Below are 55676 nucleotides of genomic sequence, written 5' to 3'. Positions count from 1 at the left end.
AAGATAAGATTTCCCACCGTAAGGGTAAGACCCCAGGAAGACTACCTGGTTGATAGGTCGAAGGTGTAAGTGCAGTAATGTATTTAGCTTATCGATACTAATAGGTCGAGGACTTGACCAAAATAAACCTAAAGGTTTATATCGCCAACCAAATCATTATTAAAAGAATTTATAAGGTAGATTTCGGTTGCTAAAAATATTAAATGATAAATCAATAGATGATATGCAGTTTTTAGAGTATTAACTCTAAATATATGCGGGTGTAGCTCAATGGTAGAGTTCCGGCCTTCCAAGCCGGCTGTGAGGGTTCGATCCCCTTCACCCGCTCCAAATAAAGATTATGTGGTTATTATAGCAAAGAGGATACACCTGTTCCCATTCCGAACACAGAAGTTAAGCTCTTTAGCGCTGATGGTACTCGGAGGGCAACCTCCCGGGAGAGTAAGACGTAGCCACGTAATCTTTTTTTTTATAAAAATTTAGATTTTACTTCTTTTAATTTATATTAAATAATTAAATTTATTAATAGAAATTAAAAATTTTGAGTTTACATTATACAAAAAAACTACCTAATATTAATAACTTTTTTTATTAAGAAAGTATTAATATTAGGTAGTTTTTTTATGTTAATATTAATATAGAATCTATTAACTACTAAGGGGGATTGCAGTAATGGATATTATAAAAAATTTAAGGAATCAGGGGATAAGTGATAGCTTAATAAATGATATACTATATTTTAGAAAATATTATAGTATAGATAAAGATTTGCAATATAGAGTAAGTAAATCTAAGACATATTTTTATGGAAAAGAAATATTATCTATGTGTATATCGGCTATTTTGGAGGGAGAAAATATACTTCTATCCGGTCCAAAAGCAACTGGAAAAAACTTATTAGCAGACAATCTATCTGAGTTATTTAACAGACCACAATGGAATACATCTTTTAATATAAATACAGATAGTTCAACTTTAATTGGCACAGATACATTTATAGATAATGAAGTAAAGTTAAGAAGAGGATCAGTATATGAGTGTGCTGTTCATGGTGGATTTGGTATTTTTGATGAAATAAATATGGCAAAAAATGATGCTATAGTAGTTTTACATTCAGCATTAGATTATAGAAGAATAATAGATGTCCCAGGATATGAAAGAATAAGTTTGCATCCAGCAACAAGATTTATAGGAACAATGAACTATGAATATGCAGGGACTAAAGAATTAAATGAGGCTTTGGTTTCTAGGTTTATGGTAATTGATATACCTTCTGTAAAAGAAGATAAATTAAACTTAATTTTATCTAATGAATTTCCAGATGCAGATGAGGATAAATTAAATCAATTTATAGGATTATTTTTAGATTTGCAGTTAAAATCTCAAAATGGAGAAATATCTACAAAATCTATAGATTTAAGAGGATTAATAGGATCATTAAAAGTCATAAGAAGAGGCCTTTCTCCATTAGAGGCAATCAATATGGGAATGGTAAGTAAAAGCTTTGATGTATATGAAAAAGAAATTGTTGGAGATGTCATTAGAACTAGAATACCAGAAAAATGGACTAGCGAAGATATATTTTCAAATAAACAAGTACATAAATTTAATGAGTAATATTTAGGTGATACTATGAAATGGGTATATAGTGATTATGATTTAGATAATAGAGTTAATAATATTGCTTGGACTATAAGTGGAAATTATAATGAACATATTGAAGTTTTAGAAAAAAATTACTCTTCAAAAGATGTATATTTATATTTGGGAATTATGGCTGGAGCTAGAAGAAAGTATGTAGATTGGAATATAGTGAAGAAGTATTTACCCAATAGAGTTAATAAAGGATATAATAAAGATACTTTATTAACTCTATTACAAGTAGTTTTAAATAACTTAGTAGAATCTAAGGTTATAAAGGATAGGCCTGGAATTGAAGATATAAGATCAAAGGCATATAAAGATATAATTAATGAATTTAATACAATATATAAAAATGATATTTTACAAAAAATTAAGTATATATTTATTTTAGAAGGTATAGGAAAACATCCTTTTGTAGATGGGTTAAGTAGAAGAATTATAAATGATATTAAAAATATAAACCTAGGTAATGAATTAGTAGAAATATTAAAAGATATAGATAAACTTTATATAAGATATTTTAATGAAATAAAACAAGATTTAAAATTAAGTGAATGTAGCCAAGATATAGACTTCAAAGATGTAGATATAGATTTTGATACATTTTCAGATTTTATGTATGATGAATTATATAGTGATGAGGAAGATTCTATAGAAAATGAACTTAACTCAATATCTTCTTCTATGCTAGTTGAAAGTATAGGAGAAAGGAAAGTTAATAGTGAGAAAAGTTCACTTAATAGAGTTATATATATCGATGAGGAAATTGCTAATAAAATTTATGATAAAATAGAATATTACTATGGAAAATCGTATTTAAATAAAAGTGAAATAAAAAGAATAGAAGTTAAAAATTGTAGAAATGTACATGAGGGATGTAGGGTGCATTTTACAGAAGGAGTTTTAAGATCAGAATGTAAAAATGTTTTTCAAGTTAAATATGTTACAAGACATAAAGAAAATAATTTGAAAAAGTACAGAGAAAATATAAGAGTGTATAAAAGAAGTATAAATAGATTAAAAGAAAATTTAATGAGGATACTTGTAGAAGAAAATATTACAGATAGAATTTATTCAGATTACGGGACTATTGATGCAAAAAGGGCATGGAGGGTTGGAAGAAGTAATAATACTAAAATATTTTATAGAAATATAGAAAACAAAAAAGGAAGATATGTAATTGACATATTGTTAGACTCAAGTGGTTCACAAAGTAGAAATCAGTATCAAGTTGCAATACAAGTATACATAATCTCTAGTGCTCTTACACTGGCAGGTATACCTAATAGAGTTAGCGCATTTTCTAGCTTTTTAGATTATACAATTTTAAAAAGGTTTAGAGATTATAACGACTCTATAGATAAAAATGATAATATATTTGAGTATTTTTGTTCTGGTAACAATAGAGATGGTCTTGCTATAAAATCTGTATGTGAAGGTTTATTAGAAAGGGAAGAAGAAAATAAAATTTTAATAGTACTAAGTGATGGAAAACCTAATGATGTTAAATTTGGTTCAAGTAAAGAACGAAGTATAAGAGGTGAAATATCTTATAAAGGTAAAATAGCTGTAAATGATACTGCTAAAGAAGTAAGAATTGCTAGACAAAATGAAATTTTAGTCTTAGGAGTATTTACAGGTAAAGAAAATGAAATTGATGCAGAAAAATTAATCTATGGAAAAGATTTTATATATACTAGAGACATAGAAAAATTCTCAGATATTGTTTCAAATTATTTAAAAAAAATTATAGAAAATTAAAAATATAAAAAAGGAATATAAATTATAATATAGAAATAGATATTAGTACAAAGATGTAAATTAAATAAAAAAGTATCAATAGGTTCTAACATGAATTAGATTAATAGGGAAAGAGGTGAAATTCCTCTACAGCCCCCGCTACTGTAAGGTGGACGAAACTTTTAAAAACCACTGTGGTATTAGTTACTATGGGAAGGAGAAGGAGTAGAATGAAGCTAAGTCAGGAGACCTGCCTATGATATTTTAAAATAACTTTTTCGGGGAGGAAAAGATTATGGTGAATCACATATCAGGTGATTTTATTATGAGATTAAAGCCTAACCAAATAGTTAGGCTTTTTTTATTTATAATATATACAGAAGGAAGATATTAATATGATAATAATTGATAAATATGCTTATTCAAATAAATTAATACATACAAATCCAAATATAAGATTTGCAGTAGGTATAATTTTTTTATTAGGATCTATGTTAATAAAAAATTTAATTATTTTATCACTTATTATTTTATTAATGAGTGTAATAATAGTTGGAATTGCTAAAATCGATATAAAGGGTTATATAAAGCTCTTGAAGATACCAATGATATTTTTAATTATGAGTATAACTACGACTCTTATAAATATATCTAATGATCCAAACTTACTAATTAAAAGCTTTTGTATATGTAGCAATTATATAGGTATTTCTAAAGAATCACTAAATATATCACTTCAAATATTATTTAGAGCAATGTCATGTTTGACTTGTGTTTATTTTATAATATTAACGATACCATTTAATCAACTTTTATTTATATTTAAAAGTTTACATATGCCAACTATAATTTTAGAGTTATCAATGTTAATTTATAGATTTATATTTATATTTTTAGAAGAAGTATCAGATATACGTAAGTCTCAGGAGTTAAGATTTGGATATACAAACCTAAAGACATCTTATAAGTCTTTTGGGCTTTTGGGAAATTTATTATATAAGAGAATGATGATTAGATATGAAGAGATGTGTATATCGTTAGACATGAAATTATATGATGATAGATTCTATATAGTAGGAGAATAGTATGTTTAAAATAAATAACTTAACTTATAAGTATGAAAAGGATAAACTAGCTTTATCAAATATAAATATGGATTTTGATAAAGGAGATATAATAGGGATAATAGGTAGCAATGGTTCTGGAAAATCCACATTATTTATGAATATGATGGGTATTTTAAAGCCAGATTTAGGAACTATATTATTTAAAAATGATATTATTAAATATAACAAAAAGTATCTATATGATTTAAGAAAAGAAGTAGGGATAGTGTTTCAAGATCCTGAAAAACAAATATTTTACTCTATGGTTTATGATGATATAGCATTTGCTTTACGAAATTTAGGTATAAAAGAAAGTATCATAAAAGAAAGAATAACTAAAGCACTTGAATCAGTAAATGGATTACATCTTATTGATAGACCTGTACACTTTTTAAGCTATGGACAGAAAAAAAGGGTAGCTATAGCATCTGTTATAGCTATGGAAAATAAAATGGTACTTTTAGATGAGCCAACTGCAGGATTAGATCCAATTAGTACTAGAGCTATAGTTGATATTATAAATAATTTAAAAAAGAAAGGTATAAAAATTGTTATTTCTAGTCATGATATGAATTTAATATATGAAATCTGTGACTATATATATGTTTTAAATCAAGGTGAAATAATTAGCGAAGGTAGAACAGATACTGTTTTTAATGATGAAAAAAAGATATTAAGAGCAGGTTTAGAGTTACCTTGGTTAGTAAAGCTTCATAATAACTTAGATTTACCATTATTTAGGACTGAAGAAGAGTTATATAAGTTTTGGAGTAAGTCTAAAGTAATAGTAAATCCTTAATTAGCCCTCAACCTATTTTATATAGATTAAATAAATAACCCTTAACCAAATTTGATGGTACCCTAGAATTTCTCCAAAGTTCTAGGGATATTTTGTATTTACAAGTGTATATACACTTGGTAAAATATAACATATAAACTGGGGTTTAGGAGGAATACTATGAAGAAAAAAATGAAATTATTATTTTTAATAATGCTAAGCGTAGTCTTTACTTTTGGGGTAATAGGATGTAATTCAACAAATAGTAATGATGCAGAGGCAGAAAGTACATATGAGTTTAAAATTGGTATTGTTCTTGGAGAAGGTGGTGCAAATGATCAAAGCTTCAATCAATCATCACTAGAAGGATTTGATAAAGCAAAAGAGAATCTAGGGGTTATAGGAAATTATTTAGAAGCAAACCAAGAGGCAGATTATAAGCCTAATATAGAGACATTTATAGACCAAGATGTAGACCTAGTGATAGGTGTAGGTTATACTACAGCAAAAGCTATGTTAGAAGCCGCTCAAATATATGAAGATAGAAACTTTGTAATTATAGATCATAATTATGAAGAGGAAGGAAAGGAAATTCCTCAAAATATGGCTTGTGTAACTTTTGATGAAAGAGAAGTTGCTTATTTAGTTGGATTAATAGCTAGCAATATGACGGAAACTAATAAAGTTGGTTTTATAGGTGGTATGAAAGATCCTAATATAACTAGATTTGAAGAAGGATTTAAAAAGGGTGTTAAAGATGGCAAAGAAGGAGTAGACTTACTATCTCAATATGCAAATTCATACGACGATGCTAGTTTGGGTAAATCTATAGCAAATCAGATGTATTCTAAAAATATAGATATTATATTTTCAGCTGCAGGAAATGTTGGTACAGGAGCTATAGAGTCAGCTAAAGAACAAAATAAGTATGCAATAGGTGTTGATATGGATCAAAATAGTTTAGCTCCAAATAATGTAATAACCTCAGCAATGAAAAGAGTCGACATAGGTGTATATGATATAATAGAGCAAGCTAAAGAAGGTAAGTTTAAAGGTGGACAAGTTACTGTATATGGATTAAAAGAAGGTGGGGTTGGAATAGCACCTACTACAGATATTAATGTACCAAGTGAGGTATTAGATATAATAAAAGAGCAACAAGATAGAATTGTAAATGGGGAGATTAAAATCAACTAGAGTATTTGTCGATATTTAAGACAAAATGTACCACGATATAAATTGACAATATTTTGACATGTGTGCCATAATTTAAGTATAAAATAAGTTCTTCTATGAAAGAAGAAGTAATAAATTAGAACCATGAAGGTTTTTATATGTAAAAGTAATTTTATGTGAGGATACATAATTTTATTAAAATACATATAAAAGCCTTTTTTTATGGAGAAATGTATCTATTATAAGGGGGAGTAAAAATGATACTAAAAAAATTAAGAAAATCTATTTCATTAATGTTAGTTTTATCACTTACAACAATATCTTTAGTAGGATGTTCTAATACTGATTCAAAGAATAATGATTCATCTAAAGCTAGTGCAGTAAGTGAAAGAAAGTCTAATAATGAGCTTGTAGTTGCAGTAGCAAGTGAGCTAGAAGCTGGGTTTGATGCTACAACAGGCGGACATGGTTCTATGACAAAAGTATTTTTTAGTACTTTATTTAAAAGAGATAAAGAATTAGGAATAGAAAATGATATAGCTACAGGATATGAAGTGTCTGAAGATAGATTAACATGGATAGTGAAAATAAGGGATGATGTTAAATTTACTGATGGGGAATCTTTAACAAGTGAAGATGTTGTTTATACATATGAAACTGCGAAAGAGAGTGGTTCTGAAATAGATTTAACAATGCTAGAAAGTGTAACAGCTATAGATGAGAATACAATAGAGTTTAAACTTACTAAACCACAGTCAACATTTATTGAAAAATTAGCGTATTTAGGAATTGTTCCCAAACATGCTCATAATGAAAATTTCGCAGACAATCCAATTGGATCTGGACCATTTAAATTTGTACAATGGGATAAAGGTCAACAAGTTATAGCAGAAAAAAATGAAGATTATTATGGTGATGCTGCAGGCATAGATAAACTTACTATGGTGTTTTTAGATACTGATGCTGCTTATGCAGCGGTAAAATCAGGAGATGTTGATATGGCATCTATAACAGGATCTTTAGCAAGTGAAAAAGTTGATGGTACAAAAATTGTTGATTTAGATACAATAGAAACTTTTGGTGTAGAATTCCCTATGCAAAAAAGTGGAGAAAAAGATAATGATGGGAACTCTATAGGAAATGATGTAACAAGTGATGAAGCAATAAGAAAAGCTTTAAATATAGCTGTAGATAGAGACGAGATAGTTGAAGGTGTACTAGAAGGATATGGGACACCATCAACTACAGGACTTGAAAAAATGCCTTGGTTAAATGAAGAAACTATAATAAAAGAAGATGGAAATATAGATGAAGCTAAAGAAATATTAAAGAACGCAGGTTGGGAGGATACAAATTCAGATGGAACTATAGATAAAGATGGTTTAGAAGCAGAATTTAAGTTATTATATACTGATGGTAAATATAGACAGGAACTTGGCTTAGCATTTGTTGAAGTAGCAAAAGAATTAGGAATTAAAGTTAGTTTAGAAGTTAAGACTTGGGATAATATAGTAGATGAAATACATTCAGAAGCAGTTCTATTTGGATTTGGATCAGGAGATCCATCAGAATTATACAACCTATATAGTAGTAAAGCATCTGGGGGAGGAATACCTTGGGATAATGCAGGTTACTACAAAAATGAAACTGTCGATAGTTATATAGATCAGGCTATTGATAGTGAAAATGAAGAAGAGGCTTTAGAGTTTTGGAAAAAAGCTCAATGGGATGGTTCTACAGGATTTTCTAATAAAGGGGATGCTACTTATGCTTGGCTTGTAAATGTTAATCATATATATATAATGAGCGAAGATTTAGATATAGGAACTCCAGTTGTTCAACCACATGGTGGAAGAATATTTGATAATGTAACTGAGTGGAGTTGGAAATAAATTATTAAGGTAGGACATTCTCTATATGAGGATGCCCTCTTGTGCACTAATGAACTATATTCAAGGAAGGAATTTATATATGAAAAATAGAAAAAATCTAGCCATATATATATTAAAAAAGTTAGCAAGATTAGCATCGCTTTTAATTGCTTTATGTATAATAACATTTGCATTGATGGAATATTCTCCAATAGATCCAGTTACAGCATATGTAGGTGCAGATACAAAGGTAAGCTTAGAGCAGCGTGAAAATATAGCTGAACATTGGGGTCTAAATAAACCACCAGTAGAAAAATTTATGTCATGGTTTAAATCTATGATTAAAGGTGATTGGGGTACATCTATGATATATAGAAGAGCTGTAGTAGATGTTATAGGAGAAAGGTTTATTGCATCATTGGCGCTTATGTTATTAGCTTGGGTTATATCAGGACTATTAGGATTTATTATGGGAATAATATCAGGAATTAATGAAGGAAAATTTATAGATAAAGTAATTAGGTCCTACTGCTATGTTTTAATTTCTACACCTACATTTTGGTTAGGAATATTGTTTATTATGATATTCGCAGTAAAGTTAAAATGGTTCCCTGTAGGTCTTGGAGTGCCAATAGGAGTATTATCAGAAGAAGTAACATTTAAAAGTATGATAAATCATCTTGTATTGCCAGCGCTGACACTAAGTATAATAGGTGTTGCGAATATATGTCTTCATACTAGAGAAAAAGTTATAGAAATATTAGAAAGTGACTATATACTTTTTGCAAAAGCACGTGGAGAAAGTAAGAAAAGTATTGTTTTTAATCATGTTATAAAAAATGTTTCACTACCAGCTATAACATTACAATTTTTATCATTTAGTGAACTATTTGCAGGAGCAGTTTTTGCAGAGCAAGTATTTTCATACCCTGGTCTTGGTCAAGCCACTGTTCAAGCAGGATTAAAAGGAGACTTACCATTGCTAATGGGTATAGTCATAATAAGTTTAGTATTTGTATATACAGGAAACTTAATAGCTGATATTTTATATAAGGTTATAGATCCAAGAATAAGGGAGGGACAAGAAATATAATGAATGAGGCTCGAAATGTATATATTGATAATAATAAAAGGTCCCAAATTAGTTTTGGAATAAGGGAAAAAACATTAATTTCTATAGGTATTTTTACTATATTTTTAGGAAGTATAATTATATTTGGAAGTTTAATAACAGAGGAACAAATATCTATAAATCTCCTTAACAAGAATCAAGCGCCTAGTTTAGAATTATTATTTGGTACTGATTGGGTAGGAAGAAATATGCTATATAGAACTATTAAGGGATTAAGTTTAAGTATGAAAATAGGGTTATTATCATCATTTATAAGTGGATTAATAGCATTAACATTAGGTGTAATTGGAGCTACCTTAGGAAACACTGTAGATTCATTTATAAGTTGGTTCATAGATTTAGTATTATCAGTTCCTCATACATTAATAGTAATACTAATATCTATATCAGTTGGTGGAGGATTAAAGGGGGTAATCTTAGGTGTATCACTTACTCATTGGCCATCTTTAACTAGAGTAATAAGAGCAGAAGTTATTCAAATAAAACAATCAGATTACGCAAAGATATCTAGAAACTTTGGCAAGTCTAATTTATATATAGCTACTAATCATATATTACCACATATAATTCCACAATTGCTTGTAGGTATAGTATTAGTATTTCCACATGCAGTTTTACATGAAGCATCTATTACATTTTTAGGGTTTGGGTTACCACCTCACGAACCTGCAATTGGTATTATCTTATCTGAAGCAATGAAATACTTAAGTAGTGGTAGATGGTGGTTAGCATTTTTCCCAGGTTTAAGTTTGGTAATAGTTTCGCTTATGGTAGACAATATAGGGAAAAAATTTAGCCAATTAATAAATCCAAAAACAGCATATAAATAGGAGGGAATATGAAAAAGGAACCAATATTAAAAGTTAAAGATTTAGGAGTTTCTTTTTCTCAATATACAAAAGGATTAAGAAGAAGAAATTTAAAAGTAATAACTAATCTGGATGTAGAATTGTGTGAAGGAGAAATATTAGCTGTAGTGGGATCAAGTGGTTCTGGAAAGAGCTTATTAGCACATGCTATACTTGGTATACTTCCAAATAATGCTACTACAGAGGGAGCTGTAATATATAATGGTAAAGAATTAAGCCAAATAGATAAAGAGAGATTAAGAGGGAATGAAATAGTTTTAATACCTCAATCAGTAAACTATTTAGACCCATTAATGAAAGTATCTAAGCAGGTAAAAATATCTATAAAAGATAAAAAAAACTCAAATAAAATTCAAAGAAAAGTATTTGAAAAGTATGGTTTAGATAAAAGGGTGGATAACTATTATCCATTTCAGTTATCCGGAGGAATGGCTAGAAAGGTGCTTTTATCAACAGCATTGGTATCTGATACAAAAGTAATAATTGCTGATGAACCAACACCGGGTTTAGATGAAAAATCTCTTAATGAAGCTTTACAAGACTTTAGAGAGATTGCTAATAGTGGATGTGCAGTGCTTATGATAACCCATGATATAGAAGCTGCTCTTAAGATTGCTGATAAAATTGCTATATTTTATGCAGGGACTACTTTAGAAATAGCTAGTGTGAAAGATTTTGAAAATAAAGGAGAAAATCTTAGACACCCATATACAAAGGCTCTTTATGAGGCTTTGCCTCAAAGTGGATTTAAGCCAATAAGGGGAAATCAGCCTTTGCCAAATGAATTACCAAAGGGGTGTTTATTTTATGATAGATGTGATAAATCATCTTCTGATTGTAAAATGATAAGACCGAGTTCAAAAGAGGTTAGAAACGGGATGGTGAGATGTTTATATGCAACTTAGAGCTAAAGGGATAAACTTTAAGTATAGTAATGATAGATATATATTAAAAGATATAGATTTTGAAATAAAAAGCGGAGAAATAGTAGGGTTAGTTGCTCCAAGTGGATTTGGAAAAACTACATTAGCAAAAATATTATCAGGTTATCAAAAGCCTGAAAGTGGAAGTGTAGTAATTGATGGTTATGAAAAGAAAAATAAAAAAGAGTATAATCCTGTTCAATTAATATTTCAGCATCCAGAAAAATCAGTAAATCCTAAGTGGAAGATGAGCAAGATAATAAATGAGGCATTTAAACCATCTAAAGAACTAATCCAGGCTATGGGTATTAAAGATGAATGGTTAAATAGATGGCCAAGTGAATTATCAGGAGGAGAACTACAAAGGTTTTGCGTACTGAGAGCTTTATCGAAGGATACTAAATTTTTAATAGCAGATGAAATGACAACTATGCTTGATGCAATAACTCAAGCTCAAATATGGAATGTAGTAATTGAACATGTGAAGAAATATAATATAGGGATGATAGTTATAAGTCATGAAAAAGCATTAGTAGATAGAATTTGTACAAGAGTAGTAGATTTAACTAAGTTTGCAATGCATCATGATATATATGAAAATGGATATTATAGTAATAAAAAAGAACATAAAAAACATAATCATAATCATACACATATACATAATCATGAGCATCTTCATGATCATATAGAAGGTATCGGACATGACCATAATCATGATAATGGGTTGACAGGAAGTCATATACATGAACATTTTCACGTACATGACCATGAACACGATAAAAATCATGAACATGTTAAAAGTTAAATAAAATAATATAATAAAAAGCTATGATTTATAATAAAACTTTTATAAATTATAGCTTTTTATTGTATTCTAAATAACTTTTTATTTTAGAAGAAGTAGATATTGGAGATGATTATAATATGCTATCTTACTTAAAATTTGAATAAACTATGGTTTTCGATTAAAATATATTTATAACTTTACAAATAGGAGGAATAAAATGAATTTAGATACATTAAATCCTGCCCAAAGAGAAGCTGTTGAGAAAACAGAAGGACCTGTTCTTATACTAGCAGGTGCGGGTTCGGGTAAAACAAGAGTTTTAACAACGAGGATTGCACATTTAATGGAAGATAAGAATGTTCAAGCCGCGAATATATTAGCTATAACATTTACAAATAAAGCTGCAACAGAGATGAGGGAAAGGGTAGAAGAAACTATTACAGATCTTGATACAAAAGATATGTGGATTACGACTTTCCACTCTTGTTGTGTACGTATACTTAGAAAAGGAATAAATAGAATAGGATACAATAGAAGTTTTGTAATATATGATAGTGCGGATCAAGTTACATTAATAAAAGACTGTTTAAAAGAATTAAACTTAAGTGATAAGGTATTTGAACCTAAGTCAGTTATAAGTACTATATCAGGAGCTAAAGATAAGCTATATAGCCCAGCTAAATTTAAAGAGTTATATAGAGATGATGCAAGAAATTCAAAAATAGCAGATATATATGCATTATATCAAGATCGTTTAAAAAGAAATAGTGCATTAGACTTTGATGATTTAATATATAAAACTGTTGAGTTATTTAGGGAAGACCCAGAAACATTAGAGTTTTATAGAAGTAGGTTTAAATATATAATGGTTGATGAGTATCAAGATACAAGTAAGGCTCAATATGAATTAATAAAAATGTTAGCAAGACAGCATCAAAACATATGTGTTGTTGGAGATGATGACCAAAGTATATATGGTTGGAGAGGTGCTGACATAAGGAATATACTTGAATTTGAAAAAGATTATGATGATGTTCATGTGGTAAAATTAGAGCAAAACTATAGATCAACGCAAATAATTTTAGATGCTGCAAATACCGTTATATCTAATAACATAGAAAGAAAAAGAAAAAAACTTTGGAGTGAACAAAAAGACGGAGAATTAATAAAGATACAACTTGCGTCTGATGAAATTGATGAAGCTGAATTTATAGCAGATACTATATCAAGATTAAAAAGAAGAGATAGAAGGAACTATCGTGACTTTGCCGTTCTTTATAGGGCAAATGCTCAGGCACGTCCAGTTGAAGATGCTTTAAATAGAAGTCAAATACCATATAATATTTATGGTGGAACTAAATTCTATGAGAGAAAAGAAATAAAAGACTTAATTGCATACTTAAGAGTTATACAAAATCCACAAGATGATATATCCTTAAAAAGAATAATAAATGTACCTAGAAGAGGTATAGGTCTTAGAACTATAGAAAAAATAGAAGATAGAGCTAGTTTAAAGCAAGAAAGTTTATATTCTGTACTTATAGATATAGATACTAATTCAGATATATCAACAAAAGCTAGAGCTAGTATAAGTGGATTTGTTGATTTAATGGGTACTTTAAGAACAATAAAAGAGGTATATCCAGTAAGTAAGCTAATAGAAAAGGTATTAGATACTTCAGGATATATAGATGAGTTGCAAAAAGATAGTAAAAAAGAAGAGGCAGAAGATAGAATAGAAAACTTAAAAGAATTTATATCAGTAGCATTAGAATTTGAACAAAATAGTGAGGAAAAAGATTTAGAAACATTCTTAACAACAGTTGCTCTTACTTCAGAATCTAGTGAAGATGAAGAAAATGATAAAGTTTCCTTAATGACTATACATACATCAAAAGGGCTTGAGTTTCCAGTTGTATTCTTAACAGGAATGGAGGAAAAACTATTCCCAATATCTAGAGCAATAACTTCTATGAGAGATTCTGATATCGAAGAAGAAAGAAGACTTTGTTATGTTGGTATAACTAGAGCAAAAGAAGAGTTATATATGACATTAACACAAAAAAGAACTTTATATGGTAAAACTAATCCATCAGTAGCATCTAGATTCATGGAAGAATTACCAAAAGAATGTATAGAAAGGCTTAACCAATCAGATAACGAATTAACTTATTCTAAAGCAAATTATAATATATTAGATAAATATACTAAAAAGTATATGAATAATATACAAAAATCATCCATTGCTAAGAAAGTAAATGCTACAGTTAAGGATACTGGAAAAGAAACTAATATAGACGATATTAAACCAGGATCAAAAGTACACCATCCTAAATTTGGGGTAGGAACAGTAGTTATGATGAAAGGTACTGATGTTACAATAGCATTTGATAATCAAGGTTTAAAAACAATAAATAAAGAATATACAACATTAGATTTATTATAAATTTAGGAGGGGTATTGTGAATACTAAAGAATTTGCTAAAGATTTAATAGATTATATATATAAAAGCCCAAACTCTTTTTATGCAGTAGATACATCTAAAAAACTTTTAGATGAAAATGGATTTAATGAGATTAAATTAAATGAAAAGTGGGATTTAGAAGTTGGTGGAAAGTACTATATAACAAAAAATTCTTCTGCACTAATAGCTTTTAAAATTAATACTAAAGACATAGAAAAAGAAGGATTTAAAATTATAGGTTCTCATTCTGATTCACCTTCATTTAGAATAAAGCCTAATTTTGAAATGAAAGCAGAAAATACTTACTTAAAACTAAATACAGAATGCTATGGAGGTCCCATTTTAAGTACATGGCTAGATAGGCCTTTATCAATAGCTGGTAGAGTTGTAATAAAGGGTGAAAATATATTAAAACCAATAGAAAGACTTATAAATATAAATAAACCAATTTGTATAATTCCTAATGTAGCAATACACTTAAATAGAAGTGTGAATGAGGGATACAAATATAATAAGCAAAAAGATATGTTACCTTTAATTGGATTGATAAATAACACATTAGAAAATAATAACTTATTAATTAAAGAAATAGCTAATGCGTTAAATATAGAAAAGAGTGAAATATTAGATTTCGATTTATTTTTATATGAATATGAAAAAGGATGCTTAATGGGTATAAATGAAGAATTTATATCGACAGGAAGATTGGACAACTTATCAATGGCTCATGCAAGTTTACATGCTCTTATAAATGCAAATGGAAAGAAAGGTATAAACTTAATTTCTATATTTGATAATGAAGAGATTGGTAGTTCAACTAAACAAGGTGCAGACTCTAATATGTTATTAAATACATTAGAAAGAATTTGTATATCATTAGGAAAAGATAGAGAAGAATTTTTTACATCAATGTACTCATCATTTATGATATCTGCAGATTTGGCTCATGGAGCCCATCCTAATATGGCTGAAAAGCATGATCCAACTAATAGACCAGTCCTTGGAAGAGGTCCTGTAATAAAAATAAATGCAAATCAGTCATATACAAGTGATGCTTATTCATCATCAATATATAAATGTATATGTAAAGAAGCAAATGTAGACTATCAAGAATTTGTAAATAGATCAGATGAAAGAGGAGGAAGTACAATAGGTCCTATATCATCTACTCATATAGATATACCATCTGTAGATATAGGAAGCCCAATACTTGCTATGCACTCAATAAGAGAATTAGGTAGTGTAAAAGACCATTATGATATATATAAAACATTTAATACATTTTTTGAAGTATAAAGAAAAGGAGTATTAACTATGAGAATAGGATTATGCCTTCCTGGAGGAGGAGCTAAGGGATCTTATCAAGCAGGAGTGATAAAAGCATTAAATGATAAAGGGATTAACAATTTTGCATCTATATCTGGAACATCCATAGGATCAATAAATGGATACTTTGTATTCACAGACAATGTTGAAAACTTAGAAGATATGTGGATAAATATTGAGGAAAATTCAGAAAATAAAGTTAAAATTATAAATAATACTGTGGATAATTCTGAAATTATAAATGCTTTAGAAAAGCTTGATAATAAATATAATAAAGATACTAAGTTTTTTGTAAATTATGTACATATAAGCAATAAAAATATAGAAGAAATAGTAACAGATGTATCTAATTTAGATAAGAAGGAATGTTTGAATGCTATAAAGTATAGCTCACTTTTACCATTTAACCCAAAAGGTATGTTACCATTAAAAGAACAATTTATTAAAGATTTAAATGAAGGTTTATATGAAAATGAAAAGCTAGATGGAGGATTAGTTAGAAATACTCTTGTAGAGCCTTTGATAGATGAAGATATGGACAAAATAATAATTATATCAACTAGACATGATTATAAGCTGCCAGAAAATATAAAATCTAAAATAGATGAAGATAAAATAATAATAGTTAGACCAAATAGTGTACTTACAAGCAAAGATACACTTAGATTTAATAAAGAATTCTGTGAAAGTATGTACAAAGAGGGATATGAAATAGGTAAGTTACTAAATTTAGAAAAGTAATCAAATAATATGAACAATTATATGTTAATTAATAGAATTGTATCAAATGTATTGAATAAAATTTGAAAAATTAGTATAATATAAAAGTTCTTCAAAAATGACAAAAACAGACATGGAGTTGATATAAATTATGGCAACTAAAAGAATCGCCGTTTTAGGTGGTCCAAGATGTGGGAAAACAACATTAATACAACATTTATATGTTGAAATGAAAATAGCTGGATTAAATGCAGGATATGCTTTAGAATACTCAACTGAATACTTAAAAGATAAGGGTATGATAGAGACTATATCTGAACAATATGGAATATATTTAGGGCAAAAAAAATTAGAAGATGAATTATCAAGCTTTGATTATGCTCTTACAGATTATGCAACTTTTGTACCTTACATATATGGAAGATTTATGTTAGGAAATAAAGAAAGAACTAAAAAAGAAATAGAAATATTAAAAGATTTATATTCTCTTGCATTAGAAGATATTCAAAACTATGATATGATAGTTTATGTACCAAGAGAATTTGGATATGTTCAAGACGGTGTTAGATGGCAAGCAGAGGATATAGCTTTACAGATAGATGATGCTATATTACAATTCTTAAAATCTGAAAATATAAACTTCATAGAAGTTAAAGGGTCTACAAAAGATAGAGCTAAGCAAATATTAGAATTATTAAAAATAGACTACAAAGAAACACCACAATTAAACAAAGAAGATAAGAATACTAAAACAAAATAAGTTTTGTTTTTATTATATAAAATAGTGTTAAGTTTATTCTTAACACTATTTTTAGTTTTAAGAATTAATTAGATTTAGAATTTTATTTTTATATGGCGAATATTGGCTTTATTTTTTATTATGTTAGTATATAATATATATGATATACATAATTCAATTTGGAAGGAGAATAACAAAATGGAAAATAAAAACCCAATAGTAACTATAGAAATGGAAAATGGAAAGAAGATAGTAGCAGAGTTATACCCAAATATAGCTCCAAATACTGTTAAAAACTTCGTAAGTTTAATAGAAAAAGGATATTACAACGGAGTTGGATTCCACAGAGTAATACCAGGATTTATGATACAAGGTGGATGCCCAAATGGAAATGGAATGGGTGGACCAGGATACTCTATAAAAGGAGAATTCACAAACAATGGATTCACTAATAACTTAAAGCATGAAAGAGGAGTATTATCAATGGCTAGAACAATGAATCCTAACTCAGCAGGTTCTCAGTTCTTTATAATGCATCAAACATCTCCACATTTAGATAGAGAATATGCATCTTTTGGTAGAGTTATAGAAGGATTAGATGTAGTAGATGAAATAGCTAATACAAGAACAGATAGAATGGACAAGCCAAAAGAAGCTCAAACAATGAAGAATGTTACAGTAGAAACATTTGGAGTGGATTATTCAGACGTAGAAAAAATGTAGTTTAAAAAAGTTTTAAATATAGTGATTTTTATCTTTACAATATGTCGAATTTTGTATAGAATAGTAAAGTGATAAATCCAAAAACGCATTTAAACAAAAAGAAATATTAATGTTAAACCAGTTAATTGATTACACCATCATAGTGAATCAAGCAAATAAAACGTATTTTATAAAAAAAGATGAACTCTTAGAGTTCATCTTTTTTATTTTATATTACATATTTCTAACTGCAGTAGTTAAGTTTGGTACTAATTGTTTCTTTCTTGAAACTACACCTGGTGCAAATACACCTTGAGCACCAGTAACATTAAACGCTTCAGAAATTAACTTATCTTCAGCTTTGTATATAAGATAAGAACCTTCTTGTATTATATCAGTTATAGCAAGAATTAGCATATCATATTCAGTAGAGTTTATATAAGATAAGAATTGATCTTGCTTAGCGAATATAGAGTCCATATCTAAAGTAAATACTTGACCTATACCAACTCTCTTACCACTCATATTAAATTCTTTAAAGTCCATATTTACGATTTCTTCTATGCTGAATTCGTCTAAAGAAGTTCCGAATTTGAACATTTCCATTCCATAGCTTTCCATATCAACACCAGCTATTTTACTTAATTCATTAGCAGCTTCTTTGTCTAATTCAGTAGTTGTAGGAGATTTAAATATTAAAGTATCTGATAATATAGCAGATAATAATAATCCAGCAATATGTTTAGGTACTTCAACATTGTGTTCTTTAAACATCTTGTAGATTATAGTACAAGTACATCCAACAGGCATAACTCTTATTGATAAAGGTACATCAGTAGATATTCCACCTATCTTATGATGATCAACTATTTCAACTAGGTTAGCTTGTTCTATACCATCAGCACTTTGAGCAACCTCATTGTGGTCAACTAATACTACATTTTTCTTAGTTGGATTTAAAAGGTGCTCTCTAGAAACTAATCCTAAGAAGTTATTATTATCATCAACTACAGGGTAAGATCTAAAGTCTGTGTTTAGCATAGTTTCTTTAACATCATCCGCATAATCACTTTCATTGAAAACAACTAAATTTTCTTTAGTTATTATATCTGCTAAGTAATTACATTGATTTATAATGTTTGATGTTTTATATGTATCAGCTTCAACTGATATTATAGAAACACCATTTTGTTTAGCAAGAGCTAATAATTCTTCGCTTATAGTAGTGCCGCCAGTAACAACTAAAAGTTTAACTTTAGTATCTATCGCATACTCTATCATATCGTATCTATTTCCAACTATACCGATATCACCTTCACATAATAAGTCCATCACTGTATCCATGTTGAATGATAAAGTAACAACTCTTCCTGTTACTTCTTCGTTACAATTTATAAGGACTGAACCATTAAGGTTCTTGCATATATTTGATATAGAAGTGTGTATAGTATTGAAATGTTGATGAAGAAGGCTTTCAGCTATTTCTTTCATAGTTATTATTCCTTCAAACTTACCACATTCAGATACTACAGGTAAAGTCTTAACACCTTTATCACTCATAAGAGAATATGCTTCTAAAACTGAAGCTGATGGAGTTAAAGCTTCAACTTTATCATAGCTTAAGTCCTTAACTTGTATTTTTACGTTATCTAATATTTTAGGAGCATCTACTTTAAAATAATTTAAAGCAAATTGAGCTTCTTTTCTTGGCTCTCCTAAAGCGCATGCTACTGCGTTTTCACCTAATTGATTTTTTAGGTATGTTAATGAAATTGATGAGCATATTGAATCTGTATCTGGATTCTTGTGCCCGAAAACTAATAATGTCATTTTAAAACTCCTTTCATAAAAAAGTGAATATAATTAACTAAAATCATTTTGATAATAGGTTAAGACTAAGTTTAATTCCTAAATATTATACCAAAAGGAGGCAGATATTTGTTGATAAAAAGGAAAAAAATTAATAAAGTACTTGTATTATTACCCATTTTAATACTCATAATAACGTTAGGTTTTACTATTAAAACATTTATAAATGAAAATAATGAATATGAAGATAATACAAAAGTATTATCTACGATAAGTCAAGTTTTAGATTTAAATACTGTAAAGTATACTTATAGTAATATTGTAGCAGTAAAAAAGGATAAAAGTATAAATGATATAAAAATACCTTTTACTGAGCAATCTTTTATTATTAAGTATGAAGGAATAATAAATGGAGGAATCAAACCAGAAGATATACATATAGTAGAGAATACAGGTAAAAAAATAAAAATAGAAGTAGAACAGTGTAGAATACTAGATCATTACATTGATGATGAAAAGTTATATGTTTATGATGTAAAGAATTCTATATTTAATAAATTAGATACTAATGAAATTTTATCAGATATTAGTAAGTATAAGGACGAATATGAAGAAAAAATAATTGAAGAAGGTTTTATAAATGAAATAAAAGTAAGTACAAAGACCAGCTTATCAAATTTATTAAAAAATATAGGATACGAAGAAATTATAATTACATTTAAATAGATTCTATATGAAAAAGTTTATTAAGATATAAGTATTTATAATTATCTTAATAAACTTTTTGCTTTATAAAAACAAAGAATGTATAAAATTTAACAAATGAAAAAAATAGTAAAATTGTATACAATATGCTGAATATATTAAAAAAGTATGAAAAAAATTATAGTTAAAGTATTGAAAAATAGACATTTTTTAATAGGATAAAAATAAAAACGTTTTCTTAGAAACTTATTGAAAAAAATTTAACAAAATCTATTGACACTTAAATTAAGATAAAGTATCATAAATTACATAATAAGTTTGTTAAATAACTAACGGAATTTAAATAAATTTTATGGGGGTATAAATATGAGCAAAGAGTCAAGAAAGCTAAAAGTAGTGGATAATGAATGTAGTGTTGAAAATATGATAAATGAATTAGTTGAAAAAGCAGAAAAAGCAAAACAAGCAATGCTAAGCTTAGATCAAGAAGCAATAGATAATATAGTTAGAGAAATGTCTATGGCAGGTCTTGATAAGCATATAGAGCTTGCTCAAATGGCAGTGGAAGAAACTAAAAGGGGTATCTTCGAAGATAAAGTAACTAAGAACATGTTTGCTACAGAATATATATATAATAGTATAAAATACAACAAAACTGTTGGTGTTATAGAAAAGAACGAAGAAGAAGGGTATATGTTAATAGCTGAACCTATAGGTGTTGTTGCAGGGGTAACACCAGTTACTAACCCAACTTCTACAACAATGTTTAAATCAATAATATCAATGAAAGGTAGAAATCCAATAATATTCAGTTTCCATCCATCAGCTCAAAAATGTTCTTCAGAAGCTGCAAGAATATTAAGAGATGCAGCTATAAAAGCAGGTGCTCCTAAAGACTGTATACAATGGATAGAAAAACCATCAATAGAAGCTACTAATTTACTAATGAAGCACGATGGAGTATCAATGATACTTGCAACTGGTGGACCAGGAATGGTTAAATCAGCTTACTCTTCAGGAAAGCCAGCTCTAGGGGTTGGAGCCGGTAATGTTCCTTGCTACATAAATAAAACTGCAGATATAAAACAAGCAGTAAATGATTTAATATTATCAAAAACTTTCGATAATGGAATGATATGTGCTTCTGAGCAAGCAGTTATAATAGATGAAGAAATATACAATGAAGTAACTGATTTAATGAAATATTATGGATGTTACTTTGTAAATAAAGAAGAAAAAGAAAAATTACAAAATTTAGTAATAGACAATAATACTTGTTCATTAAATCCAAATATAGTTGGACAAAGTCCATATACTATAGGACAAATGGCTGGAATAAATGTTCCAAAAGATGCAAAAATGATAGTTGCAGAACTTGAAAAAGTAGGAATGGAAGATCCTTTATCAAAAGAAAAATTAAGTCCAGTACTTGCTTGCTTCAAGGTTAAAAATGCACAAGAAGGTATACAAAAATGTGTAGAGATGACTGAGTTTGGGGGATTAGGACATTCAGCTGTAATACACTGTAATGACGACGATGTGATTTTAGAATTTGGTCAAAAAGTAAGAACAGGTAGATTACTTGTAAATGCACCATCAACTCATGGAGCAATAGGTGATATATACAACGTTAATACACCATCATTAACATTAGGATGTGGATCAATGGGGAATAATTCAACAACAGAAAACGTATCAGCAACTAACTTAATAAATGTTAAAAAAGTTGCAATGAGAAAAGTAAATATGCAATGGTTCAAGGTACCAGAAAGAATATACCATGAATTTGGTTCTATAAGCTACTTAGAAAAATTACCAAATGCTAACAGAGTAATGATAGTAACTGATAGAGTCATGGTTCAATTAGGAAATGTAGATAAGATAACTAATCAATTAAGAAAAAGAAGAAATCCTGTTATGATAGATGTATTCTGTGACGTAGAGCCAGATCCATCTGTAGAAACAGTATTAAATGGTGCAGAAGCTATGAGAAAATTCAAGCCTGACACTATAATAGCTCTTGGTGGAGGTTCAGCAATGGATGCTGCTAAAGCTATGTGGTTATTCTATGAAAATCCAGAAGCTAACTTTGATGATTTAAGATTAAAGTTTGCTGATATAAGAAAGAGAGTATTTAAGTTCCCTAAATTAGGAAGACAGGCTCAATTAGTAGCTATACCAACTACTTCAGGAACTGGTTCAGAAGTTACTTCTTTTGCAGTTGTTACAGATAAAGTAAATAATATGAAATATCCTTTAGCTGACTATGAGTTAACTCCAGATGTGGCTATAATAGACCCAACTTTAGTTATGACAGTACCAGCAGGTGTTACAGCAGATACAGGAGTTGATGTTTTAACTCATGCTATAGAAGCGTATGTTTCAATAATGGCAACTGATTATACAGATGCATTAGCATTAAAAGCAATACAGTTAGTATTCGATTACTTACCAAAAGCTTATAAAAATGGAAACGATAAAGAAGCAAGAGAGAAAATGCATAATGCATCTTGTATGGCAGGTATGGCATTTACAAATGCTTTCTTAGGAATAAATCATTCATTAGCTCATAAGTTAGGTGGAGAATTCCATATACCACATGGGAGAGCAAATGCTATATTATTACCACATGTTATAAAGTACAACGCTACTAAACCTTCTAAATTCGTTGCGTTCCCTAAATATAAGGAGTTCGTAGCTGATAAGAAATATGCTGAGATAGCTAGATTCTTAGGATTAAAAGCTAATACTGTAGAAGAAGGTGTTCAAAGCTTAATAGATGCAGTAAACAACTTATTAGTTGAATTAAATATACCAAAAACAATAAAAGAGTGTGGAGTATTAGAAGAACAATTCCTATCAAAAGTAGATAAATTATCTTTAGATGCTTTTGATGATCAGTGTACTCCTGCTAACCCAAGATTACCACTAGTTGAAGAGTTAAAGGGAATATACTTAACAGCTTTCGGACAATCAAAAGAAAATTAATCCTTACAAACTACAAATGTAATTTATAGAATATTCATAATAATTATTGGCTAGTTAGATTAAATGATTTATTATCTAATTAACAATAAAAATAAGGGGCCTTAAAGGCTCCTTATTTTTTTGTTCTTGTTATTAAAACTTTTTCTTTATTATTTTTTATATTAAAAATATAGTCTTTATAATCAAATTCAAAGTTTGCAAATGCAGAGAATAAATCTATATCTCTCATAAAATGTACAGTCATTAAATGGCTTTTTTTATTTATTCTTAATATTAATGATCTTACAAAGGGAAATTGAATTCTACCATTAAAAAAATCATTTTCACCACACTCTAAGTCTAAACTACGATAATTTACGTCTATAAATATATCTACATCATCGTTCTCTTCTCTTATTATTCTATATTCAAAATCTATATCTAGTTTTAATAATCCTATTTCTATCATATATGCCACCTCTTATTTTTAATATAATGTCTTAATCTAAATTATTAATAATTATAACTTATATGCTTATATTTAACTATATAAAATAAAAAAGAGCTTTCATTGGGGGAATGAAAGCTCAAAATTGGGGGAGATTGAGTTAAATATTTAATTTTCATTAATATTATGGACCCAATCAAAAATTAATATACATAAAAATAAAAAATTTATTTTTAATTTTTATCCCAATTTAAATAATGAAATGTATTTAAATAAACTTATCTTTTAGGGTTTATAAACTTAGCTCCTAAATATTTCTTTATATCTTCATCTGAAGAAAAATCATCTATAAGTATTTCTCTACCGCTATCTTCTAAAATAACTAAAACCTCACAGTCACCTTTTAAGAAGGCTTTTTGAACTGTTTCAGCTCTAACTTCTCTTTTTTTAGTTATGCCTTTTTTAGTTTTTTCATAATCTTTAACGAAATAGCTATCCATCATGTTTATTATTTTTGTATATCTAGTCATGAAATTACCTCCTACGATTAATCATATAAAATGTGTTATAATAATTGTTTGTATTAACCTAATAATTATAACAAGGAGTAATAACAATGACTAGTATAAAAAAAGTAGATATTTTTAAATGTATAGATTTTGCTAATGAAAATAAATTATTTGATAAATTAAATAATATTTATAGTAGCTTACCAAGTGGAGATTGTACTGGATGTGGTAAGTGTTGTATGGAATCAGTGGGAATTAACTTAACAGAGTTTTTAAATATATATAATTACTTAAAAGATAAAGAAATATTAAGAAAGAACTCATTAGATAGAATAATCGAGTATTATTTCTTAGAGTATTCAAATAAGAGATGTTGTCCTTTTAGGGACGAAAATAAGAGATGTTTAATTTATGAAGTTAGACCACTAAATTGTAGACTATTTGGACACTGGAAAAAGGATGATTATAACAAGAATTTAGATAACGTAACTAAAAGAAATCAAGAGTATAGAGATTTTATGAAATCAGAACATGGATTTGATATAAGTGATGAGGTAGTAAACTTTAAAATAAGATATTGCGAAGATTTTAAGCCTGATAAAGACTATTTAGATAAGTCTGATAGGCTAAGTTTTTCTGATGAAATAATGACTTTAGATTCTAGATTTTTTGCAAATGAGATTATAGATATAGAGTTTAGAGATAGAGGAATAGTAGAGTACTTTATAGAATCTCTATTAAGTCAAAATGTAGCTTATAATATAAAAGTGAAGATTTCTAAAGATGAAAGGATTAGGTGTAGAACAATAAAAAGACTTAAGAAAATTTTAATAAGATAAGTGGTGAATATATGAGTTTAATAAATATAAGGGGCAATACTTATTATATTAAAGGTGGAACTAATAGTGGATTGTATTTATTTACAGATAACATAGCTATTATTATAGACCCAGGCTTACCAGGATTAAGACCAAGAAAAATTATTAAAGAGTTAAAAGAAAATAACATAGAAATAAGTTATATAATAAATACTCATGAGCATGATGACCACTATGGAGCATGTAAAGAATATAAACTAGAAAACAAAAATATAAAGATACTATCATCTAAGCATGCGAAACTATATATAGAGAATCCAGAGCTATTTTCAAAGTATATAATCGGAGGGAAATCTAATAAGTTTCTTGATGAATTTTTTAAAAGAAGTAATCAAAGTAGCTTATATATAGATGAAGAGTTAACTTTGGGCAATGTTATTATAAATAAAGAAGTTTTTAAAATTATAGAATTTAAAGGTCATACACCTGGAAGTATAGGTGTTATGACTAAGGATAAGGTATTGTTTGTAGGTGATTTATTAGTAAGTGAAGATATGCTTAATAAATATGATTTTTTATTTGTTTTTGATATTAAAGATTATATAGAAAGTTTAAATAAATTAAAAACTATAAACTTTGAATATATGGTGCTAGGACATGGAAAAAATATAATAAACAAAGATGATAGTTATAAGTTAATAGAAAAACATGAGAATGCTATAAATAATTACATTAACCAAATTAAAGAGGATTTAAAAGAGCCTATGGGAATAGAAGCCCTATTAAAAAATATAATTGTAAGAAACGATTTACATTGCAACTATAAGGAGTTTTATTTTTATAAAAGCTCACTAGTATCAATAATAAGCTATTTATGTGATTTAGATGAAGTAAGTTATACAATACAGGGTGGGGAACTGCTTTATTATATCCAAAAAAATCAAATTATGATAAAATAAGTATGACTGTAAAAATAGAAATAAAGGGTGAGCAAGATGGAATATGAAAGATGGGATGAAGTATTGGCTCCTTATGAACATGCGGTAGAAGAACTAAAAGTTAAATTTAAAAATATAAGAAAAGAATTTTTAACTAAGGGAGAATATTCCCCAATTGAATTTGTTACAGGAAGAACTAAGAAAATAGCCTCAATTATATCGAAGGCTAAAAGACTTGATATAGATGATATAGAAGGTACTATGGAAGATATAGCTGGTATAAGAATAATGTGCCAGTTTGTTGAAGATATATATACTATAGTAAACTTAATTAAAAATAGAAGTGATATGAGCATTGTGTATGAAAAAGATTATATAAAGAATTTTAAAGATAGCGGGTATAGAAGTTATCACGTTATAATAAAGTACCCAATAAATTCAATAGCTGGTTCAAAAGAGATTTTATGTGAGATACAAATTAGGACTTTAGCAATGAACTTTTGGGCTACTATAGAGCATTCTTTAAAGTATAAATATGAGCATTATATACCAGAAGATCTAGCAGTAAGATTGAGAAGAGCAGCAGATGCTGCGTTCTTATTAGATCAAGAAATGAGTGAAATAAGAGAAGATATAATGAAGGCTCAAGTAATGTATCAAGTGAAAACTGTAACAGTTAGGGATATACTCAATAAAATTCAAGAGTTATACAACCTAGGAGATACTCATAAGGCAATAATTTATCAAAGAAGATTAGACAAAATTGATAACGAAGAAGATATAACAGAGATAATTAGATTAAAAAGAGAAATAGATGATTTATTAGAAGTGTATAAAGACACTAGAAAGAAATAAAGGGGGAGCCGTCTCAAATAATTTTGGGGTGGCTCTTTTGATTAAATTTAGGACACAAAAGAGAGGAATTAAGTATGAGTTTATATGCAATAGGAGACTTACATTTTTCAACATCTGTAAATAAGCCGATGAATATATTTGGAGGTAACTGGAATAATCATGAAGAGAAAATAATAGAAAGCTGGAAAAGTAAAGTAAAGAAAGAAGATACAGTTCTTGTATTAGGAGATACCTCTTGGGGGATAAATTTATCAGAGGCTAAATCTGATTTAGATATAATAAGTGAACTTGAAGGTAATAAGATTTTTATAAAGGGAAATCATGATTATTGGTGGACTACAGTTACAAATCTAAATAAGTTATATGATAATTGCAAATTCTTACAAACTAACTTTTACGAGTATGAAGACTATGCTATATGTGGTGGTAGAGGGTGGATTTGCCCAAATGATGTAAAATTTGATAGTAAGGATGAACAGATATATAAAAGAGAAGAAAATCGTATAAGAATATCTTTAGAATCAGCTAGAAAAAAAGGATATGAAAAGATAATAGTCATAACTCATTATCCACCTACTAATGATAAATTAGAAGAGTCAATATTTACAAAGCTGTATGAAGAATATAATGTAGAAAAAGTTATATATGGTCATCTACATGGAAGAGAATCTTTTAAGATGGGACTTAAAGGAATTCGAAATGGAGTAGAGTATATATTAGCTTCTTGTGACTATTTAAATTTTAATTTAGTTAAAATATTAGATTAATAAGTAAATTAAATGTAAATAATATAAAAATGGGGGGAAATATTAATTTTATTTATAAAGGAGAATTTAGTAAATGAGATGGATATTAGTATTCATATTTTTATATGTTATACCCCTAATAATATTATTTAGAAATTATAAAAACTTAAAACGCTCATGTATATATGGAAGTATATATGTTGTACTGGTTACAACTATAGCAATTAGTAATGTATATATGAGTGGACTTAGTAAAATAGAGGAATCTTTGTATTATAAAAATTCTGATATTGATCAAAGATATAAAGAAAAATATGAATCAAACTTTGATAATAGCATGAAAAATAATATTGCAAGGGAAGAAAATAAAGAAAAAGAAAATAAAGATAAATCAGTATCTAAAATTGAAGATGAGAAAATCAATATGGAGACTGAAAAGGATGAATCTGTTATAAAAAATAATAAAGTAACTGATTTAGAAAAGTTAGATGAATTTAAAAAAGATATTTATGATATAGAAAGGGTAGCATTAATTCCTATGAGGGAATGTATTCCATATACTAAAGACATAGCTAAAAGTCTTAGTAAAATATCACAAATTAAAGATGATATTTTATATGCACAGGAAATGTGTAGAGATGTAATCGATATATATGAAAGTATGGATATACCAAGTTTATCTAAGGGTGAATATGAATTAGTTCTTAGTAATGCAAGGGATGATGTAAAAAAAGCATATGAGCTAAGAGAAAAAGCTATGGAAAATGCAGTTAAACTTTTAGAAACAAAAAATCCTAAATATATAGGTAAAATAACGGAGTATTTAAAACTATCAGATAATCATATATCTAGCTTTAAAGAAAAAGTAACAGACTTAAAAGAAGAAATAAATGAAGAATAAGTATAAAATATTAAAAAGCTTGCCTTATTAGGCAAGCTTTTTGGTATTATATACATATACTTAGATTATAGATTTTAATTTATAATTGAAGTTGTACTATAATTTAAAACTATTAATTTAGAAGATATTAGTGGAGGGGTTTATGAAAAAATTAAACATATGTGTTGATATAGATGGGACAATAACTAGTCCTTACCATTTCCTACCGTATTTAAATGATATGTATAATAAGAACTTAACTGAAAAAGAATGTACAACTCTTGACTGGAAAGAGTTATACGGAGATGACATGGAAGACTTATTAGGTAAATTTCATAATGAATATATGCATGCTTATGAAGAAGCAGAAGTTATTGAAGGTGCAAATGAGGTTATAGCTGAATTATGTGCAACAAATAACCTATATTTCGTTACAGCAAGGAGCTCAGATTTGACTGATATTACAACTAACTGGCTAAAACAAAAAGGTTTTTCAGACATAGAGGTATATTTACTAGGTAGCGATTATAAAATAGAAAAAGCAAGAGAATTAGGTTGTCATATATTTATAGAAGATAACCCTTGGAATGCTATTCAAATAGCTAATGCAGGAATAGACGTTATCTTAATAGATACAAACTACAATAAAGACATTGATCACAATAGAATAACTAGAGTAAGTAATTGGAGTCAGATAAAAGATTTAATACAAAGTAACTACTAACACTTATTATGGGGGAGGCGATTTAATGATAGAGTTAAAATTAAAAAACAGAAAAGGAAATTTTCGAGCGAATAGCAATGAAGTAAAGGATATTTTAAATTTGCGCCCAGATTTTGAATATGTACAAGATATATCAAATAGTATAAAACAAAATAATATGATGGCATTTGATTGTAAATTATCAGAAGATATATTTTCTATGGAAGAGATAGAAGAGTTGTTAGATGAAATGGGAGAAAATATAGATGAATCTTACTTCGATGTTATTTTTGATGATATAAGAGTTTATTTAAAGGATGCAACAGATGAAATTGAAGCTGAGTTACAAGATAAATATTTAGTGGATAATATAAGATGTTTCTTTGATGTTTATAATATTGATCAAGAATTTACAGACTTTAAGTTTGTATTTTTAGTAAGCTTTGAAGATATAAAGATATCATCACTTACGAACTTAGCAAAAATAGTATCTAAAAGACAGTTAGTAGGAGCATCTAAATTTTATAGCTAGTAAATGTAAAAGGGAATGTTTAAAACATTCCCTTTTACATTTATAATATATAGTTTAAGAATTATGCTTTATTTATTGAACCGAATAATTCCATTTTTTCTTTAACACATGCTTTTATAGCTTCAAATCCTGGAGCTAATAATTTACGAGGGTCAAATCCCTTACCTTCTAAATCTTTTCCAGATTCTATGTATTTACGAGTAGCATCAGCAAATACTAATTGACACTCTGTATTAACATTTATTTTAGAAACCCCTAATGATATAGCTTTTTTTATCATATCTTCAGGTATACCAGTACCACCATGTAATACTAATGGCATTTCACCTGTAGCTTCGTTTATAGCAGCAAGAGCATCGAAGTTTAACCCTGCCCAGTTTTCTGGATATTTACCATGTATATTACCTATACCAGCAGCTAACATATCAACACCTAATTCAGCTATTTGCTTACATTCAGCAGGATCTGCTATTTCACCAGCACCAACAACACCATCTTCTTCTCCACCTATAGAACCAACTTCTGCTTCTACAGATATACCTTTAGAATTTGCTATTGATATTATTTCTTTTGTTTTAGATATATTTTCTTCTATAGAGTAGTGAGAACCATCAAACATAACAGAAGAGAATCCTGCTTCTATTGTTTTTAATGCTCCTTCATAGCTACCATGGTCTAAGTGAAGAGCAACTGGAACTGTTATGTTTAATTCTTCTAACATTCCATTTACCATTCCAACTATAGTTTTATAACCACCCATGTATTTTCCAGCACCTTCAGATACACCTAATATAACTGGTGAATTGTTTTCTTGAGCTGTTAATAATATTGCCTTAGTCCATTCTAAGTTGTTTATGTTGAATTGACCTACAGCATATTTCCCTTCTCTTGCTTTATTTAACATTTCTTTAGCAGAAACTAACATAGTTAAACCTCCATAAAACGATATTTATAAAATTTACCCATCTTCTATATTATAACTTTAAAATAAAAAAAGGTATATAGTAAATTGTAATAACTTTAAAATAAAAGTATAATAATATCTATAAATTAGTATGAGAAGAAATTTTTATTATAACTACCGTAAATGATGGTTATATTGTTAAATGAGGTCAAAATTTTTACTTAAGGAAAGGTAATATAAATGGCAAAAAAATTACGTATTGATAAAGTACTTTCAAATATAGGTTGTGGAAGTAGAGCGGAGATAAAAAAGTATTGCAAGCAAGGTATCATAGTAGTTAATGGAAAAACTGTATCTAATCCAGGATTACAAGTAGATACAGAAAAAGATGAAATATTATTTAATGGAGAAAAAGTTACATATAGAGAATTCATATATCTAATGATGAATAAGCCAGATGGATATATAAGTGCAACTTTTGATAAAAGAGATCCTATAGTACTAGATTTAATAGATTCTTCATACTTGGTATTTGAACCATTTCCAGTTGGTAGATTAGATAAAGATACTGAAGGATTATTAGTACTTACTAATGACGGTCAATTATCTCATAGAGTTTTATCTCCTAAAAAGCATGTACCAAAAACTTATTATGCTAAAATAGATGGAGTAGTTACTGATGAAGATATAAGGGCATTTGAAAAAGGTGTTATTTTAGATGATGGGTATGAGACTATGCCTTCACAATTAAAAATATTGAAAAGTGATGAAGAGTCAGAAATAGAATTAACTATACATGAAGGAAAATTCCACCAGGTAAAAAGAATGTTTGAGAGTGTAGGTAAAAAAGTAGTATACTTAAAAAGACTTTCTATGGGAAAATTAAAATTAGATGAAAGTTTAGCTTTAGGAGAGTATAGAGAGTTAACTGAGGAAGAAATAAAACTAATAGAAGAAAGATAGTTTTAAATATATAATTTAGCGGAGGAAATACAGTGAAAAGAAGAGACATAATTGAATTTGAAGTAGATAAAATGGAGTTTGGCGGAACTACTGTTAGTATGCTAGATAAGAGAGAAATCCACATGAAGGGCGGAATAAGTGGACAAAAAGTTAAAGCGGTAGTAAAAAAGGCTAGAAGTAAAAAAGCAGAAGTTAAGATGATAGAAGTATTAGAAAAATCACCAATAGAAACAGCAACTACTTGTAAACATTTTGGAGAATGTGGAGGGTGCTCTATATTATCTGTTCCATATGAAAAGCAACTTGAAATAAAAGAAAGACAAGTTATGGACTTATTTTTAAGTCAAGATATATTTGGATTCCAATTTTTAGGGATAGAGGGTAGCCCTCAAAATAGGCTTTATAGAAATAAAATGGAGTACACTTTTGGAGATGAAATGAAAGATGGACCACTTACATTAGGTCTTCATAAAAAAGGTAGACACATAGATATATTAACTGTTGATGGATGTTTACTAGTAGATAAGGATTTTATAAAAGTATTAACTTCAACTGTTAAATATTTTGATGAAAAAAAATTGCCATATTACAGATGTATGAGCCATAAAGGATACCTTAGAAATCTTGTTGTGAGAAAAGGTATAAACACTAATGAATTAATGGTTAATATAGTTACTTCATCTCAAGAAGATTTTGATATGACTGAATATAAAGAAATGTTATTAAATCTTGATACAGATGCAGAAATAGTAAGTATATTGCATACTATAAATGATGGGCTTGCTGATGCAGTTCAATGTGATGAATTACGAGTATTACATGGTAGAGATTATATCAATGAAGAACTATTAGGACTTAAATTTACAATATCTCCATTCTCATTCTTCCAGACAAATACTAAAGGAGCTGAAAAACTTTATACAATAGCTAGAGAGTTTGTAGGTGATCATGAAAATAAAGTAGTATTTGACTTATATAGTGGTACAGGAACAATAGGACAAGTTATGGCTGGTGCAGCTAAAAAAGTTTACGGAATCGAATTAATAGAGGAAGCAGTTGTTGCAGCTAATAATAATGCTAAATTAAATGGATTAGATAATTGTGAATTTGTAGCAGGTGATGTTGCTAAGACTGTTAAAAACTTTAAAGTTAAGCCTGATTTAATAATAGTTGATCCACCAAGACCAGGTGTTCATAAAGATGCTATAAGGGATATATCAGGATTTGGTGCGAAAGAAATAGTTTATATTTCATGTAATCCAAAGACTTTAGTTTTAGACTTAGTTGAATTTAAAAAGTTTGGATATGATGTAGAAAAAGTTAAGTGTATGGATATGTTCCCAAATACTCCTCATGTTGAAACTATAGTTAAGTTAAAAAAAGTACAATAAAAATACACTAATATGATCAAAAATGGCTAAACAGATTCTGTTTAGCCATTTTTATTTTTAAGAAATAAGAGTATAATATTAAGCTAGATTATAAAAAATGTTAATTTTGGGAGGATAATATATATTTATGGATTTTAGTGGATTGATTAATTTGCAAATTATGATGTTTTTACTAGTTGTAATTGGTATAGTATTAAAAAAGAAAGATGTTATTACGGAATAAGGAAAAAATGTTATTACTGATATTGTTATAAATGTTATCTTACCATGTAATGTTATAAATTCTTTTTATGTTGAATTTTCAAAAGATATATTGATAAATGGAATAACTATTCTATTAGTATCTTGTTTACTTCAATTTGTATGCACATTTCTAAGCTCTACATTATTTCAAAAGGTTAATAAGGAAAGACGTACAGTACTTCAATATGCAACTGTTTGTTCTAACGCAGGATTCTTAGGTAATCCTGTAGCAGAAGGAATTTATGGATCGATGGGACTTTTATACGCATCTATTTACTTAATACCTCAAAGAATTGTAATGTGGTCTGCAGGACTTTCTTATTTTACTGAATCCTCTAGTAAAAAAGACTTAATAAAAAAAGTAGTAACTCATCCATGTATAGTAGCAGTTGGAATAGGGCTTATTATTATGATATTTCAAATTAAATTACCGATATTTTTAAGTGATACTATTAAAAGTATTAGCGGATGTACAACATCAATATCCATGATTTTAATAGGTTCAATACTTGCAGATGTTGATATAAAAGATATGTCATCAAAGCTTATGTGGGCATTTTCTTTATTAAGATTAATTATAATCCCCCTTATAGTTTTAGTTGGATGTAAAATAACTAATATACAATCTTTAATAACGGGAGTAGCAGTTGTTTTAGCTGGTATGCCTGCTGGAAGTACAACTGCAATTTTAGCATCTAAATATGGTGGAGATGCAGAGTTTGCAAGTAAATGTGTCGTTTTAACAACAATACTTTCAATGCTTGCAATACCTATGTGGTGTATAGTATTATCTTTTGTATAGATATTTAAAGCAAGTAATTTTTATGGTTATATTATAATATATAGGTAGAGTATTTTATGAATTAGACCACAAGGGGGAAATATATTTATGATAAAATTAGTAGCAGCAGATATGGATGGAACTTTGTTAAATAGTAAAAAAGAATTATCACCAAATTTATTTGAAACAATAAATAAATTAAAGGAAAAGAATGTTAAATTTGCAATAGCAAGTGGTAGACAATATTATAATTTATTAAAAATATTTGAAGAGATAAAAAATGATTTAATATTTATAAGTGATAATGGTTCGATAGTATTTGAAGGTGAAGAGAGTATATTTATTAGTGAGATATATGAAGAAAACTTAATTGAACCAATTCAATTAATAAGAAAAATGGATAATGTATATCCTATATTATGTGGGGAAAAATCAGCATATGTTGAAAATGATGATACAGAATTTTTATATAATGCAAAAATGTATTATGAACATTTGGAAATAGTAGAGAATATATTAGAAGTAATAAATAAAGATAGAATATGTAAAATAGCAGTTTATGATGGAAATGGAGCCGAAAAAAATAGCTATCCTAAATTACAAAAATTTAGTGATAAATTACTTGTTTGCTTATCAGGTGAGAATTGGGTAGATTTTATGAATCTTGATATAAACAAAGGCCAAGCAATAAAAAGACTTCAAGAGATTTATTCTATATCATATGATGAATGCATGGCATTTGGAGATTATTTAAATGATTATGAAATGATGCAAGAATGTAAACATAGTTATGCAATGGCAAATGCTCATCCAAAGTTAAAGGAAGTTTGTAGTTATGAGGCAAAGTCTAATGATGAAGATGGGGTAGTAGAAGCATTAAATAATTATCTAACAAACTATTAAGAATTAAATCTTTAGACAAATTAGTTGGCAATTAGAAACTCTGTCCTATATAGGATGGAGTTTTTTTATAAATTTATAAGGAGATGTAAATATGAATAAAGAGGTTATATTAACAGGGGATAGACCTACAGGAAAATTACATTTAGGACACTACACAGGTTCATTAAAAAATAGAGTTGAGCTTCAAAATACAGATAAATATGAAATGTTTATAATGATAGCAGACCAACAAGCGTTAACTGATAATGCAAGAAATCCAGAGAAAATAAGAAATAACTTATTAGAAGTTTTATTAGATTACTTATCAGTTGGTATAGATCCAAGTAAATCAAATATATTTATACAATCTCAAATACCTGAACTTAATGAGTTAACAATGCACTATTTAAATTTAGTTACAGTATCTAGACTTGAAAGAAACCCAACTATAAAATATGAAATTAAACAAAGAAATTTTCAAGCGAGTATACCAGCAGGATTTCTTATATATCCAGTAAGTCAAGCAGCAGATATAACTGCATTTAAAGCTAGTATAGTTCCAGTTGGAGAAGATCAAGAGCCTATGATAGAGCAAACAAGGGAATTAGTTAGAAGTTTTAACTCTATATATGGGGAGATTCTTATAGAACCAAAAGGTATATATCCTAAGGGAAATGCAGCTAGAATGCCAGGGATTGATGGAAAATCTAAAATGAGTAAATCATTAGGTAATGCTATATACTTAAGTGATGATCCAGATACTATAAATAGCAAGGTTATGAATATGTACACGGACCCAAATCATATAAGGATTGAAGATCCAGGAAACATTAAAAATAATACAGTATTCACATATTTAGACATATTCTGTAAAGATAGAATATATCTAGAAGAATTAAAAGAAAATTATACAAGGGGTGGATTAGGTGATATAAAGGTAAAAAAATATCTAAATGAAGTACTACAATCACAGTTAGAGCCAATTAGGAATAGAAGAAAAGAATATGAAAAGGATAGAGACTATTTATATGAAATTTTAAAAGAAGGAAGTAATGTTGCAAGGAATGTAGCAACATATACTTTAAAAGAAGTCAGAGATGCTATAGGAGTAAATTACTTTAATATGTAATATATTAAAATTTAACAGAATCTTTATCCTATATTAATTATCTTAATACCATATTTATATAAGATTTTATAAGATATTAAGTATAAAAGATGATTAAAAAAGGAGCAATAATATGTTATCGTTTGAATATAAAATAAGTTATTATGAAGAAATGGATAAAGCAATAAATTACTTAAAAAAATATGATTACAAATTAGCTAAAAATCATATATATAATCTTATACTAGAAAATGATTCTAATCCAGAGGCTCATAATTTACTAGGTATTATGTATGAGCTACAAGGGAACTTAGATTTAGCAAGAAAACACTATAGAGCATCATATGATCTTGATCCAACATTCAAATCAGCAGATAAAAACCTACAAAGAATAACAAACTTTCGCTATAGTTTAAATATAGAAGATATAGACTACGGAGATAAAATTTATAGCAATGAAAGTGAGTTTTATAAAATAGAATATGATGAGAAAAACATAGGTCACTTAGTAAGAATATAGTCAAGTGCATGCTTCAATTCATATAAGTTAATATATGATTGAAGCATGCATTTTTACTTATATTGTGTTTTTATTAAATTATACATATAATTTAATAAAGTGGTTATAAGGAGGTATCTATATATGGATTTAGATGATATATATGATAGTGTTACAGAGAATAGCTATGCTTATAAAAAAAATAAACCTAAAAAATATATATTAGTAATAAATTTATTAAAAATTATACTTATTATGTCAATATCAACGCTTATAGCGTTGTTTTTTAAGCAAATTCAACTAAATGAATCGAGCATAATATTAGTCATCATACTAGGGGTTTTATTTTCCTCAAGTATAACAAACGGGTATTTATTTGGAATTTTATCATCTATACTTGGTGTATTGATATTTAATTTCTTTTTTACAGAACCATACTATACTTTTTTAGCATATAGAGCTGATTATCCAATAACTTTTTTTATTATGTTAATATCAGCTATAATAACAAGTACATTAACATCTAAAATAAAAAGGGAAGTAGAAAAATCTAATTTAAGAGAATATAAAATTAGACTGCTATATAAAAATAGTAAAAAATTATTAAAAGCAAAAAATAAATGTGAAATCATAGAAGTATGTAATAAAAGCTTAGTAGATATATTAGGTAAATCAGTTGCCACTTCTATAATTGATTCAGATGGGAACCTAAAAAAACCGGTTATATATGAATTTAAAGAAGAAGATGGACATAGTCTATTTCAATCACCTTTAGAAAAATGTTCATTTAAGGAAAGTTTTATATTAGGTAAAGAGACAGGAATAGGAACTGATTTATATCAAGATGCTTTGATATTCAACTACCCAATAAAAAGTAATGACAATGTCTTAGGGGTTATAGGGGTTGCATGTTTTAACAAGAAATCATTAACAGAAAATGAAAAGTTACTATTAAAATCAATTTGTAATCAAGTTATTATAGCGATTGAAAGAGAAGATTTGTATGAAAGAACAAAACAAGCAAATTTAGCTGTTGAAACAGAGAGACTAAGAAGTAATTTATTAAGATCTATATCACATGATTTAAGAACACCATTAGCTGGAATAATGGGGTCATCATCTGCTATGATAGAAAATTATGAGTCTATAGATGAAGTTACTAAAAAAGATCTTTTAAAAAATATCTATGATGATGCAAGTTGGCTAACAAGATCTGTTGAAAATATAATTAGTATAACTAAAGTGGATGAAGGAAGATTAGAGATCAAAAAAAACTTAGAAGTTGTTGAGGAAATAGTAGCAGAAGCGATTTCTATAGTTGAAAAATACTCTAAAAATCATAAGATTAATGTAGATATACCTGATGAAGTAATTATTTTAAATGTAGATGGATTATTAATAGAACAGGTACTGATAAATATAATTGATAATGCAATTAGATATACTCCAGATTATTCTGAAATAATAGTAAAGGTTATGAAAATAAATGATTATGTATACTTTGAAGTTGAGGATAATGGATATGGATTAAAGGACGAGGATATAGAATATATATTTGATAGATTTTATAGCAAAAATAATGGTAGGTCTTTAGATAAAAGAGGTGTGGGGTTAGGTTTATCTATATGTAAGTCTATAATAGAAGCTCATAATGGTGATATAGAAGCTTTTAATAATAGCTTAGGTGGAGCAACCTTTAGATTTAAGTTGCCTTGTGGAGGAGGAGAAGAATAATGAGTTTAAAGCCACTAATATTAATCGTAGAAGATGAAAAACCAATAAGTAAATTTATAAAAGTATCACTTGAGACACAAGGATATGAATGTATAGAAACACAAAGTGGAACTAATGCAATAAGTTTAGTTTATTCTATAAATCCAGATATAATAATTTTAGACTTAGGTCTACCAGATATAGATGGAACCGAGGTTATAAAGAAAATAAGAGATGTAACGTTATCAAACATAATAGTTGTATCTGCAAGAGAGCAAGAAAGAGAAAAAGTAAATGCACTTGATTTAGGTGCTGATGATTACTTAACAAAGCCATTTAGTGTTCCAGAGCTTTTGGCACGAATTAGAGTAGCTCTTAGACATAGGAGTATTAATAATATGGATAAAAATAAAGCTATAACTAAATTTGAAGTTAAAAACTTAAAAATTGATTTTGAAAAACATGAAGTAATTATAGATGATAATGAGATTCACTTAACTCCAATAGAATATAAACTAATGGAATTATTATGCAAAAATGCAGGTAAAGTACTTACACATAAATTCATAATTGATAAAGTTTGGGGAGGATATCTAGATACAGACACACAATCACTGAGAGTATTTATGGCAAATATAAGAAGAAAAATAGAAAAAAATCCAGCTAAACCTGAATATATAAAAACAGAGGTAGGAGTTGGATATAAGTTAATTGATGAATAAATAATCTTAATAAAATCTTTACATCAATATATATATCTTCACACAATCTTTATATCAAATTAATTATACTGTGAATATAAGTAATAGATAAATGAAATTTGATTAGAAGGTGATGTAAGATGAAGGATAGTTATTTTGAATATATAATAGTAGTAGGATGTAGCAGATTTGGTACTAATATAGCTACAACTTTATCACTAAGTGGTAAGGATGTTGTAATTATAGATATAGAAAACAATTCATTTAGAAAGCTATCAAAAAGTTATAGTGGATTTGAAATTATAGGAGATGCTACAGATATTAATGTACTTATTAACGCAGGAATAAAAAAAGCAACAATGTTAGTAGCAGCTACAAATGATGATGATGTTAATATAGCAGTATCCTTAATTGCTAAAAAGGTATTTAATGTAAATAAAGTTATATCAAGACTATACGATTCTGAAAAAGAAGTTGCATATAAAGATACAAATATAAGTTTAATTGAACCTATTACTTTAACTATAAATGAGTTTGAAAAATTAATACAAATGGATGAAAGTGAAACTAATGTATTAACAAAAAGAGTAGGTGTTTGTTAAATGAAAATTGTAATTGTAGGTGGAAGAAAAAAAACTGAATTTTTATTAAAGTCGCTTTTAAATAAGAAGCATAAAGTTTCTGTTGTAAATAAAGATTATGAATATTGTAAGTTTCTTAGTGAGAATTATAATTGCGATGTTATTTGTGGAGATGGAAGTAAAAGTTATATTTTAGAGGAATCGGGGATTAAGAGTTGTGATGTACTAATAGCGATAACATCGAAGGATGCAAGTAATTTGACAATATGTAAATTAGCTAAGAATATATATAATGTCAAAAAAGTATTCTCAGTAGTTTCAAATCCACAAAATGTAGAGGTATTTAAATTATTAGGTGTTAACGATGTAATAAGTGCGACATATATAGTATCAGATATTATTGAACAAATGGCTATGGTAGATGATATATATAACTTTATTCCTATAAATAATAGTAAAATTAATATTTTAGAAATTGGGGTAAAAGATAGTTATAATATATGTAATAAATATATAAGTGAAATTAATTTACCACAAAAATCTATAATAGGGTGCATTATAAGAGGTTCAAATAGTATTATTCCAAATGGTAGTACGAAAATAATTCCATATGATAAGCTTATAATACTTTGTGATGAAAATATACAAGATGACGTTATAAAAAATGTGAGTGAAGGTAAGTAGCACTATGGTTTTAAAAAAAATAAATGATTTTAAAGGAGTACTTTATTGTATTGGTATTTTAAGCTTTATAGTAGGATTAATACTATTACTACCACTTTTGATATTACCTTTTTACCCTGATGAAGTAAAATATATATTTGATTTTATTATACCGTCATTAATATCTATTTTATTAGGATGCATACTTAATAAGATATCAAAACATAATAAAGAAACAACATTATCAGTAGGAGAAGATGCCTTAATAGTAGTACTAGGTTGGATATTAGCAACTGTATTATGTGCAATACCATTTATATTAGGTCAAAAATTAAATTTTACTCAAGCATTTTTTGAGTCTGTAAGTGGATGGACAACAACAGGATTATCTGTTATAAATGTAGAATCAACTCCTAAGATATTTCTTATTTTTAGAAGTATAATGCAGTTTTTTGGTGGAGTAGGAATCATACTAGTTATGCTTTCTGCCTTATCATCATTATTTGGAATGAGTCTTTATAATTCTGAAGGGCATACAGATAAGTTACTTCCTAACCTAGTAAAGTCATCAAGAATTATAATTTCAATGTATCTGGGATATATAATTTCAGGGACTATATTATATGTTTTGTTTGGTATGCCTTTATTTGATGCAATAAACCATGCTATAGGTTCTTTATCTACAGGTGGTTTTTCAGTTAAATCAGAAAGTATAGGATTTTATAATAATGTTCATATAGAATTAATAACTATTATTTTAATGATTCTTGGAACTACTAGTTTTGCAACTCATTTATTGATAATAAATGGAAAGTTTAAAAAAGTAATAAAGATTGGTGAAATTAGGTTTATGTTTTTAATTTTAGGTATAGCTATACCTTTAGTTGCATTTATATCACTAAGATATATATATTCTGATATAAATAAATTAATTAGAGTATCAGTATTTGAAACTGTATCAGCACTATCAACAACAGGATATTCTACAGTTAGTTATAATAGATGGCCATCATTTGCGATTTTTATTATGATTATATTGATGCTTATTGGTGGAGGTTCAGGATCAACCTCTGGTGGTATAAAGCTGTATAGAGTATATTTAATATTAAAACAAATTTTTTGGAATATAAAAAGACGATTATTGCCTGAACATATGGTTTATAGTAATTATGTATATAAACCAGAGGGCAAGCATTTTATAAATAAAGAAAATATGATGGAAGTTTATAATTATATCACTTTATATTTATTCATATTTATCTTTGGTGTAGGAGTTATGCTTGCATATAATTATCCTTTGGAAGATGCAATGTTTGAATTTTCATCTGCATTAGGTACAGTTGGGCTATCTATAGGGATAACTAGTGCATCAGCTCCACCTATTGTATTATGGACAGAAATTATAGGGATGCTATTTGGAAGATTAGAAATAGTAGTAATATTGATAGCTATAGTAAAGATAATTAAAGGATTTAAATAACTATAAATTTAGTTATTTAAATCCTTATTTTAATGGATAAAAACACTTAAAAAGTCTAAATATAATTAGAAGAGTTATATTTAGGAGGAAGTTTAATGAAAGTAGCTAAGAACTGGATTAAGCCAATTGTATTTTTGGCTATTGGAATTTTAATTATAATTACTGTTAAGTCAGGAGATATATTCATATTGAAAAAAGAAGTAAAAACTAGTATTGGAGAGTATCTAAAGGTTATAAAGGTAACTGAAGAGAAAATGACAATAAAAGATAAATACATATTTATAGATGCAAAAACACCAAAAATTCACTATGAAAATGATGAAGTAGAAAGATATATAAATTCATATATAAGAAAAGATATTAATGAGTATATTAATCATCAGAGACAGCTAAGTAATATCAATAAGAGTAAATCTAAAGTAAATATTGATATAAACTATCATGTAGTTTATGAAGATGAAAATTTAATAAATATAATAATTTATAAAAATATAAATTTTAATAAAAATGAATTTAAATTAGAAAAAGATAGTTATGTATTTGATTTAAAAACAGGTCAAAGAATATACTTGGATAACTTTTTGAAAGATAATGAAGATTATCAAGAAGTAATAGAAAGGTATATCGAAAAAAGCTTAAAAAGTGGAGATTTGAAAAAATATAAGAATAAAATTAAAATAGATAAAAATACAAATTTTTATATAGGAGATGATGGTATAAATATCTATTTTAATCCATATAAAGAAAGTAATACTAGAGGAGAATTTGAATTTAAGATACCTCTTGGTATTTTTAAATCTAAAATAAGAATGATAAAAACAGATGAAATAGTGGCTAATATAGAAACTCAAACTATAAATAAAAATGATAAATATATTAATAGTATAATAAATATTCCTATAGTTATGACTGAGAATAAGGCAGTAGAAAAAAAGATAAATGATATACTTAGAAATGAGATAATGAACTTTTATAATCAATCTATAGAAGAAGCTAAATCATATCTAAGTAATTATCCAGAAGCAGATAATAAATTTATAGCAAATACAAATTTTGAAGTAAAGAAAAATAGTAATAATATGCTTAGTATAGTGGTGACTTATTATAAGTATAGTGGAGGAGCTCATGGAGATTATAATAATATCGCATATAATGTATATATGAAAAATGGTCAACTTTTAAATTTAAATGATCTGTTTAAAAAAGATACAGATTATAAAGGTATAATAAATAATGAAATAAGAAATCAAATAGAAAATTTAGTAAAACAAGATAAAGATAATTTAGGTATATATCAGTTTACATCTATAAAAGATAATCAGAAATTTTATATACAGGATGATAATATAGTTGTATTTTTTGATCTATATGAAATAGCACCTTATGCAGCAGGTATACCAGAGTTTAGAATTAATAAAGACATATTCAATCATATACTAAAGGATGAGTATGTAGACATATTTAAATAATTAAGCTTAATAAATAAAATGACTATATATTACTTTATTAATATATAGTCATTTTATTTATTAAATAGTAGGATTCAGTGAAGCTATTTTTGTAACTGCAACATAAATTCTTGATAATTCGTACCATGTTTTAAAGTCTACAATTCCATTTTGAGGTAATCCGAATATACCTTGGAATGTTCTTACTGCCTCTGCAGTACTTTCTCCATAAATACCGTCTTCTTTAACTTTAGGTATAGCAGGATAAGACCTTGATATAGCATTAAGTTGATTTTGTATCGTTCTTACATACTTATTGTTAGATCCAATTTGCAAAGTTTCATTAGGGTAAGATACAGGAACACCACTTACAACAGGAGCTTGATCAAATACAATTTCATCTCCATAAAAATATCTTAGAATACCTTCATAGCTGTATCCTTGGTCTCCTAAGTCTTTACTACCCCATTGAGTCATCTGGTTTGGACATTGTGATTTTTGACCATCACAATATTGTGCTAAAAGTGGCTGTCTGGAAGTTGGAGGTCTTTTTATAAATGTATTAAAAATATCATCTACAACTACACTTATAGTGTCAAAAAAGTTTCTATTATAAATAAACTTATGATCATAAGCTGTGGAAGATGTTATCGTATATGAATAACCCTTACTTCTATACCATTCTGTATAAACCCTATTTAATGTAAATGAAATTATGGCAATTACATTGGCATAAATTGTTTGTTCTGGCCATGTTGAATAAATTTCTGATGAAGCAACATTTTTTATATACTCTTTAAAAGGTATCCAATAATTCGGAGCAGACGTATTTTCAGGAAGCCCATCATGAACAACTATAAATTCTGGAACTACAGGATTATCTAAAACAACAAATCCAGTAGGTGCAGGCAGAGGTTTTAAATCACTTTCTGGGATTTTAGGAGGAAAATCACCCCATAACGTATTAGGAGGTATATAAAATACTACCTCATTTTGTCTAGAATATGAACCACGAGATCTTTGTCTTGCACTAATTGGAACTCCTTGTCTAGACTCGATAGTAGGAAATAATTGAGTCCCATTTATAATTACAGTTTCATATCCATCCGCTATGACTTCTACAGTATAAGTACTGTAAGGTTTAACATCTGAAGGTTGTTGTGAGTAAGCAATATCTGGAGCAGGTAGTGATAAATTAGTTACTTGACCAGAAATATTACTTTTTAAATTACTATATATAATTGTTTGACTTTCTGAACTATTTTCAGGAATAGAGTATATATTTATAGTAGCACCTTCTATGGGACGATTTGTTGTGGAATCAGTAACACTAACAGTTAAAAAACCATCTTGCATATAATCACCCTTTCTTTAGAGAGATTTAATCCTTATTATATTTTATTCTATGAAGTAAATCTTATTTTGTTAAGGAAATGGAAATAATAATAAATAAAATAAATAGAAAGGGAAAATGTAATGAAGATAAGAGTTTTAATATTGGCGATATCACCTGTGTTAGCCTGTTTAATTTGGATTTATTTAAAAGATAGATATGATAAAGAGCCTATAATTATACTAATCAAATACTTTATATTAGGTATTGTCACAAGTATATTAGGAATAGGCATTGAACGATTATTAATAAATATTAATATATTAGATGGAATTGATTTTATATTTTACATATCATTTGTAGTAGCAGGGCTTACAGAAGAGTCTTTAAAAGCATTGATATTAATACCAAGTTTATTAAAAGAGAAGTATTTTAATGAAAAATTAGATGGAATAATATATTCTGTATTTTTATCTTTAGGATTTGCAACTATTGAAAATATAATATATATATTGTATGAAAATGAATCATTAATTTTACAAGTTAGTTTAAGTAGAGCTATTATTTCTATCCCAGCACACATAATGTTTGCTATTACAATGGGATATTATATAGGAAAATATAAATTTGAAGAAAATCAGATTAAAAAAAGACAGTATCTTATGATGTCGGTATTAGTACCTATATTTATTCATGGTGTTTTTGATTTTATATTAATGATAAGATATAAATGGTCAATATCAGTATTTGTAGCTTATTTAGTATTGCTTTGGAAAATAAATCTAGATAAGCTAGATAGATATATGGAGCTATCTAAAATTAGATTTTTAAAATATATAAAAATAAGACAAAAAAAAATTAGACAGAGAAGAAAATAGCAATTTATTAATAAAATATATAATCTCGATAAATACTAAAAATAACACGGTATTTTTAGGAGGTAAATTTATGTACTCTATGGATAAAACTCAAGAATATGTAATCGCTAAATTTTTAGAAAGATATGATTACGGAGGAGTTTTAGAGATTTTAGAAGAATGTGGAATAGAAGAGGGAGATTTATATTTATTGATTAAGTCATGTAAATATGCTGTTAATTTTGATTTTAAAAGTGCCTTGAGTATTTTGGAGTCTATAGATTTTCAAATATTATCAAGAGGAGATGTTCAATTTTTAATTACTAATCTAGAAAATTTAATAGCTGGAGAACCTGAAGACATAATGTCAGAGCTAATAGCAAATATAAAAATCCAAATAGTTAACGAGGAATATATAGATTTTTTAGGAAGATTGTATAGATTAAAGGAAGCATTATTTAAATATATTTTTGTAAACACAAAAGAAAATAAAAAATATAAAGTATGTATGCATGGGAGAATGGTATCGAAGAAAAATATTCTATACACTTTAAAAAAGAAGTATAATATATATAATGCTAACTTAATTCATGGTGTAACAAACTACATACACAGATATGTAAGACAAACAAAAAGAATGGATAGGGTTTTAGAAATTTTAAATGGAGAGAAGCTTGAAAATTTAATAAAACTTAGAAATGATAGCCTTGTAGGTCATGGATTTAAAGGAGTAAGCAAAGAAGATATTGAATATATATATGGGAATCCGATGGAAGTTACAAAAGATTTAGTAAAGGCCTGTGAGTTACTTGATTTAGGAATAAACATAGATAAATACGACCATATTAATGAAATAGCAATACAATTAATCGGTAACTATTCTAATTATTAGTTTGAAATTGTGTTTTAGGGGAGAGGATATGGGTGTCAAAGTTATTAAAAGATACGGTATTTGAATGGGTTAAAATTATTTTAACAGCTATTGTGATTGCAATTATTATAACTCAATTTATAAGACCTACCCTAGTTAGAGGGGAATCAATGTATCCGACATTAGAAGAAAATGACTATTTAATTATAAGTAAAATTTCTTATAAAATAAAATCACCAAAAACTGGTGATATAATAGTTTTTAAAACTAACTTACTTCAAGAGGACGGGACTCATAAGGATTTAGTTAAAAGAGTTATAGCAACAGAAGGAAATCATTTAGTTATAAAAGATTCTAAAGTTTATGTAGATTATAAACTACTTGATGAACCATATATTCATAATCAATATACAACTGGAGATATAGATATTATAATTCCAGAAAATAAGATATTTGCTATGGGGGATAATAGAGAAAAAAGTTTAGATAGTAGATATGAAGAAGTAGGGCTTGTAGATGAAAGTGATGTAATAGGCAAGGTTACTGTAAGACTATATCCTTTTGATAAAATAGGAATAGTTAAATAAAATAATAGAAATTCATTCTAAGTAAAAGACATAGGAGAGATAAAATGAGTGACAAATTAAAAAAAGAAATAATTGATTGGGTGAAAACTATAGCAGTTTCACTAGTATTAGCATTTTTAATTGTTCAAGTTGTTAAGCCAACAATTGTAAGTGGAGAATCTATGTATCCAACATTAAATGATAAAGATTACTTAATTTTAAATAGATTATCATATAAATTTGGAGATATACAAAGAGAAGATATAATAGTTTTTAAAACTGATTTAAAACAGGATAATGGAAAAGAAAAGGATTTAATAAAAAGAGTTATAGCTATACCTGGTGACCATTTAGTTATAAAAGATTCTCAAGTTTATTTAAATGGAGAATTGCTAGAAGAAGAATACATACATAATGCATATACATCAGGTGATATAGATATAACTATACCAGATGAAAAAATATTTGTAATGGGAGATAATAGAGAAAATAGTAAAGACTCTAGATCAGAAGAAGTAGGTCTTGTTGATGAAGAAGATATTTTAGGTGAGGTTATGATCAGATTACTTCCTTTAAATGAAATTGGTTCAGTAAAATAGGTGATAATATGAAAATTGGAATATCTGCTCTTTTATTTAATATAAATGAAGCTTTAGATATTTGTAAAAATAATAAAGATATAAATCATATAGAAATTGGAATTGATAACTTAGAAGAATGTGATCAATTATTAAGTTATATGAATGAATTTGAAAAATTAGATATATCTATAGGAATTCATCTTCCTATGGAACTTAATACTTGTGAAAATATTAAATATATAAGACATTCATGGATAGAATTTATCAATAAAATAAATGAAAAAATAAATATATTAAATATAAAATACTTCAATTTACATCTAGGATATGCAATGACAAGTAGATTAAGAAGAAGTAGAGAGTCATATTTAGATAATTGTATAGAGTTTTTTGATAATGATAAATTAGATAAAAATATTACTATAACAATAGAAAATACATATTCTAAATATGGTGATTTTTCAAATATTGGAGACAATGTTAAAGATTTTGAGTATATATTTAATGGTGTTAAAAATAAGAATATATATTTTGTTATGATACAGGTCATTTTCTATAAATAGAGATGATTATATAAATAAATTAAGCAAAATAGAGATAGTTCATTTGAGTGATAATGATGGAAAAAAAGACAGCCATATTGGTATAGGAAAAGGAATCTTACCTGAGGAGCATATAAAATCAATTATAGAAAAAAATGTAAAGTACTTGATTTTGGAAATGAATTACATGGATATTGAAGATACACTAAGAATTTTAAAAGCGTATAAAAAGAGGTATTAATACCTCTTTTTCCTATATATAAAAAAGAAGGGAGAAAGATCATGGGGAAATTAAATTTAAATATAAATGGTAAAGTTAAGAGTTATTTTATTGAGGATAATAGTGGAATAAAGTTGGAAGATATAGCAAAAGAAAATGAATCAGATGGGATTATAACTTTAGCACTTATAGATAATAAGTTAAAAGAGTTAAATTATGTTGTAAAGGAAGAGTGTAGTATAAAATTTTTAGATACTACGAATATAGATGGAGGTAGAGTATACTCTAGGGTTTTAAACTTCATATTTATAATGGCTTGTAATGAGTTATTTAAGGACAAAAGAGTTACTATAGAACATTCATTAGCTAATGGATTATATTGTGAAGTTCATATAGGAAGAAGATTAAATGATGTTGATATAGATAATATAAAGAATAAAATGAAAGAAATTATTGATAATAATTATAAAATAGAAAAGATAAGTACAACAAAAGAAAAAGCGATATCTATATTTGAAGAATATAACATGATAGATAAAGCAGAACTATTAAAGTACAAAGAATATAATGATGTGAAAATATATAAATGCAATGATTATATAGATCATTTTTATGGACATATGTTACCATCAACAGGGTATATAAGAACATTTGATTTAAAATTATATAAAAATGGAGTAATAATCTTAGGTCCAAGTAATACTAATAAGAATATTCCTAAGGAATTTAAACCTCAACCTAAGTTAGCAAATATATATCATGAATCTGAGATATGGTCTCAACTTATTGGAGTTGAAAAAGTTCTAAATTTAAATAAAATAATAGAAAATAAAGAATATGGTGATGTAATAAGAACTGTAGAAGCACTGCATGAAAAGAAGTTATCGCAAATTGCAGATATAATTCAATTACAGAAAAAAAGGATTGTACTAATTGCAGCGCCATCATCATCAGGGAAAACTAGTTTTGCACATAGATTATGTATACATCTTAGAGTGAATAATCTAAAGCCAGTAACTATATCACTTGATAATTATTTTGTAGATAGAGATCTTACACCATTAGATGAATATGGAAATTATGATTTTGAATCAATTTATGCTATTAACCTAGAACAGTTTAATAAAGATTTAAAAGATTTGTTAGAAGGTAAAGAGGTTTGCATACCTAAATTTGATTTTAAATTAGGTAAACAAGTTAAATCTAATAAAAAGCTAAAAATAGATAAAGATCAGCCTATAATATTAGAAGGTATACATGGTTTAAATCCAATGCTAACATCATCTATAGATAATAATGAGAAATTCAAGATATATCTGAGTGCTCTTACTCAAGTAAATTTAGATGATCATAATAGAATACCTACTACAGATTTAAGGCTAATAAGAAGAATAGTAAGAGATTATAATTTTAGGGGTTATAGTGCAGAAACTACAATTTTAAATTGGAGTTCAGTAAGACGTGGTGAAGAAAAGAATATATTTCCTTATCAAGAAGAAGCCGATATTATATTTAACTCAGCTTGCTTATATGAGTTAGCTGTGCTAAAAAAATATGCTAAGCCTTTATTAGAAGAAATAAAAGATGATAGTAGTGCATACATTGAAGCAAATAGGTTATTAAAGTTTCTTCAATATTTTGTAGAGTTAGATGATATATCAGATATACCTTCAATATCAATATTAAGAGAATTTATAGGTGGAAGTAAAATCGTAGATTAGAGAATTAAGGGCTGTTTAAAAATACATTAAATTTATTTTTAGGCATGCCTTTTTGTATTATAATATATAGTATATAAAAAACAAAGTGACGGTATAATGAAGACAGAGGAGGAAGTTATATACTAATGGAAAATTTATTAAATCACATTATAAAAACAAATAAGAAGTATGCAAATTACGGACAGGTAGCAAGTTATATACCTGAATTAAGAAAATCAAATGCCGAAGACTTAGGTATTTGTATAATAGATAAAAATAATAAAATATATTGTGCAGGAGATTATAAAACTAAATTTACAATACAAAGTGTTTCAAAAACTATAATACTAGCTATGGCATTAATGGATAATGATTGGTCTTACGTTTTTTCTAAGGTTGGTATGGAGCCAAGTGGAGATCCATTTAATTCAATAATGAAGTTAGAAACAGATGATACAACTAAACCTTGTAATCCAATGATAAATGCAGGAGCTATAGTAACTACATCTTTAATTAAGGGAGATTCATTAAAGGAAAAAGAAGAAAGAATGTTATCATTCTTTAGAAAAATATCTAAAAATGAAAATTTAAATATTAATAAAGCTGTATATGAATCAGAGAAGCTTACAGGTGATAGAAATAGAGCAATGGCTTATTTATTAAAAAATGATGGAGTAATAGCTGGAGATGTTGATGAAATACTTGATTTATACTTCAAACAGTGCTCTATAGAGGTTGATGCAGTTGATTTAGCAAGAATAGGGCTTCTATTTGCTAACTATGGTGTAGATATAGAAACAGGTGAGCGTGTACTAAGTGAAAGTGTATCTAGAATGGTGAAGACATTCATGGTTACTTGTGGGATGTATGATTCATCTGGAGAATTTGCAATAAAAGTTGGGATACCTGCAAAATCAGGTGTAGGTGGAGGAGTAATGGCATCTGTACCAAAAAAAATGGGGATAGGTGTTTACGGGCCATCACTAGATAAAAAGGGGAATAGTATAGCTGGAATTAAAGTTCTAGAAGACTTATCTAAACAATTAGAACTAAGTATATTTTAATATATAGAATTTTTTGACAATTGTATACACTTCATATATAATTAGAATATAATAAAATAATTTTTTTTTAGGGGTGGGGGAATGAAAGAATTACTTGTGCTACGAGATTTAGAATGTATAAAGGCAATAGCACATCCTCGTAGAATAGACATTCTAAAAGCATTTGGGAAAGAGCCATTATCAGCCAAGCAATTGTCAGAAATGTTAGATGAGCCTCATGCAAAGATTAACTATCACATAAAAACTCTATATAAAGTTGGAATATTAGAGTTAGTAGAAGAAAAGATAAAGTCCGGAATTGTTGAAAAATACTATTATCCAACTGCTAAAAATATAATAGTTGGCAAAAAAGTTATTGACTTTTCATTAGATAATATATGGGATAATGAAGAGAAAGATATTTGTGTATCTAAATTTGAAAATATGAGTGAATTTTTTTATAAAGCAGCGGAGGATGAAATACTTGGGTCTAATAACGTGATAGATTATGATAATGTGTGTTTCACAGAAAATGAGATCGAAGAAATAAATAATGCTATAAAAATAAAAATAGACGAGATAGTAAGTAAAAAATCTGAAAATGATTCAGAAATAGAGTATAATATAGCTTTAGTAAGTATACCTATAGCTAAAAAAGAAGAATATAGTTTATAATAAGTATCAACATTAGTTGATACTTATTTTTTTGGGTATAATGAATTTATATAGAATTAATCTTTATTAAATATTAAGGAGGAGACTCATGTTTGTAATAGGACCACATATTTCAATATCGAAGGGGTTTGCCAAAGCAGCAGAATCTGCTGTTAATATGGATGCAAATACATTTCAATTTTTTACTAGAAATCCAAGAGGAGGTAATGCAAAAGCTTTTGATGAGAAAGATATAGCTAAATTCCAAAAGATAAGAGAAGAAAATAATTTTGGACCATTATTAGCTCATGCTCCATATACTATGAATTTAGGCGGAGCAAAAGATGATGTATATGAATTTGCAAGAAGAGTTATAAAAGAAGATATAGAAAGAATGAACTATTTAGGTATAGAGTATATGTGTTTTCATCCAGGCAGTCATGTAGGTGGAGGCATAGACTTTGGTATAGATAGGATAATAAAAGGATTAAATGAAGCTATAACAGGAAATGAAACATTAACTATTCTTTTAGAGACTATGTCTGGTAAAGGGACTGAAATAGGATTTAAATTTGAACAATTAAAAAAAATTATAGATGGTGTGGAGCATAATGAAAGACTAGGAATATGCTTAGATACATGCCATATATTTTCTGCAGGGTATGATATAGTAAATAGCTTAGAGGATGTATTAGATGAATTTGATAGAATAATAGGATTAGATAAACTAAAAGCTATTCATTTAAATGATAGTTTGATGCCATTTGGAGATAAAAAAGATAGACATGCTCCATTGGGAGAAGGTAAGATTGGGTTAGAAGCTATAGTTAATATAATGACACATCCAAAATTAAAAGATTTACCATTTTTCTTAGAAACTCCTTTTGATGAAGAAGGACATAAAAGAGAAATAAAAATGGTAAGAGAAATAGTAAATAGTTAATAAAATAGGAAGTATATAAAGAGTGATTTATTAGAATCTAACTTGATATACTTCCTAATTATTATTACTTTTTGGAAATAGTATAAGAAACATCGTATTCAGCGACTGGATAAAGTTCGATTTCAACTCTAGGATTTTCTTTATCGATGAAATCGAATAATAGTACAGGTTTTAACTGCTTATCATTTTTTATTATTCCGCTTTTTTCTATACCATCACATATACTTTTTGGGTAATTGTGTAAATCTCCCATTTTTTTATTAGGGAAATAAAGTTTTAAAACTAATATCAAATCTTCTTCAATAGTTTCGCCAAGGTATTGCTGGTTTATATATCCTGCAATCATATTTTCATATGCTAAATACTTTGAGTGTTTACCTGTTGAAGGCATCCATGCTTGACCATGTATGTTATGAAGTTTAAAATTTGATTTACTTATTGGTCTACCTGGTATTGTTAATTTAATCAAAATATCACATCCTTACGATTAGTAATTATAAATGTAAATATAAATTAATGAAAGGAAGATTTTATGAATAAAGAGAAATTAAAAGATTTTTGTAAAGGATTAGGATTGAAATGTGTAGGAATTTCAGGGGTTGGACCCTATAATGATTTAGAAAAGGTAATAAAAAATAAATTGGCAAATGGATATTTTACAGGAATGGAGGAACCATTAATTGAAAAGAGAATAAATCCTAAGCTTATTATGGATAACGCAAAATCAATTATAGTATGTGCATTTCCATATTATACAGGAGAAAAAGAAGGTTCAAATTTATCTAAATATTGCTATGGAAAAGATTATCATATAGTTGCTAAAAAATATTTACAAGAGATATGTGATTATTTAAATGGTGAAGTAAATAACTTTGAATATAAGATTTTTGTTGATAATGGCCCTCTAGTAGATCGATATTTGGCATATTTATCAGGGATAGGTTATTTTGGTATAAATAATAACATAATAACAGATGAATATGGTTCATATGTCTTTATAGGTTATATTGTGAATAATTATGAGTTTTATGCAGATGAGCCGTTACCTAAAACATGTATAAAATGCAATAAATGTGTAAAATATTGTCCGGGAAATGCTATATTAGGAAATTATGAACTAAATCCAAAAAGATGTTTATCATATATAACTCAAAAGAAAGAAGAATTATCAGAAGAAGAGGAAATGTTATTAAGAGATAATGAGAAAGTATTTGGTTGTGATATATGCCAGGATATATGTCCACATAATAGTAATATACAAAAAACTAATATAAGAGAATTTATAGATAATCAAATTACTAATTTAAATTATGAAGAAATAAATAATATTTCTAATAAAGAATTTAAAAGAAGATATGGAGATAGAGCCTTTAGTTGGAGAGGTAAAAAAATAATACAAAGAAATATTGAAATAATTTTAAAGGAGCCTAAATAAAATATAAAAAGGCTTCTTTTTTATATTGGAAAAAATAAGAAGTATAATACATATAATTTAATATCCTAAGATATGGTGATAAATATTAAATTATTTATATATAAGGGAAAGGGGGAAATATGCAAAAATTTAATAACACATCTGAAATAGAAGAATTAGATGAAATACTAGGTCAAGAAAGAGCAATAGAAGCTATGGAAGTGGGGCTTAAAATAGACAATTCAGCTTATAACATATATGTATCAGGACATTCAGGAACAGGGAAATCAACATATACATTAAAAGCATTAAATAAATATGCCAATGGAAATACAAAACATAAAGACTGGTGTTATGTGCATAACTTCGAACATCCTAGAGAACCTATAGCTATAGGATTAAAAATAGGTCAAGGAAAGGTATTTAAAAAAGATATAGAAAAGCTTATAGAGGCTTTATTGGATGAATTAAAAGATGCCTTTGAAAGTGAGGATTATGAATTAGGTAAAAATCAATTATTGGAAAGTTACGATATAGAAAAAGAAGCTCTTTTAAAAGAAATCAAAAAATATGGCGAGGATAGAGGATTTAAATTAAAAAATAGTAGAATAGGTATGGTATTTGTACCATTGAAAGAAGACTATGAAGATGAAGTATCAGATGAAGAGTTTTATAAAACTAAAAGAGATCTAGAACATATGGCAATTCAAACTGTATATAAAATAAGAGATATAGAAGATGAAGCAAAAGAAGCACTTTTAGAATTAGAGGAGGAAATAGGAAGATTTATAATAGATCCACATATAGAAGAATTAAGCAAAAAGTATGAAGATTATGAAAAAGTGCAACAATATTTAAAAAATATAAGAGAGGATATATTGGAAAATATCTTTTTATTTTACTTGGATGAAGAAGAATTAAAAGATAAGATTGATAAAGATCATTTTTTAAAATATAGAGTAAATTTACTTGTAGATAATGATAGTGATAAAACTAAATTATCTGCACCGATAGTAGTAGAAACTAATCCAAGTCCAGCTAATTTATTTGGAAAAATAGAATATGATTACTATAATGGAAACTTAAAAACTGACTTTACAAAGATAATTCCAGGAGCTGTACACAAAGCAAATGGTGGGTACTTAGTTCTATATGCAGAGCAACTACTTAGATATGCTTTATCATGGGATATGTTGAAAAGAACGATACAGTCTAAAAAGATAACAATAGATACTAATACCGCTATAAATCCGGAAAGTATCCCAGTCGATATAAAAGTAATTTTAATAGGTAGTAATTATGTATATAATGTTTTATACAATTATGATAGTGATTTTAGTAAATATTTTAAAATATTTGTTGATTTTGATAGTGAAATGAATAAAAGTGAAAATAATGAAATGGGAATAGCAAGATTTATAGCACTTCAATGCAAGAAAAATAATTTAAAGCATTTCACATATGATGCAGTTCAAGAAGTTATAAATTTTAGTACTAGATTATCAGGAGATGTAGATAAATTATCTACTGAGTTTAATAAAATTATGGAAGTTGTAGTAGAAGGTAATGCATATTCTCAAGAAAATAATTCTGAGTTTGTGGAGAAAGAGGATGTGAAAAGAGCTATAAAAGAAAGAAGAAAAAGATTAAATAAAATAGAATGTAAGTTAGATGAGTCAATGGAAAATGGATTTACATTAATTGATA

The 55676-nt window shown here is 27.4% G+C and carries 54 protein-coding genes, 1 tRNA gene, 2 rRNA genes and 1 riboswitch (1 of these 58 running past the window's edge); of the genes, 51 read left to right on the top strand and 6 right to left on the bottom strand.

What is annotated here, in order from left to right:
- From EIH23_RS06340 to EIH23_RS06255, 18 genes are all read left to right on the top strand, one after another.
- Positions 1-121 (top strand): 23S ribosomal RNA (locus tag EIH23_RS06340); the annotation flags it as partial.
- Between the two features lie 135 nt (positions 122-256).
- Positions 257-330: transfer RNA gene (locus EIH23_RS06335), tRNA-Gly, on the top strand.
- Positions 331-341: 11 nt separating this feature from the next.
- Positions 342-458, top strand: a 5S ribosomal RNA gene (rrf, locus tag EIH23_RS06330).
- 214 nt (positions 459-672) lie between these two features.
- Positions 673-1617, top strand: a complete 945-nt coding sequence (locus tag EIH23_RS06325; RefSeq protein WP_122639382.1) for an AAA family ATPase — start codon at positions 673-675, stop codon at positions 1615-1617.
- Between the two features lie 15 nt (positions 1618-1632).
- Positions 1633-3405, top strand: coding sequence for a nitric oxide reductase activation-like protein (locus EIH23_RS06320; protein ID WP_122639381.1), 1773 nt, complete (start codon positions 1633-1635; stop codon positions 3403-3405).
- A gap of 62 nt (positions 3406-3467) precedes the next feature.
- Positions 3468-3656, top strand: a riboswitch (cobalamin riboswitch).
- Between the two features lie 123 nt (positions 3657-3779).
- The gene (gene cbiQ, locus EIH23_RS06315; protein WP_122639380.1) at positions 3780-4469 is read left to right on the top strand and encodes a cobalt ECF transporter T component CbiQ; all 690 of its coding nucleotides are present in this window, start codon (positions 3780-3782) and stop codon (positions 4467-4469) included.
- A gap of 1 nt (position 4470) precedes the next feature.
- Positions 4471-5289, top strand: a complete 819-nt coding sequence (locus EIH23_RS06310; RefSeq protein WP_122639379.1) for an energy-coupling factor ABC transporter ATP-binding protein — start codon at positions 4471-4473, stop codon at positions 5287-5289.
- A 159-nt stretch (positions 5290-5448) separates the two neighbouring features.
- Positions 5449-6465: a BMP family lipoprotein gene (locus tag EIH23_RS06305; RefSeq protein WP_122639378.1), complete on the top strand. Its 1017-nt coding sequence runs from the start codon at positions 5449-5451 to the stop codon at positions 6463-6465.
- 236 nt (positions 6466-6701) lie between these two features.
- Positions 6702-8336 carry an ABC transporter substrate-binding protein gene (locus tag EIH23_RS06300; RefSeq protein ID WP_122639377.1) on the top strand — a complete coding sequence of 545 codons (1635 nt, stop codon included), beginning with the start codon at positions 6702-6704 and terminating at the stop codon, positions 8334-8336.
- Between the two features lie 79 nt (positions 8337-8415).
- On the top strand, positions 8416-9408 hold the full coding sequence (locus EIH23_RS06295) for an ABC transporter permease (RefSeq protein ID WP_122639376.1): 993 nt from the start codon (positions 8416-8418) through the stop codon (positions 9406-9408).
- Positions 9408-10277: an ABC transporter permease gene (locus tag EIH23_RS06290; RefSeq protein ID WP_122639375.1), complete on the top strand. Its 870-nt coding sequence runs from the start codon at positions 9408-9410 to the stop codon at positions 10275-10277. The genes EIH23_RS06295 and EIH23_RS06290 overlap by 1 nt, the downstream gene beginning before the upstream one ends.
- Positions 10278-10285: 8 nt before the next feature.
- Entirely contained in the window at positions 10286-11221 is a 936-nt protein-coding gene (locus tag EIH23_RS06285) for an ABC transporter ATP-binding protein (protein ID WP_122639374.1), read from the top strand.
- Entirely contained in the window at positions 11211-12044 is an 834-nt protein-coding gene (locus EIH23_RS06280; protein WP_122639373.1) for an ABC transporter ATP-binding protein, read from the top strand. The genes EIH23_RS06285 and EIH23_RS06280 overlap by 11 nt, the downstream gene beginning before the upstream one ends.
- A gap of 199 nt (positions 12045-12243) precedes the next feature.
- On the top strand, positions 12244-14472 hold the full coding sequence (locus EIH23_RS06275; RefSeq protein ID WP_122639372.1) for a DUF3553 domain-containing protein: 2229 nt from the start codon (positions 12244-12246) through the stop codon (positions 14470-14472).
- 16 nt (positions 14473-14488) lie between these two features.
- The gene (locus tag EIH23_RS06270) at positions 14489-15787 is read left to right on the top strand and encodes a M18 family aminopeptidase (protein ID WP_122639371.1); all 1299 of its coding nucleotides are present in this window, start codon (positions 14489-14491) and stop codon (positions 15785-15787) included.
- Positions 15788-15805: 18 nt separating this feature from the next.
- Positions 15806-16558: a patatin-like phospholipase family protein gene (locus EIH23_RS06265; RefSeq protein WP_122639370.1), complete on the top strand. Its 753-nt coding sequence runs from the start codon at positions 15806-15808 to the stop codon at positions 16556-16558.
- 130 nt (positions 16559-16688) lie between these two features.
- On the top strand, positions 16689-17297 hold the full coding sequence (locus EIH23_RS06260; protein WP_122639369.1) for an AAA family ATPase: 609 nt from the start codon (positions 16689-16691) through the stop codon (positions 17295-17297).
- Positions 17298-17474: 177 nt separating this feature from the next.
- Positions 17475-17999 (top strand): peptidylprolyl isomerase, encoded by a 525-nt coding sequence (locus EIH23_RS06255; protein WP_122639368.1) that lies wholly within the window; start codon positions 17475-17477, stop codon positions 17997-17999.
- Between the two features lie 213 nt (positions 18000-18212).
- On the opposite strand, the gene EIH23_RS06250 is transcribed toward EIH23_RS06255, so the two are convergent.
- The gene (locus EIH23_RS06250) at positions 18213-19808 is read right to left on the bottom strand and encodes a putative manganese-dependent inorganic diphosphatase (RefSeq protein WP_122639367.1); all 1596 of its coding nucleotides are present in this window, start codon (positions 19806-19808) and stop codon (positions 18213-18215) included.
- 111 nt (positions 19809-19919) lie between these two features.
- Here EIH23_RS06250 and EIH23_RS06245 point away from each other — a divergent pair, with 111 nt between their 5' ends.
- Together EIH23_RS06245 and adhE are read left to right on the top strand one after the other, a co-directional pair.
- Positions 19920-20513 (top strand): DUF4230 domain-containing protein, encoded by a 594-nt coding sequence (locus EIH23_RS06245; RefSeq protein ID WP_164489000.1) that lies wholly within the window; start codon positions 19920-19922, stop codon positions 20511-20513.
- Positions 20514-20858: 345 nt separating this feature from the next.
- Positions 20859-23480 carry a bifunctional acetaldehyde-CoA/alcohol dehydrogenase gene (gene adhE / locus EIH23_RS06240; RefSeq protein WP_122639365.1) on the top strand — a complete coding sequence of 874 codons (2622 nt, stop codon included), beginning with the start codon at positions 20859-20861 and terminating at the stop codon, positions 23478-23480.
- Positions 23481-23592: 112 nt separating this feature from the next.
- Here the strand turns inward: adhE and EIH23_RS06235 are convergent, their stop codons facing one another.
- Positions 23593-23928, bottom strand: a complete 336-nt coding sequence (locus EIH23_RS06235; protein ID WP_122639364.1) for a hypothetical protein — start codon at positions 23926-23928, stop codon at positions 23593-23595.
- 257 nt (positions 23929-24185) lie between these two features.
- Positions 24186-24437, bottom strand: coding sequence for a hypothetical protein (locus EIH23_RS06230; protein WP_122639363.1), 252 nt, complete (start codon positions 24435-24437; stop codon positions 24186-24188).
- An 86-nt stretch (positions 24438-24523) separates the two neighbouring features.
- Here EIH23_RS06230 and EIH23_RS06225 point away from each other — a divergent pair, with 86 nt between their 5' ends.
- The 7 genes from EIH23_RS06225 (at position 24524) to EIH23_RS06195 (ending at position 29888) form a co-directional block, all read left to right on the top strand.
- A complete protein-coding gene (locus tag EIH23_RS06225) occupies positions 24524-25255 on the top strand; it encodes a YkgJ family cysteine cluster protein (protein ID WP_122639362.1) in 732 nt (243 codons plus the stop codon).
- A gap of 11 nt (positions 25256-25266) precedes the next feature.
- Positions 25267-26193 (top strand): MBL fold metallo-hydrolase, encoded by a 927-nt coding sequence (locus EIH23_RS06220; protein WP_122639361.1) that lies wholly within the window; start codon positions 25267-25269, stop codon positions 26191-26193.
- A gap of 36 nt (positions 26194-26229) precedes the next feature.
- Positions 26230-27027, top strand: coding sequence for a GTP pyrophosphokinase (locus EIH23_RS06215; RefSeq protein WP_122639360.1), 798 nt, complete (start codon positions 26230-26232; stop codon positions 27025-27027).
- A gap of 74 nt (positions 27028-27101) precedes the next feature.
- Complete coding sequence (locus EIH23_RS06210) at positions 27102-27794, top strand: metallophosphoesterase (protein WP_122639359.1); 693 nt, start codon at positions 27102-27104, stop codon at positions 27792-27794.
- A gap of 73 nt (positions 27795-27867) precedes the next feature.
- Positions 27868-28674 (top strand): hypothetical protein, encoded by an 807-nt coding sequence (locus EIH23_RS06205; protein WP_122639358.1) that lies wholly within the window; start codon positions 27868-27870, stop codon positions 28672-28674.
- 142 nt (positions 28675-28816) lie between these two features.
- Positions 28817-29377 carry a 5' nucleotidase, NT5C type gene (locus EIH23_RS06200; protein ID WP_122639357.1) on the top strand — a complete coding sequence of 187 codons (561 nt, stop codon included), beginning with the start codon at positions 28817-28819 and terminating at the stop codon, positions 29375-29377.
- A gap of 25 nt (positions 29378-29402) precedes the next feature.
- Complete coding sequence (locus tag EIH23_RS06195; protein ID WP_122639356.1) at positions 29403-29888, top strand: hypothetical protein; 486 nt, start codon at positions 29403-29405, stop codon at positions 29886-29888.
- A 61-nt stretch (positions 29889-29949) separates the two neighbouring features.
- On the opposite strand, the gene fba is transcribed toward EIH23_RS06195, so the two are convergent.
- A complete protein-coding gene (gene fba, locus EIH23_RS06190) occupies positions 29950-30813 on the bottom strand; it encodes a class II fructose-1,6-bisphosphate aldolase (protein ID WP_122639355.1) in 864 nt (287 codons plus the stop codon).
- Positions 30814-31032: 219 nt separating this feature from the next.
- Between fba and EIH23_RS06185 the strand changes: the two genes are divergently transcribed.
- The 12 genes from EIH23_RS06185 to EIH23_RS06130 all read left to right on the top strand — a co-directional run bounded on the left by EIH23_RS06185 (position 31033) and on the right by EIH23_RS06130 (position 43266).
- A complete protein-coding gene (locus EIH23_RS06185; protein WP_122639354.1) occupies positions 31033-31755 on the top strand; it encodes a pseudouridine synthase in 723 nt (240 codons plus the stop codon).
- Between the two features lie 32 nt (positions 31756-31787).
- The gene (rlmD, locus tag EIH23_RS06180; protein ID WP_122639353.1) at positions 31788-33146 is read left to right on the top strand and encodes a 23S rRNA (uracil(1939)-C(5))-methyltransferase RlmD; all 1359 of its coding nucleotides are present in this window, start codon (positions 31788-31790) and stop codon (positions 33144-33146) included.
- Positions 33147-33381: 235 nt separating this feature from the next.
- Positions 33382-34191, top strand: a complete 810-nt coding sequence (locus tag EIH23_RS06175) for an AEC family transporter (RefSeq protein WP_330566184.1) — start codon at positions 33382-33384, stop codon at positions 34189-34191.
- 87 nt (positions 34192-34278) lie between these two features.
- The gene (locus tag EIH23_RS06170) at positions 34279-35073 is read left to right on the top strand and encodes an HAD family hydrolase (RefSeq protein WP_122639352.1); all 795 of its coding nucleotides are present in this window, start codon (positions 34279-34281) and stop codon (positions 35071-35073) included.
- A gap of 91 nt (positions 35074-35164) precedes the next feature.
- Positions 35165-36181 (top strand): tryptophan--tRNA ligase, encoded by a 1017-nt coding sequence (trpS, locus tag EIH23_RS06165; RefSeq protein WP_122639351.1) that lies wholly within the window; start codon positions 35165-35167, stop codon positions 36179-36181.
- A gap of 112 nt (positions 36182-36293) precedes the next feature.
- A complete protein-coding gene (locus EIH23_RS06160; protein WP_122639350.1) occupies positions 36294-36680 on the top strand; it encodes a tetratricopeptide repeat protein in 387 nt (128 codons plus the stop codon).
- 123 nt (positions 36681-36803) lie between these two features.
- Positions 36804-38393, top strand: a complete 1590-nt coding sequence (locus EIH23_RS06155; protein WP_243113335.1) for a DUF4118 domain-containing protein — start codon at positions 36804-36806, stop codon at positions 38391-38393.
- Positions 38393-39094 (top strand): response regulator, encoded by a 702-nt coding sequence (locus EIH23_RS06150; protein ID WP_122639349.1) that lies wholly within the window; start codon positions 38393-38395, stop codon positions 39092-39094. Before EIH23_RS06155 ends, EIH23_RS06150 begins: the two co-directional genes overlap by 1 nt.
- 119 nt (positions 39095-39213) lie before the next feature.
- Positions 39214-39675: a potassium channel family protein gene (locus tag EIH23_RS06145; RefSeq protein WP_122639348.1), complete on the top strand. Its 462-nt coding sequence runs from the start codon at positions 39214-39216 to the stop codon at positions 39673-39675.
- Positions 39676-40338, top strand: coding sequence for a potassium channel family protein (locus EIH23_RS06140; RefSeq protein WP_122639347.1), 663 nt, complete (start codon positions 39676-39678; stop codon positions 40336-40338).
- 4 nt (positions 40339-40342) lie between these two features.
- The gene (locus tag EIH23_RS06135) at positions 40343-41797 is read left to right on the top strand and encodes a TrkH family potassium uptake protein (RefSeq protein WP_122639346.1); all 1455 of its coding nucleotides are present in this window, start codon (positions 40343-40345) and stop codon (positions 41795-41797) included.
- A 95-nt stretch (positions 41798-41892) separates the two neighbouring features.
- The gene (locus EIH23_RS06130) at positions 41893-43266 is read left to right on the top strand and encodes a DUF3298 domain-containing protein (protein WP_122639345.1); all 1374 of its coding nucleotides are present in this window, start codon (positions 41893-41895) and stop codon (positions 43264-43266) included.
- 60 nt (positions 43267-43326) lie between these two features.
- Here EIH23_RS06130 and sleC read toward each other — a convergent pair whose 3' ends face one another.
- Complete coding sequence (gene sleC / locus EIH23_RS06125; RefSeq protein ID WP_122639344.1) at positions 43327-44601, bottom strand: spore cortex-lytic germination protein SleC; 1275 nt, start codon at positions 44599-44601, stop codon at positions 43327-43329.
- A 120-nt stretch (positions 44602-44721) separates the two neighbouring features.
- Here sleC and EIH23_RS06120 point away from each other — a divergent pair, with 120 nt between their 5' ends.
- The 10 genes from EIH23_RS06120 to EIH23_RS06080 all read left to right on the top strand — a co-directional run bounded on the left by EIH23_RS06120 (position 44722) and on the right by EIH23_RS06080 (position 52555).
- Positions 44722-45456, top strand: a complete 735-nt coding sequence (locus EIH23_RS06120; protein WP_122639343.1) for a PrsW family intramembrane metalloprotease — start codon at positions 44722-44724, stop codon at positions 45454-45456.
- A gap of 70 nt (positions 45457-45526) precedes the next feature.
- Positions 45527-46327 (top strand): hypothetical protein, encoded by an 801-nt coding sequence (locus EIH23_RS06115; RefSeq protein WP_122639342.1) that lies wholly within the window; start codon positions 45527-45529, stop codon positions 46325-46327.
- A 32-nt stretch (positions 46328-46359) separates the two neighbouring features.
- Positions 46360-46893 carry a signal peptidase I gene (lepB, locus tag EIH23_RS06110; RefSeq protein WP_122639341.1) on the top strand — a complete coding sequence of 178 codons (534 nt, stop codon included), beginning with the start codon at positions 46360-46362 and terminating at the stop codon, positions 46891-46893.
- Between the two features lie 44 nt (positions 46894-46937).
- Complete coding sequence (lepB, locus tag EIH23_RS06105) at positions 46938-47471, top strand: signal peptidase I (RefSeq protein WP_122639340.1); 534 nt, start codon at positions 46938-46940, stop codon at positions 47469-47471.
- A gap of 8 nt (positions 47472-47479) precedes the next feature.
- A complete protein-coding gene (locus EIH23_RS06100) occupies positions 47480-48016 on the top strand; it encodes a hypothetical protein (RefSeq protein WP_243113334.1) in 537 nt (178 codons plus the stop codon).
- Between the two features lie 43 nt (positions 48017-48059).
- A complete protein-coding gene (locus EIH23_RS16525; protein ID WP_243113333.1) occupies positions 48060-48236 on the top strand; it encodes a hypothetical protein in 177 nt (58 codons plus the stop codon).
- 41 nt (positions 48237-48277) lie between these two features.
- A complete protein-coding gene (locus EIH23_RS06095; protein WP_122639339.1) occupies positions 48278-49936 on the top strand; it encodes a nucleoside kinase in 1659 nt (552 codons plus the stop codon).
- Positions 49937-50061: 125 nt separating this feature from the next.
- Entirely contained in the window at positions 50062-50979 is a 918-nt protein-coding gene (gene glsA / locus EIH23_RS06090) for a glutaminase A (protein ID WP_122639338.1), read from the top strand.
- A gap of 81 nt (positions 50980-51060) precedes the next feature.
- On the top strand, positions 51061-51633 hold the full coding sequence (locus EIH23_RS06085; RefSeq protein WP_122639337.1) for an ArsR/SmtB family transcription factor: 573 nt from the start codon (positions 51061-51063) through the stop codon (positions 51631-51633).
- An 88-nt stretch (positions 51634-51721) separates the two neighbouring features.
- Positions 51722-52555, top strand: a complete 834-nt coding sequence (locus EIH23_RS06080; RefSeq protein WP_122639336.1) for a deoxyribonuclease IV — start codon at positions 51722-51724, stop codon at positions 52553-52555.
- A 64-nt stretch (positions 52556-52619) separates the two neighbouring features.
- On the opposite strand, the gene EIH23_RS06075 is transcribed toward EIH23_RS06080, so the two are convergent.
- Entirely contained in the window at positions 52620-53024 is a 405-nt protein-coding gene (locus EIH23_RS06075) for a RusA family crossover junction endodeoxyribonuclease (RefSeq protein ID WP_122639335.1), read from the bottom strand.
- Between the two features lie 63 nt (positions 53025-53087).
- On the opposite strand from EIH23_RS06075, the gene queG reads away from it, so the two are divergent.
- Both queG and EIH23_RS06065 read left to right on the top strand, forming a co-directional pair.
- On the top strand, positions 53088-53990 hold the full coding sequence (queG, locus tag EIH23_RS06070) for a tRNA epoxyqueuosine(34) reductase QueG (RefSeq protein ID WP_122639334.1): 903 nt from the start codon (positions 53088-53090) through the stop codon (positions 53988-53990).
- A 119-nt stretch (positions 53991-54109) separates the two neighbouring features.
- Positions 54110-55676: the 5' portion of a Lon protease family protein gene (locus EIH23_RS06065; protein ID WP_122639333.1), read on the top strand. 671 nt of this gene lie beyond the right edge of the window; 1567 of the gene's 2238 nt are visible here — the first part of the coding sequence; the start codon lies at positions 54110-54112; its stop codon lies beyond the right edge, outside the window.

This window comes from Romboutsia sp. Marseille-P6047 (genome assembly GCF_900604535.1).
In the GTDB taxonomy this organism is placed as follows: domain Bacteria; phylum Bacillota; class Clostridia; order Peptostreptococcales; family Peptostreptococcaceae; genus Romboutsia_E.
Note: the sequence above shows the minus strand (reverse complement) of the source record. Positions and strands in the feature narration are given on the sequence as shown.

Bases quoted from the DNA above. Each gene is read 5' to 3' on its own strand.
- EIH23_RS06325 (WP_122639382.1), top strand. From the start codon at position 673: ATGGATATTATAAAAAATTTAAGGAATCAGGGGATAAGTGATAGCTTA.
- EIH23_RS06320 (WP_122639381.1), top strand. From the start codon at position 1,633: ATGAAATGGGTATATAGTGATTATGATTTAGATAATAGAGTTAATAAT.
- cbiQ (WP_122639380.1), top strand. From the start codon at position 3,780: ATGATAATAATTGATAAATATGCTTATTCAAATAAATTAATACATACA.
- EIH23_RS06310 (WP_122639379.1), top strand. From the start codon at position 4,471: ATGTTTAAAATAAATAACTTAACTTATAAGTATGAAAAGGATAAACTA.
- EIH23_RS06305 (WP_122639378.1), top strand. From the start codon at position 5,449: ATGAAGAAAAAAATGAAATTATTATTTTTAATAATGCTAAGCGTAGTC.
- EIH23_RS06300 (WP_122639377.1), top strand. From the start codon at position 6,702: ATGATACTAAAAAAATTAAGAAAATCTATTTCATTAATGTTAGTTTTA.
- EIH23_RS06295 (WP_122639376.1), top strand. From the start codon at position 8,416: ATGAAAAATAGAAAAAATCTAGCCATATATATATTAAAAAAGTTAGCA.
- EIH23_RS06290 (WP_122639375.1), top strand. From the start codon at position 9,408: ATGAATGAGGCTCGAAATGTATATATTGATAATAATAAAAGGTCCCAA.
- EIH23_RS06285 (WP_122639374.1), top strand. From the start codon at position 10,286: ATGAAAAAGGAACCAATATTAAAAGTTAAAGATTTAGGAGTTTCTTTT.
- EIH23_RS06280 (WP_122639373.1), top strand. From the start codon at position 11,211: ATGCAACTTAGAGCTAAAGGGATAAACTTTAAGTATAGTAATGATAGA.
- EIH23_RS06275 (WP_122639372.1), top strand. From the start codon at position 12,244: ATGAATTTAGATACATTAAATCCTGCCCAAAGAGAAGCTGTTGAGAAA.
- EIH23_RS06265 (WP_122639370.1), top strand. From the start codon at position 15,806: ATGAGAATAGGATTATGCCTTCCTGGAGGAGGAGCTAAGGGATCTTAT.
- EIH23_RS06260 (WP_122639369.1), top strand. From the start codon at position 16,689: ATGGCAACTAAAAGAATCGCCGTTTTAGGTGGTCCAAGATGTGGGAAA.
- EIH23_RS06255 (WP_122639368.1), top strand. From the start codon at position 17,475: ATGGAAAATAAAAACCCAATAGTAACTATAGAAATGGAAAATGGAAAG.
- EIH23_RS06250 (WP_122639367.1), bottom strand. From the start codon at position 19,808: ATGACATTATTAGTTTTCGGGCACAAGAATCCAGATACAGATTCAATA.
- adhE (WP_122639365.1), top strand. From the start codon at position 20,859: ATGAGCAAAGAGTCAAGAAAGCTAAAAGTAGTGGATAATGAATGTAGT.
- EIH23_RS06235 (WP_122639364.1), bottom strand. From the start codon at position 23,928: ATGATAGAAATAGGATTATTAAAACTAGATATAGATTTTGAATATAGA.
- EIH23_RS06230 (WP_122639363.1), bottom strand. From the start codon at position 24,437: ATGACTAGATATACAAAAATAATAAACATGATGGATAGCTATTTCGTT.
- EIH23_RS06225 (WP_122639362.1), top strand. From the start codon at position 24,524: ATGACTAGTATAAAAAAAGTAGATATTTTTAAATGTATAGATTTTGCT.
- EIH23_RS06220 (WP_122639361.1), top strand. From the start codon at position 25,267: ATGAGTTTAATAAATATAAGGGGCAATACTTATTATATTAAAGGTGGA.
- EIH23_RS06215 (WP_122639360.1), top strand. From the start codon at position 26,230: ATGGAATATGAAAGATGGGATGAAGTATTGGCTCCTTATGAACATGCG.
- EIH23_RS06210 (WP_122639359.1), top strand. From the start codon at position 27,102: ATGAGTTTATATGCAATAGGAGACTTACATTTTTCAACATCTGTAAAT.
- EIH23_RS06205 (WP_122639358.1), top strand. From the start codon at position 27,868: ATGAGATGGATATTAGTATTCATATTTTTATATGTTATACCCCTAATA.
- EIH23_RS06200 (WP_122639357.1), top strand. From the start codon at position 28,817: ATGAAAAAATTAAACATATGTGTTGATATAGATGGGACAATAACTAGT.
- EIH23_RS06195 (WP_122639356.1), top strand. From the start codon at position 29,403: ATGATAGAGTTAAAATTAAAAAACAGAAAAGGAAATTTTCGAGCGAAT.
- fba (WP_122639355.1), bottom strand. From the start codon at position 30,813: ATGTTAGTTTCTGCTAAAGAAATGTTAAATAAAGCAAGAGAAGGGAAA.
- EIH23_RS06185 (WP_122639354.1), top strand. From the start codon at position 31,033: ATGGCAAAAAAATTACGTATTGATAAAGTACTTTCAAATATAGGTTGT.
- EIH23_RS06170 (WP_122639352.1), top strand. From the start codon at position 34,279: ATGATAAAATTAGTAGCAGCAGATATGGATGGAACTTTGTTAAATAGT.
- trpS (WP_122639351.1), top strand. From the start codon at position 35,165: ATGAATAAAGAGGTTATATTAACAGGGGATAGACCTACAGGAAAATTA.
- EIH23_RS06160 (WP_122639350.1), top strand. From the start codon at position 36,294: ATGTTATCGTTTGAATATAAAATAAGTTATTATGAAGAAATGGATAAA.
- EIH23_RS06155 (WP_243113335.1), top strand. From the start codon at position 36,804: ATGGATTTAGATGATATATATGATAGTGTTACAGAGAATAGCTATGCT.
- EIH23_RS06150 (WP_122639349.1), top strand. From the start codon at position 38,393: ATGAGTTTAAAGCCACTAATATTAATCGTAGAAGATGAAAAACCAATA.
- EIH23_RS06145 (WP_122639348.1), top strand. From the start codon at position 39,214: ATGAAGGATAGTTATTTTGAATATATAATAGTAGTAGGATGTAGCAGA.
- EIH23_RS06140 (WP_122639347.1), top strand. From the start codon at position 39,676: ATGAAAATTGTAATTGTAGGTGGAAGAAAAAAAACTGAATTTTTATTA.
- EIH23_RS06135 (WP_122639346.1), top strand. From the start codon at position 40,343: ATGGTTTTAAAAAAAATAAATGATTTTAAAGGAGTACTTTATTGTATT.
- EIH23_RS06130 (WP_122639345.1), top strand. From the start codon at position 41,893: ATGAAAGTAGCTAAGAACTGGATTAAGCCAATTGTATTTTTGGCTATT.
- sleC (WP_122639344.1), bottom strand. From the start codon at position 44,601: ATGCAAGATGGTTTTTTAACTGTTAGTGTTACTGATTCCACAACAAAT.
- EIH23_RS06120 (WP_122639343.1), top strand. From the start codon at position 44,722: ATGAAGATAAGAGTTTTAATATTGGCGATATCACCTGTGTTAGCCTGT.
- EIH23_RS06115 (WP_122639342.1), top strand. From the start codon at position 45,527: ATGTACTCTATGGATAAAACTCAAGAATATGTAATCGCTAAATTTTTA.
- lepB (WP_122639340.1), top strand. From the start codon at position 46,938: ATGAGTGACAAATTAAAAAAAGAAATAATTGATTGGGTGAAAACTATA.
- EIH23_RS06100 (WP_243113334.1), top strand. From the start codon at position 47,480: ATGAAAATTGGAATATCTGCTCTTTTATTTAATATAAATGAAGCTTTA.
- EIH23_RS06095 (WP_122639339.1), top strand. From the start codon at position 48,278: ATGGGGAAATTAAATTTAAATATAAATGGTAAAGTTAAGAGTTATTTT.
- glsA (WP_122639338.1), top strand. From the start codon at position 50,062: ATGGAAAATTTATTAAATCACATTATAAAAACAAATAAGAAGTATGCA.
- EIH23_RS06085 (WP_122639337.1), top strand. From the start codon at position 51,061: ATGAAAGAATTACTTGTGCTACGAGATTTAGAATGTATAAAGGCAATA.
- EIH23_RS06080 (WP_122639336.1), top strand. From the start codon at position 51,722: ATGTTTGTAATAGGACCACATATTTCAATATCGAAGGGGTTTGCCAAA.
- queG (WP_122639334.1), top strand. From the start codon at position 53,088: ATGAATAAAGAGAAATTAAAAGATTTTTGTAAAGGATTAGGATTGAAA.